The 56,145-nt window shown below is 71.4% G+C and carries 50 protein-coding genes (1 of these 50 only partly in view); 25 read left to right on the plus strand and 25 right to left on the minus strand.

The annotated features are described in order from the left end of the window. Window positions 1–100: 100 nt before the first annotated feature. Window positions 101–727 (minus strand): LysE family translocator, encoded by a 627-nt coding sequence (locus ACIBI9_RS15005; protein WP_397222607.1) that lies wholly within the window; start codon window positions 725–727, stop codon window positions 101–103. A 97-nt stretch (window positions 728–824) separates the two neighbouring features. Between ACIBI9_RS15005 and ACIBI9_RS15010 the strand changes: the two genes are divergently transcribed. Beyond that, complete coding sequence (locus tag ACIBI9_RS15010; RefSeq protein ID WP_397222608.1) at window positions 825–1,283, plus strand: Lrp/AsnC family transcriptional regulator; 459 nt, start codon at window positions 825–827, stop codon at window positions 1,281–1,283. A gap of 58 nt (window positions 1,284–1,341) precedes the next feature. Here ACIBI9_RS15010 and ACIBI9_RS15015 read toward each other — a convergent pair whose 3' ends face one another. Further along, window positions 1,342–1,839, minus strand: a complete 498-nt coding sequence (locus ACIBI9_RS15015; RefSeq protein ID WP_397222609.1) for a winged helix-turn-helix transcriptional regulator — start codon at window positions 1,837–1,839, stop codon at window positions 1,342–1,344. Window positions 1,840–1,923: 84 nt separating this feature from the next. On the opposite strand from ACIBI9_RS15015, the gene ACIBI9_RS15020 reads away from it, so the two are divergent. Then, entirely contained in the window at window positions 1,924–2,499 is a 576-nt protein-coding gene (locus ACIBI9_RS15020) for a dihydrofolate reductase family protein (RefSeq protein WP_397222610.1), read from the plus strand. Between the two features lie 49 nt (window positions 2,500–2,548). Here the strand turns inward: ACIBI9_RS15020 and ACIBI9_RS15025 are convergent, their stop codons facing one another. Continuing rightward, window positions 2,549–4,018: a phosphodiester glycosidase family protein gene (locus ACIBI9_RS15025; protein ID WP_397222611.1), complete on the minus strand. Its 1,470-nt coding sequence runs from the start codon at window positions 4,016–4,018 to the stop codon at window positions 2,549–2,551. A gap of 258 nt (window positions 4,019–4,276) precedes the next feature. On the opposite strand from ACIBI9_RS15025, the gene trpS reads away from it, so the two are divergent. Beyond that, the gene (gene trpS / locus ACIBI9_RS15030; protein ID WP_397222612.1) at window positions 4,277–5,239 is read left to right on the plus strand and encodes a tryptophan--tRNA ligase; all 963 of its coding nucleotides are present in this window, start codon (window positions 4,277–4,279) and stop codon (window positions 5,237–5,239) included. Here the strand turns inward: trpS and ACIBI9_RS15035 are convergent. From ACIBI9_RS15035 to ACIBI9_RS15050, 4 genes are all read right to left on the minus strand, one after another. After that, window positions 5,199–6,269 (minus strand): methyltransferase, encoded by a 1,071-nt coding sequence (locus ACIBI9_RS15035; RefSeq protein ID WP_397222613.1) that lies wholly within the window; start codon window positions 6,267–6,269, stop codon window positions 5,199–5,201. The genes trpS and ACIBI9_RS15035 overlap by 41 nt on opposite strands. A gap of 27 nt (window positions 6,270–6,296) precedes the next feature. After that, window positions 6,297–7,916 carry a PucR family transcriptional regulator gene (locus tag ACIBI9_RS15040; protein ID WP_397222614.1) on the minus strand — a complete coding sequence of 540 codons (1,620 nt, stop codon included), beginning with the start codon at window positions 7,914–7,916 and terminating at the stop codon, window positions 6,297–6,299. A 57-nt stretch (window positions 7,917–7,973) separates the two neighbouring features. After that, window positions 7,974–9,602: an AMP-binding protein gene (locus tag ACIBI9_RS15045; RefSeq protein ID WP_397222615.1), complete on the minus strand. Its 1,629-nt coding sequence runs from the start codon at window positions 9,600–9,602 to the stop codon at window positions 7,974–7,976. 84 nt (window positions 9,603–9,686) lie between these two features. Then, window positions 9,687–10,388: a TetR/AcrR family transcriptional regulator gene (locus ACIBI9_RS15050; protein WP_397222616.1), complete on the minus strand. Its 702-nt coding sequence runs from the start codon at window positions 10,386–10,388 to the stop codon at window positions 9,687–9,689. A 112-nt stretch (window positions 10,389–10,500) separates the two neighbouring features. Here ACIBI9_RS15050 and ACIBI9_RS15055 point away from each other — a divergent pair, with 112 nt between their 5' ends. Continuing rightward, the gene (locus ACIBI9_RS15055; RefSeq protein ID WP_397222617.1) at window positions 10,501–11,886 is read left to right on the plus strand and encodes an MFS transporter; all 1,386 of its coding nucleotides are present in this window, start codon (window positions 10,501–10,503) and stop codon (window positions 11,884–11,886) included. Here the strand turns inward: ACIBI9_RS15055 and ACIBI9_RS15060 are convergent. After that, complete coding sequence (locus ACIBI9_RS15060; protein WP_397222618.1) at window positions 11,883–12,581, minus strand: alternative oxidase; 699 nt, start codon at window positions 12,579–12,581, stop codon at window positions 11,883–11,885. The genes ACIBI9_RS15055 and ACIBI9_RS15060 overlap by 4 nt on opposite strands. A 259-nt stretch (window positions 12,582–12,840) precedes the next feature. On the opposite strand from ACIBI9_RS15060, the gene ACIBI9_RS15065 reads away from it, so the two are divergent. From ACIBI9_RS15065 to ACIBI9_RS15075, 3 genes are all read left to right on the plus strand, one after another. Continuing rightward, window positions 12,841–14,121 carry an aspartate aminotransferase family protein gene (locus tag ACIBI9_RS15065; RefSeq protein WP_397222619.1) on the plus strand — a complete coding sequence of 427 codons (1,281 nt, stop codon included), beginning with the start codon at window positions 12,841–12,843 and terminating at the stop codon, window positions 14,119–14,121. After that, window positions 14,118–15,623, plus strand: coding sequence for a CoA-acylating methylmalonate-semialdehyde dehydrogenase (locus ACIBI9_RS15070; RefSeq protein ID WP_397222620.1), 1,506 nt, complete (start codon window positions 14,118–14,120; stop codon window positions 15,621–15,623). Before ACIBI9_RS15065 ends, ACIBI9_RS15070 begins: the two co-directional genes overlap by 4 nt. 86 nt (window positions 15,624–15,709) lie before the next feature. Beyond that, complete coding sequence (locus ACIBI9_RS15075) at window positions 15,710–16,828, plus strand: extracellular solute-binding protein (protein ID WP_397222621.1); 1,119 nt, start codon at window positions 15,710–15,712, stop codon at window positions 16,826–16,828. A gap of 123 nt (window positions 16,829–16,951) precedes the next feature. Here the strand turns inward: ACIBI9_RS15075 and ACIBI9_RS15080 are convergent, their stop codons facing one another. Both ACIBI9_RS15080 and gabT read right to left on the minus strand, forming a co-directional pair. Beyond that, entirely contained in the window at window positions 16,952–17,152 is a 201-nt protein-coding gene (locus ACIBI9_RS15080; RefSeq protein WP_350724384.1) for a hypothetical protein, read from the minus strand. Window positions 17,153–17,361: 209 nt separating this feature from the next. Next, a complete protein-coding gene (gene gabT / locus ACIBI9_RS15085) occupies window positions 17,362–18,690 on the minus strand; it encodes a 4-aminobutyrate--2-oxoglutarate transaminase (protein WP_397222622.1) in 1,329 nt (442 codons plus the stop codon). A gap of 157 nt (window positions 18,691–18,847) precedes the next feature. Between gabT and ACIBI9_RS15090 the strand changes: the two genes are divergently transcribed. After that, window positions 18,848–20,446: a PucR family transcriptional regulator gene (locus ACIBI9_RS15090; RefSeq protein WP_397222623.1), complete on the plus strand. Its 1,599-nt coding sequence runs from the start codon at window positions 18,848–18,850 to the stop codon at window positions 20,444–20,446. Window positions 20,447–20,450: 4 nt separating this feature from the next. Here ACIBI9_RS15090 and ACIBI9_RS15095 read toward each other — a convergent pair whose 3' ends face one another. Next, window positions 20,451–21,077, minus strand: a complete 627-nt coding sequence (locus ACIBI9_RS15095; RefSeq protein WP_397222624.1) for a TetR/AcrR family transcriptional regulator — start codon at window positions 21,075–21,077, stop codon at window positions 20,451–20,453. Between the two features lie 294 nt (window positions 21,078–21,371). Here ACIBI9_RS15095 and ACIBI9_RS15100 point away from each other — a divergent pair, with 294 nt between their 5' ends. Next, window positions 21,372–22,799, plus strand: coding sequence for an aldehyde dehydrogenase family protein (locus tag ACIBI9_RS15100; protein WP_397222625.1), 1,428 nt, complete (start codon window positions 21,372–21,374; stop codon window positions 22,797–22,799). 273 nt (window positions 22,800–23,072) lie between these two features. Here ACIBI9_RS15100 and ispG read toward each other — a convergent pair whose 3' ends face one another. Continuing rightward, window positions 23,073–24,236: a flavodoxin-dependent (E)-4-hydroxy-3-methylbut-2-enyl-diphosphate synthase gene (gene ispG / locus ACIBI9_RS15105; RefSeq protein WP_397222626.1), complete on the minus strand. Its 1,164-nt coding sequence runs from the start codon at window positions 24,234–24,236 to the stop codon at window positions 23,073–23,075. Window positions 24,237–24,275: 39 nt separating this feature from the next. Further along, window positions 24,276–25,454, minus strand: coding sequence for a 1-deoxy-D-xylulose-5-phosphate reductoisomerase (dxr, locus tag ACIBI9_RS15110; RefSeq protein ID WP_397222627.1), 1,179 nt, complete (start codon window positions 25,452–25,454; stop codon window positions 24,276–24,278). A gap of 197 nt (window positions 25,455–25,651) precedes the next feature. Here dxr and ACIBI9_RS15115 point away from each other — a divergent pair, with 197 nt between their 5' ends. The 4 genes from ACIBI9_RS15115 (at window position 25,652) to ACIBI9_RS15130 (ending at window position 30,795) form a co-directional block, all read left to right on the plus strand. Then, complete coding sequence (locus tag ACIBI9_RS15115) at window positions 25,652–26,653, plus strand: trypsin-like serine peptidase (protein WP_397222628.1); 1,002 nt, start codon at window positions 25,652–25,654, stop codon at window positions 26,651–26,653. A 55-nt stretch (window positions 26,654–26,708) separates the two neighbouring features. Beyond that, on the plus strand, window positions 26,709–27,860 hold the full coding sequence (locus ACIBI9_RS15120) for a trypsin-like serine peptidase (protein WP_397222629.1): 1,152 nt from the start codon (window positions 26,709–26,711) through the stop codon (window positions 27,858–27,860). Window positions 27,861–28,285: 425 nt separating this feature from the next. Further along, window positions 28,286–29,875 carry an alpha/beta hydrolase gene (locus ACIBI9_RS15125; RefSeq protein WP_397222630.1) on the plus strand — a complete coding sequence of 530 codons (1,590 nt, stop codon included), beginning with the start codon at window positions 28,286–28,288 and terminating at the stop codon, window positions 29,873–29,875. A 77-nt stretch (window positions 29,876–29,952) separates the two neighbouring features. After that, entirely contained in the window at window positions 29,953–30,795 is an 843-nt protein-coding gene (locus tag ACIBI9_RS15130; protein ID WP_397223304.1) for a GNAT family N-acetyltransferase, read from the plus strand. Here the strand turns inward: ACIBI9_RS15130 and ACIBI9_RS15135 are convergent. From ACIBI9_RS15135 to ACIBI9_RS15145, 3 genes are read right to left on the minus strand one after another with little or no spacing between them, the layout of a single operon-like run. After that, window positions 30,792–31,169 carry a DUF3037 domain-containing protein gene (locus ACIBI9_RS15135; RefSeq protein ID WP_397222631.1) on the minus strand — a complete coding sequence of 126 codons (378 nt, stop codon included), beginning with the start codon at window positions 31,167–31,169 and terminating at the stop codon, window positions 30,792–30,794. The genes ACIBI9_RS15130 and ACIBI9_RS15135 overlap by 4 nt on opposite strands. Next, window positions 31,166–31,996 (minus strand): HipA family kinase, encoded by an 831-nt coding sequence (locus ACIBI9_RS15140; RefSeq protein ID WP_397222632.1) that lies wholly within the window; start codon window positions 31,994–31,996, stop codon window positions 31,166–31,168. Before ACIBI9_RS15140 ends, ACIBI9_RS15135 begins: the two co-directional genes overlap by 4 nt. Window positions 31,997–32,038: 42 nt before the next feature. Continuing rightward, entirely contained in the window at window positions 32,039–33,202 is a 1,164-nt protein-coding gene (locus ACIBI9_RS15145; protein WP_397222633.1) for an FAD-dependent oxidoreductase, read from the minus strand. A gap of 54 nt (window positions 33,203–33,256) precedes the next feature. Here ACIBI9_RS15145 and ACIBI9_RS15150 point away from each other — a divergent pair, with 54 nt between their 5' ends. Beyond that, a complete protein-coding gene (locus tag ACIBI9_RS15150; protein WP_397222635.1) occupies window positions 33,257–33,721 on the plus strand; it encodes a MarR family winged helix-turn-helix transcriptional regulator in 465 nt (154 codons plus the stop codon). On the opposite strand, the gene ACIBI9_RS15155 is transcribed toward ACIBI9_RS15150, so the two are convergent. Continuing rightward, entirely contained in the window at window positions 33,718–34,251 is a 534-nt protein-coding gene (locus ACIBI9_RS15155) for a hypothetical protein (protein WP_397222636.1), read from the minus strand. The genes ACIBI9_RS15150 and ACIBI9_RS15155 overlap by 4 nt on opposite strands. Before the next feature lie 66 nt (window positions 34,252–34,317). Here ACIBI9_RS15155 and ACIBI9_RS15160 point away from each other — a divergent pair, with 66 nt between their 5' ends. Beyond that, window positions 34,318–34,872: a TetR/AcrR family transcriptional regulator gene (locus ACIBI9_RS15160; protein WP_397222637.1), complete on the plus strand. Its 555-nt coding sequence runs from the start codon at window positions 34,318–34,320 to the stop codon at window positions 34,870–34,872. Window positions 34,873–34,874: 2 nt separating this feature from the next. Here the strand turns inward: ACIBI9_RS15160 and ACIBI9_RS15165 are convergent, their stop codons facing one another. Further along, window positions 34,875–35,744, minus strand: coding sequence for a TIGR03619 family F420-dependent LLM class oxidoreductase (locus ACIBI9_RS15165; RefSeq protein ID WP_397222638.1), 870 nt, complete (start codon window positions 35,742–35,744; stop codon window positions 34,875–34,877). Further along, entirely contained in the window at window positions 35,741–36,988 is a 1,248-nt protein-coding gene (locus tag ACIBI9_RS15170; protein WP_397222639.1) for an LLM class flavin-dependent oxidoreductase, read from the minus strand. Before ACIBI9_RS15170 ends, ACIBI9_RS15165 begins: the two co-directional genes overlap by 4 nt. Before the next feature lie 88 nt (window positions 36,989–37,076). On the opposite strand from ACIBI9_RS15170, the gene ACIBI9_RS15175 reads away from it, so the two are divergent. The 3 genes from ACIBI9_RS15175 to ACIBI9_RS15185 all read left to right on the plus strand — a co-directional run bounded on the left by ACIBI9_RS15175 (window position 37,077) and on the right by ACIBI9_RS15185 (window position 41,446). Then, window positions 37,077–37,898 (plus strand): LLM class F420-dependent oxidoreductase, encoded by an 822-nt coding sequence (locus ACIBI9_RS15175; RefSeq protein ID WP_397222640.1) that lies wholly within the window; start codon window positions 37,077–37,079, stop codon window positions 37,896–37,898. Between the two features lie 9 nt (window positions 37,899–37,907). Further along, window positions 37,908–39,350 (plus strand): serine/threonine-protein kinase, encoded by a 1,443-nt coding sequence (locus ACIBI9_RS15180; RefSeq protein WP_397222641.1) that lies wholly within the window; start codon window positions 37,908–37,910, stop codon window positions 39,348–39,350. Window positions 39,351–39,457: 107 nt separating this feature from the next. Then, window positions 39,458–41,446, plus strand: a complete 1,989-nt coding sequence (locus ACIBI9_RS15185) for a PASTA domain-containing protein (protein ID WP_397222642.1) — start codon at window positions 39,458–39,460, stop codon at window positions 41,444–41,446. Window positions 41,447–41,478: 32 nt separating this feature from the next. Here the strand turns inward: ACIBI9_RS15185 and ACIBI9_RS15190 are convergent, their stop codons facing one another. Continuing rightward, a complete protein-coding gene (locus ACIBI9_RS15190; protein WP_397222645.1) occupies window positions 41,479–42,720 on the minus strand; it encodes a Gfo/Idh/MocA family protein in 1,242 nt (413 codons plus the stop codon). Window positions 42,721–42,830: 110 nt separating this feature from the next. On the opposite strand from ACIBI9_RS15190, the gene ACIBI9_RS15195 reads away from it, so the two are divergent. Continuing rightward, window positions 42,831–43,928, plus strand: coding sequence for an ROK family transcriptional regulator (locus ACIBI9_RS15195; RefSeq protein WP_397222646.1), 1,098 nt, complete (start codon window positions 42,831–42,833; stop codon window positions 43,926–43,928). On the opposite strand, the gene ACIBI9_RS15200 is transcribed toward ACIBI9_RS15195, so the two are convergent. Continuing rightward, complete coding sequence (locus tag ACIBI9_RS15200; RefSeq protein ID WP_397222648.1) at window positions 43,925–44,449, minus strand: TetR family transcriptional regulator; 525 nt, start codon at window positions 44,447–44,449, stop codon at window positions 43,925–43,927. The genes ACIBI9_RS15195 and ACIBI9_RS15200 overlap by 4 nt on opposite strands. Before the next feature lie 95 nt (window positions 44,450–44,544). Here ACIBI9_RS15200 and ACIBI9_RS15205 point away from each other — a divergent pair, with 95 nt between their 5' ends. Further along, the gene (locus ACIBI9_RS15205; protein ID WP_397222649.1) at window positions 44,545–46,761 is read left to right on the plus strand and encodes an MMPL family transporter; all 2,217 of its coding nucleotides are present in this window, start codon (window positions 44,545–44,547) and stop codon (window positions 46,759–46,761) included. Between the two features lie 8 nt (window positions 46,762–46,769). Here ACIBI9_RS15205 and ACIBI9_RS15210 read toward each other — a convergent pair whose 3' ends face one another. Further along, window positions 46,770–47,102, minus strand: a complete 333-nt coding sequence (locus tag ACIBI9_RS15210) for a hypothetical protein (RefSeq protein WP_397222650.1) — start codon at window positions 47,100–47,102, stop codon at window positions 46,770–46,772. A 42-nt stretch (window positions 47,103–47,144) separates the two neighbouring features. Beyond that, window positions 47,145–48,233: an alcohol dehydrogenase catalytic domain-containing protein gene (locus ACIBI9_RS15215; protein ID WP_397222651.1), complete on the minus strand. Its 1,089-nt coding sequence runs from the start codon at window positions 48,231–48,233 to the stop codon at window positions 47,145–47,147. Window positions 48,234–48,367: 134 nt separating this feature from the next. Here ACIBI9_RS15215 and ACIBI9_RS15220 point away from each other — a divergent pair, with 134 nt between their 5' ends. From ACIBI9_RS15220 to ACIBI9_RS15230, 3 genes are read left to right on the plus strand one after another with little or no spacing between them, the layout of a single operon-like run. Next, the gene (locus tag ACIBI9_RS15220) at window positions 48,368–49,606 is read left to right on the plus strand and encodes an ABC transporter substrate-binding protein (RefSeq protein WP_397222652.1); all 1,239 of its coding nucleotides are present in this window, start codon (window positions 48,368–48,370) and stop codon (window positions 49,604–49,606) included. Further along, on the plus strand, window positions 49,603–52,218 hold the full coding sequence (locus ACIBI9_RS15225; RefSeq protein ID WP_397222653.1) for an ATP-binding cassette domain-containing protein: 2,616 nt from the start codon (window positions 49,603–49,605) through the stop codon (window positions 52,216–52,218). The genes ACIBI9_RS15220 and ACIBI9_RS15225 overlap by 4 nt, the downstream gene beginning before the upstream one ends. Before the next feature lies 1 nt (window position 52,219). Beyond that, a complete protein-coding gene (locus ACIBI9_RS15230; protein WP_397222654.1) occupies window positions 52,220–52,960 on the plus strand; it encodes an ABC transporter ATP-binding protein in 741 nt (246 codons plus the stop codon). On the opposite strand, the gene ACIBI9_RS15235 is transcribed toward ACIBI9_RS15230, so the two are convergent. Beyond that, the gene (locus ACIBI9_RS15235; RefSeq protein ID WP_397222655.1) at window positions 52,952–53,674 is read right to left on the minus strand and encodes a dienelactone hydrolase family protein; all 723 of its coding nucleotides are present in this window, start codon (window positions 53,672–53,674) and stop codon (window positions 52,952–52,954) included. The two genes, ACIBI9_RS15230 and ACIBI9_RS15235, sit on opposite strands and share 9 nt — an antisense overlap. A gap of 97 nt (window positions 53,675–53,771) precedes the next feature. Between ACIBI9_RS15235 and ACIBI9_RS15240 the strand changes: the two genes are divergently transcribed. Further along, a complete protein-coding gene (locus ACIBI9_RS15240) occupies window positions 53,772–54,572 on the plus strand; it encodes a helix-turn-helix transcriptional regulator (protein ID WP_397222656.1) in 801 nt (266 codons plus the stop codon). Window positions 54,573–54,582: 10 nt separating this feature from the next. Here ACIBI9_RS15240 and ACIBI9_RS15245 read toward each other — a convergent pair whose 3' ends face one another. Then, window positions 54,583–55,464, minus strand: a complete 882-nt coding sequence (locus ACIBI9_RS15245) for a LysR family transcriptional regulator (protein ID WP_397222657.1) — start codon at window positions 55,462–55,464, stop codon at window positions 54,583–54,585. Between the two features lie 73 nt (window positions 55,465–55,537). Here ACIBI9_RS15245 and ACIBI9_RS15250 point away from each other — a divergent pair, with 73 nt between their 5' ends. Beyond that, window positions 55,538–56,145 carry the 5' portion of a type 1 glutamine amidotransferase domain-containing protein gene (locus ACIBI9_RS15250; RefSeq protein ID WP_397222658.1) on the plus strand. It continues 61 nt past the right edge of the window, so only the first 608 of its 669 coding nucleotides appear in the window; the start codon lies at window positions 55,538–55,540; its stop codon lies off the right edge, out of view.

A 56,145-nucleotide genomic window follows, 5' to 3' on the forward strand; every position in this document is an offset into this window, starting at 1 on the left:
TGGTACTGCACTCGGGAGGGTGTGGGAGAGTAGGTCGCCGCCGGACAATCTTTGGAGGGGGTTCGACGCCTTGGGCGTCGGACCCCCTTTTTTTTTGTGCTCAATGAGTGCCGAGCGTGGCGGCCGCGACCACCAGGAGCATCGTGCCGGAGACGGCCGAGATCCGGCGGGCAGCCTTCGGGGTCCGCGTCAGGGCGTGGCTGGCCCGTGCCGTCGCCAGGGCGATCAGGCCGTACAGGACGGCGCAGTTCGCGACGTGGAGCAGGCCGAGTACGGCGAGCTGGAAACCCAGGGGGACGCCCGTCTCCGTGGAGATGAACTGAGGCATCAGGGACAGGTAGAGCAGCACGCCCTTCGGGTTGAGCAGAGCCGTGAGCATGCTCTGCCGCAACACCCTGCCCGCGGGCTGCGGGGTCGCGCCCGGGACGGGAGTGGCGGGGTTCCTGAGTGACGCCAGGGTCTTGATCGCCAGGAAGACGAGGTACGCGGCGCCGGCGTACCGCATCGCGGGCAGTGCGGCGGGGACCGCGCGAAGTGCGGCGGCGAGCCCGGCGGCGGCCAGGACCGTGTGCACGGTGTAGCCCGAGCAGATCCCCGCCACCGCCGTGAGGCCGGTGCGGCGGCCCTGGCCGAGCGAGCGGGCCATGACGTAGAGCATGTCGGGGCCCGGCGTGAAGATCAGCAGCAGGTCCATGCCCAGGAAGAGCACCAGCAGCCGGGTATCCATGAAAACCACCTCCTTACTGGGACGGTAGTAAAGGAGGGGTGGCATGCGATGGCCTATTTGTGCTGCTCCACGCGGCGGGGTGGCAGGATATTGCGTTGTGGACAGGATTGACCGCAGGATCCTCCAGGAGCTGCAGCGGGACGGGCGGCTGAGCAACACTGAGCTGGCCGACCGGGTCGGGCTCACGCCGTCGCCGTGCCTGCGCCGGGTGCGGCAGTTGGAGGAGTCCGGCGTCATCCGCGGCTACCGGGCGCTGGTCGACGGGGACGCGGTGGGACGGGGGTTCCAGGCGTTCGTCACCGTGGTGATGAGGTATGAGGATCACGACACGGTGGCGGAGTTCGAGCGGCTGGTGGCGGGGATGCCAGAGGTGGTGGAGGCGCATCGGCTGTTCGGCGATCCGGACTTCCTGCTGCGGGTGGCGGTGGCGGATCTGGCGGCGTACGAGCGGTTCTACTCCGAGACCCTCTCCGGGCTGCCGGGGGTGGCGCAGGTGACGTCGCACCTCGCGATGAAGGCCGTGAAATCGGACACGGGGCTGCCGGTGGACGCTTGAGGCCCGACGCTCGCACGGCCGAGCGGCCATGGCGTCGCGTCCGGCTCGGCTTAAGGGGTCAGAGCGCGTCGGTGTAGGCCTTGGCCAGGCGTTCCATGACGCTCGGGCCGTCCCGTTCCGGGGGCGGGGCGCCGAGGTGGATGGTCCGCAGCTCGGCCATGAACTCGTTCCACAGCTCCGGCCCGCCGGCCGCGAGCAGCTCCGCTCGCACCCGCAGCCGCTTCGTGGTCGGGCGGTGGCGCAGACCCCACTCGCCGAGCTGCGCGAAGATCGGCACCAGCTGGATCGACGCCTCGGTCAGGCTGTAGGCGGCCCGCCGTCCCGGCCCCGCGTCCTCGCGGGTCAGCAGGCCCGCGTTCACCAGGCGCTTCAGCCGGTCGGCCAGGATGTTGGAGGCGATCCCCTCCTCGGAGCCGGCGAGCAGCTCCCTGAAGTAGCGCCGGCTCCCGAACATCACGTCCCGCAGCACGAGCAGGCTCCAGCTGTCACCGAACGCCTCGACCGCGGCATTGATCGGGCAACCCGAACGCGCCGACTCCGCCAACTCGTACCTCACCTCCGAACCGGTTGCAATCTACCACCGGGTGGCCTAGCGTGAGCCTACCGATTGCAAATCGCAAGCAGATGCAGGAGGCAACGGATGAGCGACACCGAGCCGCAGACCGCGGGCGGAAAGGTGCTCTGGCACTTCACGATGTCGCTGGACGGGTTCGTGGCGGGGCCGAACCACGAGATGGACTGGATGGTCGGGGCCTCGTTCCGGCCGGGCCTGGTCGACGAGTACGTCGAGACCACGGGCGCCGTGCTGGGGGGTCGAGACGGCTGGGATCAGTACCCGGATCCCGGCGGCATCTACGGCGGCGCCTGGAAAGGGCCGCTCTTCGTGCTCACCCACCACCCCGAGGACGCGACACCCACCGACGGGGTCACGTTCCTGAGCTGCGACCCGGCGGAGGCGGTGCGGATCGGGCTGGAGGCGGCCGGCGGCAAGAACCTCGAGGTGTTCTCGCCGACCATCGGCCGCCAGCTGCTCGAACTGGGACTGATCGACGAGATCGACCTGCACATCGCGCCGGTCCTGCTGGGTGAGGGTATCCGGCTGTACGACAACCCCGGCGGCGAGCCGATCCGCCTCCACCGGATCGGCGAAGGCGACCCCGTGTCGGTCCTGAACGTGCGTTACCGGCCCGCCACGGCGGCGAAGCTCCCCGAATAGGCGGGGCGCAGCCGTGCCCCAGGGCCGGTGGCACGGCTGCGGTTCGGGATTACTTGGGCAGGACCAGGAGGGCGTCGCCGACGCCGCGCTCCACGCCGTCCGAGGGCCGGTTGATCAGCTTGTTGCCGACCACCATGGCCGTCGAGCCGCCCCCGTCCAGGTTGATGGCCTGCGTGGCCCCGAGCCACCGCATGAACTGGGCCGCCTCGTGGAAGTTCGCCCCCACGGTCACTCCCGGGTTGCGGCCGTCGATGGTGGCGATGATGAGGCTGCCGTTCCTCGTGGTGCCGAGGAGGGTGCGCGGGTGGCGGCGCAGGATCATGTTGACGGAGTCGTGGCCGTCCTGCTTGGCGGTGATCTTCACCTTGCCGTTCCGCACAAGGCCGACGCCGCCCGCGATCACGTTGAGGTCCGGGGTCAGCGGGAGGGCCTTGCGGGTACGCAGGTCCACGACCTTGGTGTCGACCTTGACCGTCCAGTCCTGGAAGGCGTGCTCGTTGAGCCAGTCGGCGGCCAGGCCGTTGCCGTGCAGCACCCGCGTCCCGGCGGCCACCGCGGCGCCCGACTCGCGCACGCCGACGACCTTGCCGTTGGCGTCGAGGACGGCGTCGGTCCCGCCGGTGGGCGTCTTGGCGCCCCACTCCTCGGTGTAGAGCACCAGCTCGTCCGTCGTGACGGCCCGGTTGACGCCGTTGACCTCGGTCTTCTGGCCGTCCTGGGAGGCGGCGGTGACGGTGGTCTTCAGCTCGGTGACCTTGGCCGTACGGCCCTTGAGGACGACGGCCGAGCGGCCGGGGACGGCCTCGCTGAGCAGCCTGCCCTTGACCACGGACGCGCCGACGGGCTCGCCGCGCAGCGCCTTGTCGGTGTGGATGTTGAAGAAGCCGCCGTTGACGCCGACCACCGCGTTCTGGGCCTTGGCCATGGACGAGACGGTCTCCCGCTTGGCCACGCTGGTGCCGAGCGAGGCCGCGAACGAGCCGCCGAACGCCCCGGCGTCGATCATCACGACCTTGACGTCCCAGGGACCGGTGGTCTTGAGCCCGTCGTCGCCGAGGTAGTCGACCTTGACCTTCAGCCCTGCTTCCTTGAGCTTCTTGGCGGTCTCCTCGGCCTTCTTCTTGTCGTCGAGGGACCAGAGGCCCACCCGGACCATGTACACGGTCTGGGAGGGGGCGTCGGCGACGCTCGGCCGTACCACCTTCTGCACGCTCGGGGTCTCCCCGGCGGCCTCCACCTCGGCGGCCTTGGCCTCGGCGGTCGTCTGCATTCCGTAGTCGCGGCCGCTCGGCATCAGCACGGTCACCGTGTAGCCGTCGGTCGCCGAACCGGCCTTCACGTCGTACAGGTCGATGCCCTGCGCGACGGCGGTCATCGTCTTGGTCGGCACGGGCCTGCTGCCCAGCGGGAACTTGGCCGACGGGAACCGCACCGACGCCTGCTCCGCGGCAGCGGGCAGGGTGGTGAGAGTGAGCGCGGCGGCTATGGCCAGGCCGCCGGCGAGGGTGCGTCGAGACATGAATTCTCCAGAGGGCGGAAAAGGGACCGCACCATACTGGCGAGATCATGGTCGCCGGGGCAGGCGAACACGCTAAACGGTAAAAGAGGTTACGAGATTGACACCGCAAACGGATACACTTCGCCTATGACACGCATCAGCATGTGGTGGCGGCCGACAGACGGCCGCTGATTTCCCCATGCGCGGGCCGTCTCCGAGACGGCCCTCCAAGCGTGCGGTCCTCTCCGAGACGGCATGACCTGAAAGAGAGAGACCGAAATGAACGACGTCGTCCTCACGGGTGACCGCCCGACCGGCTCGCTGCACCTCGGCCATTACTTCGGCTCGCTGGCCAACCGCGTCACATTGCAGGACAAATTCCCCATGTACGTGCTGATCGCCGACTATCAGGTGATCACCGATCGCGATCTGCCGGGTGCGATCCAACGCAACATCACCGAGCTGCTGCTCGACTATCTGGCGGTGGGCATCGACCCGGCCAAGGTGACGATCTTCCAGCACAGCGCCATCCCTGAGCTGAACCAGCTGCTGCTGCCTTTCTTGAGCCTGGTGTCGGTCTCCGAGCTGCACCGCAACCCCACGGTCAAGGACGAGATCGCGCACAGCTCGCAGCGGGCGGTCAGCGGCCTGATGTTCACCTATCCGGTGCACCAGGCGGCCGACATCCTGTTCTGCAAGGGCACGCTGGTGCCCGTGGGCAAGGACCAGCTTCCGCACGTGGAGGTGACGCGGCTGGTCGCGCGCCGCTTCAACGAGCGGTACGGCGAGGTGTTCCCGGAGCCCGAGGCCATGATGGGCGAACGGCCGCTGCTGCAGGGGCTCGACGGCGGCAAGATGAGCAAGAGCCGCGGCAACGCGATCGCCCTGTCGGCCACCGAGGACGAGACGGCCGCCCTCATCCGCAAGGCCCGCACGGACTCCGACCGGCTGATCACCTTCGACGAGACGCGCCGGCCCGAGGTGGCGAACCTCCTCACCCTGGCCGGCCTCTGCCTCGGCCGCTCGCCGCAGGACGTCGCCGAGGAGATCGGGGACGGGGGCGCGTCGGCGCTCAAGAGGCTGGCCACCGAGGCGGTCAACGAGTTCCTTCGGCCGATCAGGAGGCGCCGCGCCGAGCACACCGAGGAGGAGGTGCGGCAGATCCTGGCCGCGGGGAACGAGGCGGCCAGAGAGCGGGCGATCATGACGCTGGACGAGGTGCGGGCGGCGATGGGCTTCTGACAGGGGATTCGGGGAGCGAGGCCAGGACCAGCTCGGTGGGGACGGAGCGGAGGGGGCGGCGGTGCCGGGGCGCGCGGAAGCCCGCCGCCCGCAGCAGCTCCGACACCTCCCGGAAGCCTCGCACCCTGCCGCCGGCCGTGACCAGGTAGTTCAGGTCCAGCAGGTGCAGCAGGGCGCGGCTGGCCCGGCCGGGCATGACGCTGTCCCCGAACTGGTCGCCCACCACGACCGTCCCGCCCGGGTTGAGGGCCGCCGCCACCCGCCCCAGGAGGGCGGCCGCCTGCGCGTCGTCCAGCCCGTGCACGACGTTGAACATCAGCGCGATGTCGTACCCCTCGCCCAGGTCGCCGTCCAGGAACGACCCGGCACGCACGCTCAGCCGGGGATGGGCGGCGGTGGCCCTGAGCGCCTGCGGCAGGTCCAGCACAGTGGCGTGGAGCCGGGGGTGCCGCCGCAGCAGCTCCAGGCTGAAGCGGCCGTGGCCGCCGCCCACGTCCAGCACCCGCCGGGCGCCGCGCGGCACCGGGACGGCCCTGGCCATCGCCGGAGCCTGCCGCCCGGCCAGCGCCGCGGTCCACGCCTGGAACGACCGGGACAGCTCGGGATCGCTCTCCAGCAGCTCGTAGAAGGGCGTGGCGGGCGCCCCGTCACGGACCGCCGTCTCCAGCCGGGGCCAGATCACGCACGCCGTACGTTCCCAGAACTCCAGCCCCGCCACCAGGGACTGCGGCGAGTCCGTCGTGAACCACAGCCGCGAGGCCCGGGTCAGGCGGTAGCGGCCGCCGCGGACCCGCAGGTAGCCGAGCCCGGCCAGGGAGCGTAACAGCATGTCGGAGGAGCGGGCGTCCAGGTCGAGCCGGGCGGCGAGCTCGGCGCCGGTGGACGGGCGTTCGCGCAGGGCGTCGAAGACCCCCGTCCTGGCCGCCGCGACGAGCGCGTGCAGGCCGAGGACGCCGAAGTAGTCGAGCATCGGAGGCACGATCGACAGCCGGTGCGCCGCGGCCTCCAGGGCGTTGTAGAAGAGGGGCACGAATGCGACGCTAGGCGCCCGGGGCGGTCAGCGGGGTTCGCGGCGGAAGGACTCCAGGGCCAGGAGCGCGACGTGGAGCGACATGCAGGACTCGACGTCGTCCAGGTCGGTGTCGAGGACGCGTTCGAGGCGGCGCAGGCGGTCGTAGAAGGCGGGCCTGGACAGGTGGGCCTTCTGCGCGGCGACCGCTTTGTTGCGGCCGGCGTCGAGGTAGATGCGCAGGATCCGGGTCAGGTCGCCGCCCCGCTGGGCGTCGTGCGCCAGCAGCGGCCCGAGCTCCCGCTCCGCGAACGTCTGCAGTCGGGCGTCGTCGCGCAGCAGGTGCAGCAGCCCCCGCAGGCGCAGGTCGGGCAGCCGGTAGAAGGCGCGCCCGTCCGGCTGGCGGACGGCCACGTCGGCCACCTGCTCGGCCTCCAGGAAGCTGCGCCGTACGTCCCTGATGGACTCCACGACCGAGCCCGCCGCCAGCACGAACGCGAGCCCGCCCGGACGCCACAGCACGCGCAGCCGCTCGGCGAGCGCGGTCAGCGCGGGCTCGGCCTGGGTGCGGGGCGGAAGAGGCAGCAGGACCCCGACGCGCTCCTGGTCGAGGGCCCCGACAAGGGCGGGCAGGCGGGCGTCGCGGCAGGCGGCGGCGGTGGCCTCGGCGAGTTCTCCGAGCTGGGCCTGGCCGTCGAGCGCCTGGTCGGCCGGCTCGGTGGGCCTGATGACCACGCTGATCAGCTTGCGTCCCGTGAGCGGTACGCCGACGGCCCTGGCGCGGGCGGCGGCCTCGTCGGGGTCGGCGTAGGCGTGGGTCAGGATGCCGGTGATGATCGTGCCGTGCGCCTGGCGTTCGAGGGACTCCTGGTGGCGTTCGAGCAGGCGGCCGAGGGCGAGCGTGGTGGCGGCGCGCTCGGCGAGCACCATGTCGCGCGGCGTCGGCGCCGAGTCGCAGATCAGGATCAGCCGGCCCCAGTCCTGCCCGCGCGCGCCCACCGTGGTGACCACCCATCCGGAGGCCGGGTCGTACGCGGTCCGCTCGGCCGGGGCCACGGCCCTGGACCTGGTCTCCCAGCCGGCCAGCAGCGCGCCCGCGTCGCGCCCGGCGGACTCGCAGGCCAGCACCTGGTGGGCGAGGTTCTCCAGCAGCACGGGCCGGTTGGACAGCCTGGCCACCTGCGCCAGCACCTCGGCGGGCGAGGCGCCCTCGACCGACAGCTCGGTGAAGACCTCGTGCAGCTGCTCGGAGGCCCGCAGCTCTTCCAACTGGATGTCGATGATCCGCGCGTGCACGGACTCGGTGATCTGCACGAACGGCGTCTCGCGGGCCAGCACGATGAGCGGCAACCCGTGCTCCTCGGCCCTCTTGACCACGGCGGGCGGCAGCTCCTTGACGAACCTGCGGCCCAGTTCGACGATCAGCCCCGAGGCTCCCACGGAGGCGAGGTCGCCGATGTAGTCGGCGAGCTTCTCCGGGTCTTCGGGCAGCGCCACGCCCGTGGTGAGCACCAGCTCCCCGCCGCGCAGCAGGTGGGCGAGGTCGGCGATCTCGCCGACGTGCACCCACCGGACCCTGGTGTCGAGCCGGTCGGCGCCCGCGACCACGCGCGGGCTGCCCCGGCGTACGGTCTCCAGGGCGAGGACATCGGCGATGGTGGGCAACACGGGGCAGAGCCTAGCCGATCGTTCTGTAAGAACGGCCATGCTCCCATTTACGCTTTGTCACGAGCCGAGGTCCTCCTCCCGGTATTCCTGCCGAGGTTCGCGCACCCGTAGCTCGACCCGGCGAATCTTGCCCGAGATCGTCTTGGGCAGCTCGGCGAATTCCAGCCGCCGCACCCGCTTGTAGGGGGCCAGTTCTCGGCGGCAGTGCTCGAAGATCGAGCGCGCGGTCGCCTCGTCCGGCTCGAACCCGGGCGCGAGCGTCACATAGGCCTTCGGTACGGCCAGGCGTACCGGATCGGGGGCGGGCACCACGGCGGCCTCGGCCACGGCGGCGTGCTCCAGCAGCACGCTCTCCAGCTCGAACGGCGAGATGCGGTAGTCGGAGGCCTTGAAGACGTCGTCGGTCCTGCCGACGTAGGTGATGTAGCCGTCCTCGTCGCGGGTGGCGACGTCGCCGGTGTGGTAGAAACCGCCCCGCATCGCATCACTCGATCCACCGACATATCCGGACATGAGGCCTACGGGGCGGCGGGCGTCCAGCGGCAGGCAGATCTCGCCGTCGTCCCCGGGCCTGCCGCTGACGGGGTCGATCAGCACGACGTCGTAGCCGGGCAGCGGACGCCCCATCGATCCGGGCTTGACCGGCTCGTCCGGCGCGTTCCCGATCTGCGCGGTGGTCTCGGTCTGGCCGTAGCCGTCCCTGATCGTGATGCCCCACGCCTTGGCGACCTGGTCGATGATCTCCGGGTTGAGCGGTTCGCCGGCGGCCACGGCCGTGCGCAGCGGCAGCTTGCACGCCGCGAGGTCCTCCTGGATGAGCATCCGCCACACGGTCGGCGGCGCGCAGAACGTGGTGACCCGCTCGTCCCGCAGCACCTCCAGCAGCGCGGGCGCGGAGAAGCGCTGGTAGTCGTGGATCAGCACGGTGGCGCCCGCGTTCCAGGGGGCGAAGACGTTGCTCCAGGCGTGCTTGGCCCATCCGGGCGAGGACACGTTGAGGTGCACGTCGCCCGGCTTCAGCCCGATCCAGAACATCGTCGACAGGTGTCCGGCCGGATAGGACGCGTGCGTGTGCTCGACCAGCTTCGGCTGCGAGGTCGTGCCGGAGGTGAAGTAGAGCAGCAGCGTGTCGCTCGCCCGCGTCGGCGCGTCGGGGACGAAGAGCGAGTCCTCCTCGTACGCCTCGTGGTACGGCAGCCAGTTGTAGGCGTCGCCCACGGCGATCTTCGTGTATTCGCCGCCCCCGAACTTGCCCGCGTCGGCGGCGTTGGCGATCACGTGGGCCACGCCGCCCCTGACGACGCGCTCCGAGATGTCCTTGGCCGTCAGCAGCGTCGTGGCCGGGATGATGACCGCGCCCAGCTTCATCGCGGCCAGCAGCGACTCCCACAGCTCGGCCTGGTTGCCCAGCATGAGCAGGATCCGGTCGCCCCGGCGCACGCCCTGCCGGTGCAGCCAGTTGGCGACCTGGTTGGAGCGGGCGGACAGCTCGGCGAACGTGTAGCGGGCGCTGCTCGCCCCCACGATCTTGAGAGCGACGGCGTCGGGCGTCTCGGTGGCCAGCATCCCGTCGAACCAGTCGAGCGCCCAGTTGAACTCCTCGAGCTCCGGCCAGCGGAAGTCACGGCGGGCGGTGGCGGCGTCGGCGTGGAGGAGGAGGTCGCGGGCGGCACGAAAATCGCTCATGCGGCCGCCTTCGTCGGCCGCATGAGCGATAAATCGGCTGTGTTCGACTGGTCGCTCGCTTCGCTCGCTCATACGGCGATCCTGCTACGTCGCCAGCCGCCGCTCAAGGCCGTCGAGCACCGACACCAGCCCGAAGTCGAAGGCCACCTGGCGGAGAGTCCGCGGATCGTCGTAGGCGGTCATGTCCATGCGCTCCAGCATCTCGGGATAGTCCTTGACCGCCCTGGCGACCATCTCCTTCATCTCGGCGGGGTCGTACTCGTGCTCGCCCATGGCGGAGTTCCAGGCGACCTCGGGGATGGTCATGCCGTAGGTGTAGGCGGTGAGCGTGCTGCCGGCGTAGTCGACGTCCATCCCCTCGAATCCGGCCTGCTTGAACATCCGGCGCATCCGGTCGGCGACCTGGATGGCGTTGGGGCCGAGCGCGGGCATGCGGCCGAGGAGGTCGGCCGACCACGGGTGGCGCAGGATCACGGCGCGCATGCTGTAGGCCAGGACCGAGGCCGCGTCGCGCCAGCCGGCGTCCTCCGGCTCGGGCATGCTCATCTCGCCCCACACGTGGTCGTAGACCAGCTCCAGGAGCTCGTCCTTGTGGGCGACGTACCAGTAGATGCTGGTGGCGCCCGCGCTCAGCTTGGCGCCCAGCTTGCGCATGCTGAGCCCGTCGAGGCCCTCCGCGTCGAGGATCTCGATCGCGGCCCTGACGATCTCGTCACGGCTGCGCCCCGGGCTCGCGGTCTTGCGCGGCTCGCGAAGCCAGACGGAGGCGAATTGCTTGCCGGTCATCCTCCAAGGATAAATCCACTCGCACACTGTACGAGAGTTGTCGTACGCTGTGCGAGTGGACTCGAACACTGTACGAGACCCCCGCCGCTGGTGGATTCTCGTCGTACTCTGCTTGGCGCTTTTGGTGCTTGTCGTCGACAACACCGTTCTCAACCTCGCCATCCCCTCGCTGAACGAGGAAATGGGCGCGACGCCGTCGGACATCCAATGGATCATCGACGCGTACGTGCTGGCCTACGCCGGTCTGCTGCTCACCTCGGGCAGCCTGTCCGACAAGTACGGCCGCCGCCTGTTCCTGATCGTCGGCCTGGCGTTCTTCGGCGGCGCGTCGCTGCTGGCCGTGCTCGTCACCGAGCCCTGGCAGCTCATCGCCGCCCGCGCGCTGATGGGCATCGGCGGATCGCTGGTCATGCCCTCGACGCTGTCGATCCTGATGACCGTCTTCGACGAGACGGAGCGGCGCAAGGCGATGGCCTCCTGGAGCGCGGTGGCCCTGGTCGGCATGGTGTCGGGCCCCACCCTGGGCGGCCTCATGCTGCAGCACTACTGGTGGGGCTCGGTCTTCCTGGTGAACATCCCCATCGCGGCGATCGCCATCGTGGCCGCCCTCGTGCTCATGCCCGAGAGCCGCAGCAGCGGGCGGAAGATCGACCCGGTGGGCGTGGTGCTGTCGACCGTCGGCCTGACGGCGGCCGTGTACGTCATCATCGAGCGCGAGTGGAACGTGATCGGCATCGCGATCGCGGTCCTGGCCCTCGGCGGCTTCGTGGTCTGGGAGCGCAAGCAGGCGCAGCCGATGCTGCCCCTGCACCTGTTCGCCAACCGCAACTTCAGCGGGGCGTCGTTCTCGATCCTGCTCATGGCCTTCGGCGCCGGTGCCGTGATGCTCATGCTGACCCAGTACCTGCAGTTCGTGCTGGGCTACGAGGAGATGCAGGCCGGTCTGGCCATGCTCCCGTACGGCGTGGCCGCCGCGATCTTCAACGGCGTGGGCGCCGGCCTGGGCAAGAAGGCCAGCAACCGGGTGCTGATCGGGGCCGGCCTGCTGGTGATGGCCTGCGGGTTCGTCGTCATGGCCACGACCACCGGATATCTCCCGCTCCTCACGGGGCTGGTGATCATGGGCGTCGGCGGCGGGCTGGCCGGGCCGTCCGCGTACTCCTCGCTGATGAGCGCCATCCCCATGGAGCACGCCGGCGTCGGGTCGGCGCTCAACGACACCGTCCAGCAGGTCGGCATGGCGATGAGCATCGCGATCCTGGGCAGCGTGCTGGCCGGGCAGTACACCTCGCAGATGCCGGCCGACCTGCCCGCCGCCGCCAGGGAGTCGATCGGCGGCGCGCATCTGTCGGGCTTCGCCGAGGCCGGCAACCAGGCGTTCACGTCGGCCATGCACCTGGGCTCGTGGGTCGGGGCCGCGTTCTGCGTGGCCGCCGCGCTGCTCGCGATGGCCGTGCTGCGCCCGGCCGCGGCAGCCCCGGAACCAGTGAAGGTCTAACGGACACGGGGCTCCTGCATGCTCTTCAGACTGTCGAGCTTGTGGGTGCGCTCGTCGTGGCCGATCTGCCGGAGCAGGTCGGCCACCGAGCGGTAGCGGCCGTACTCGGCGGCGTACGTGCCGGGGTCGGGCACGAAGTCCAGCTCCGGGTTCTCGGCCACGAACGTCATGTACTCGTGCTCGGCGTGGTCCTCGAACTCCGCGTTCAGCCGGTAGCTCCAGTCCGGCCTGACCAGGAACAGCACCCAGGACACGTGGTAGTAGAAGAACGCGATCAGCCAGGGCGCGGCCCGGTGCAGCAGCCAGGTCTGCCGCTGCCCGGTGCGCTGCACCAGGTCCTGCAGGATCAGCAGGTGCCACTGCTCGTTGTCCTGGTCGGCGCGGGCCTCCACGATCCGCTCGAAGACCCGTCTGGCCAGCGCCGAGCGGCCCCGATGGCGGTGCACGGCCCAGTAGCCCATCCGCTCCCACGCCTGGTACGGCACGCGGGCGATGATTTCCAGCATGGCGAACTTCGTGTACGAGCCCTGCTGGCCGTACATGATGTCGACGGGCTTGAACATCATCTTGGCCAGCAGGCTGTACTTCATGCGCGGGGTGTCCAGCGTGTCCTGCTGGGCCCGGCGGAGCTGGTCGCGGTCGAGCTTGGGCGGGCCGGCGGGCGCTTCGGGGCGGTGGTCGACGGTGATGGTCATCTCGATCTCTCCTTCGCTTTCGGGATGATCCGATGGTGGCCGACCGGCACGGCCCCGGTCGTCGCCCGCCAGTGGTCATTCGCCGTGCCTCCTGCGGCGTAGCGGCCGCGCCCCGCGTACATCGCCAGGCGGACGGGACATCCCCTAAGGGGCGTCTCCTCTGGGGAGTCCGGGTAGTTTGCAGGGTGTAAGTGGATTTTGGGCTCCTCCGACAGGTTGCAGTGGGGGGCTGGGAGGAAGAAAAGGGATACTCGGTAACATGTCGGAGCTACTCGCGCGCCATCGGGCAGTCATGCCGAACTGGCTGGCCCTCAACTACAACGACCCCATCGAGATCGTCAGCGGCAAGGGCAACCGTGTCATCGACGCCGACGGCAAGAGCTACCTGGACTTCTTCGCCGGAATCCTGACCAACATGATCGGGTACGACGTGCCCGAGGTGCGCGAGGCCGTCGAGCGTCAGATCGCCACCGGCGTGGTGCACACCAGCACCGTCTACCTGCTGCGCGGCCAGATCGAGCTGGCCGAGAAGATCGCGCGGATCTCCGGCATCCCCGACGCCAAGGTCTTCTTCACCAACTCCGGCACCGAGGCCAACGAGACCGCCCTGCTCCTGGCCACGTACGCCCGCAGGACCGACCAGGTGCTCGCCATGCGGCAGAGCTACCACGGGCGCAGCTTCGGCACGATCGGCGTCACCTCCAACCGCTCCTGGAAGAACAACTCGCTCTCCCCGCTCAACGTGACCTTCCTGCACGGCGCCGACCGGCATCTCGCGCAGTTCAAGGGCATGTCGGACGCGGAGTACATCCAGGCGTGCGTGGACGACCTGCGCCACGTGCTGGCCACCGCGGTCTCCAACGACGTGGCGGCGCTGATCGCCGAGCCGATCCAGGGCGTGGGCGGGTTCACGATGGCCCCCGACGGGCTGTTCGCCGCGTACAAGGAGGTTCTGGACGAGCAGGGCATCCTGTTCATCTCCGACGAGGTGCAGACCGGCTGGGGCCGTACGGGCAGCTCGTTCTTCGGCATCGGCAACCACGGCGTGACCCCCGACATGATGACCTTCGCCAAGGGGCTGGGCAACGGATTCGCCGTCGGCGGCATCGTGGCGCGCGGCGACCTGATGGACGCCCCGCACGCCGTGGGCCTGGCCACGTTCGGCGGCAACCCGATCTCCATGGCCGCCGCCAACGCCACCCTCGACTACGTGCTCGACCACGACCTGCAGGCCAACGCCGCGCGTACGGGCGAGATCATCATCGGCGGCCTCAAGGAGGCCGCCAAGCGCCTGCCCGTGGTCAAGAGCGTGCGAGGCAAGGGCCTGATGTTCGCCGTCGAGCTGGAGAGCCCCGCCCAGGCCGCCCGTTTTATGGAGGAGACCAAGAAGGCGGGCCTGCTGGCGGGCAAGGGCGGCCTGTACGGGACCGCCATCCGCATGGCCCCGCCCCTGACCCTCACGGTGGAGGAGGCCGTCGAGGGTCTCGGCATCATCGTGACCGCTCTGGAAACCATCAACGCAGAGGCAGCAGCTCAGTGAAGTCCGTCAACCACTGGATCAACGGAGCGCTCGCGGACGGGGACTCCCGCGCCGCCGAGCTCTTCAACCCGGCGACCGGCGAGGTCAGCGGCCACGTGGCGCTGGCCTCCGTGGCCGACGTGGACGCGGCCGTGGCCGCCGCCGTCGCGGCCTTCCCCGCGTGGCGGGACGCGTCGCTGGTCAAGCGGGCGCAGGTGCTGTTCCGCTTCCGCGAGCTCATGTACGCGCACCGCGACGAGCTGGCCGCGCTGATCTCGGCCGAGCACGGCAAGGTCCACTCCGACGCGCTCGGCGAGGTGGCCCGCGGCCTGGAGGTCGTGGAGTTCGCCTGCGGGATCCCCCACCTGCTCAAGGGCGGCTTCTCCGAGGGCGTCTCGACCAGGGTCGACTCCTACTCGATCCGCCAGCCGCTGGGCGTCGTGGCCGGCATCACGCCGTTCAACTTCCCGGCCATGGTGCCGATGTGGATGTTCCCGGTCGCGATCGCGTGCGGGAACGCCTTCGTGCTCAAGCCGTCGGAGAAGGACCCGTCGGCGTCGCTGCTCATGGCGCGGCTCTGGAAGGAGGCCGGGCTCCCCGACGGCGTCTTCAACGTCGTGCAGGGCGACAAGGTCGCCGTGGACCGGCTGCTGGAGCACCCCGACGTACGCGCCGTGTCGTTCGTCGGCTCCACCCCGATCGCCAGGTACGTCTACGAGACCGGCACCGCGCACGGCAAGCGCGTGCAGGCCCTCGGCGGCGCCAAGAACCACATGCTCGTGCTCCCCGACGCCGACCTCGACCTGGTGGCGGACTCGGCGGTGTCGGCGGGGTTCGGCTCGGCGGGGGAGCGGTGCATGGCGATCTCCGTCGTGCTGGCCGTGGACCCGATCGGCGACGAGCTCGTCCAGAAGATCGTCGAGCGGGTGGACAAGCTGGTGATCGGCCCCGGCGACGACCCGAAGTCCCAGATGGGGCCGCTCGTCACCGAGGTGCACCGCGACAAGGTCGCCTCCTACCTCGACCTCGGCGTCGAGGAGGGCGCGAAGCTGGTCGTGGACGGCCGCGAGACGGCCGTGCTCGGCGGCGGCAAGGCCGCGGAGACGCCCGGCTTCTGGCTCGGCCCGACCGTGCTCGACCACGTCCCGCCGGGCTCGCAGACGCACACGGACGAGATCTTCGGGCCGGTCCTGTCGATCGTGCGGGTGTCCTCGTACGAGGAGGGCCTGGAGATCATCAACGAGGGCCTGTACGGCAACGGCACCGCGATCTTCACCAACGACGGCGGCGCGGCCAGGCGCTTCCAGAACGAGGTCGAGGTCGGCATGGTCGGCATCAACGTGCCCATCCCGGTGCCGATGGCCTTCTACAGCTTCGGCGGCTGGAAGTCCTCGCTCTTCGGCGACACGCACGTGCACGGCACCGAGGGCGTGCACTTCTACACCCGCGGCAAGGTCGTCACCTCGCGCTGGCTCGACCCCTCGCACGGCGGCGTGAACCTCGGCTTCCCCACGAACAAATAGGCGCGCGACGCCCGGGGCGGGCGGGACGAGCGTCCCTCCCGCCCCACTCCCCGGTAAGCTCCAGCACACGGACAAGGGGGGACATCGTGAGTCGTCGTCGTGCTTATGCCCTGGCGCTCGCCGCGTCGGCGCTGATCGCAGGCATGGGCGCGGCCCGCCCGACCCCCACCCCCACGCGTACTCCGACCTCGAGCCCCACTCCCACTCCGAGCGCGACGCAGAGCGACGGCACGCTCCAGATCCTCACCTACCGCGGTTACGCCGAGTACGGCGGCACCAGCCCCAAGGTCAACTGGGTGGGCACGTTCGAGAAGGAGACCGGCTGCCGGATCGCCAAGCTCGACACCGTGCAGAGCGCGAAGGAGATGGAGGATCTGTCCGCCCAGCGGCCGTACGACATCATCTCCGCCGGGCCCGTGCTGGCCGCCAAGCTGATCGACGCCAATCTGGTGCAGGCCGTCGACCCGGCCAAGGTGAGCGGCTACGACGACATCGACAAGCGCTTCCGCGACATGTCCACCGTGTCCGGCAAGGTGTACGGGGTGCCGTACCTGTGGGGCTATCACGAGTTCATCTACGACTCGACCAAGGTCAAGGGCGATCTCAAGCAGGCGTTCGCCTCCGACCGGGTGGCGCTCAGGGACAGCCCGCTGACGATCGCCGACGCCGCGCTGGCCGACGGCTCGGCGAAGGACCCGTACGAGCTGAGCCAGGACCAGCTCGACCGCGCGGTGGCGCTGCTCGAGCAGAGCAAGGCGCGCACGTACTGGCGGAGTCCGGTAGACCTGGTGCAGGGGTTCGCGACCGGGTCACTCGACTACGCCCAGGCCACCCCGTACTACCGCCTGCTCCTGCAGAAGGCCGGAAAGCCGGTCAAGACGCTCCAGACGCCCAAGACGACCGGGTGGGTGGACTCCTGGATGCTCGGCGCGAACGTCCCCGACACCACCTGCGCCTACCGGTGGCTCAACTGGGTGACCGCGGCCAACGCGCAGCGCGACGCCGCCGCGTGGGTGGGGCTGGCCCCGGCCAACGCCAAGGCCTGCAAGGGGCGGGCCGAGCCGATGTGCGACCTGTACGGGAGAGGCAAGAAGCTCGACCGGGTCGACTTCGCCGTACGGCCTCCCGGGGGTTGCCGGGCGGAAGATGGGGAATGCACTGATTATCTCACTTGGCTGGATAGGTGGCAGAAGCTCGCCAAATGAGGGCGAGCAGCCGATCCCCCTGTGACAGTGCCGCGGGCGCGCCCGTTCCCCCCTGGGCGTGGCCTGCCAGGGACGCCCCGGGCCTTCCCCCCCGTCCCGGGGCGTCTCGTCAAGCGTGCTCGCTCAGCGGGACGGGAAGGCCACCACCGTCGACTTGGGTGTGGGCAGGAGCGCCTCGGCGCAGTCGCCGCAGGCCAGGACCGACGAGTCGTCGGGCAGGCGCCCCACGCGCACGCGGGGTCGCGGCCATCTCTTGTGACAGACGACGCAGGCGTCGCCCTCGCGCTGGGCCCAGGTCAGGCCTTCAGGGTCGAACGTCAACATACTCCGCGCCGTTCTGGTCGGACTCCAGCTCATCATGCTTCCTGCAGTCATCGCCCATCCGTATACCGGAACCGTTATAACCCTGACCGTGGCCGTGAGTGTCCTGCTGAGCGTCAAGTCAGGGTGAATTCTCTACCCGAGCGACGCCACTTACACCACAAAATCGGGCATCCAGCCGCAAGCCGGATGCCCGATTGGTGGGGTTTCTTCTAGAGTTCGGCGATCGCCTTCTCCAGGATGCCGAGGCCCTCCTCGAGCAGGTGCTCGGGGATGACGAGCGGGGGCAGGAAGCGCAGGACGTTTCCGTACGTGCCCGCGGTCAGGACCAGCAGGCCCTCGGCGTGGCAGCGCTTGACGATCTCCTGGACGGCGGTGGGGTTCGGCTCCTTGGTGCCCGGCTCGACCAGCTCGATCGCGATCATCGCGCCCCGGCCGCGGACGTCGCCGATCACGTCGAAGCGCTCCTGGAGAGCCTTGAGGCGGGGGATCATGATCTCGCCGATCCGGCGGGCCTTCGCGACGAGGTCCTCCTCCTCGATGGTCTCCAGCACGCCGAGCGCGGCCTCGCAGGCCAGGGGGTTGCCGCCGTACGTGCCGCCGAGGCCGCCGACGTGCACCTTGTCCAGGATCTCCGCGCGCCCGGTCACGGCGGCCAGCGGCAGGCCGCCCGCGATGCCCTTGGCCGTGGTGATGATGTCGGGCACGACGCCCTCGTCCTCGCACGCGAACAGGTTGCCCGTCCTGGCGAAGCCGGTCTGCACCTCGTCGGCCACGAACACGATGCCGTTGGCCTTGCAGAACTCCGCGATGCGCGGCAGGAAGCCCCTGGCCGGCACGATGAACCCGCCCTCGCCCGCGATCGGCTCGATCACCACGGCGGCCACGTTGCCCGGGCCGATCTGCTTGGTGATCATGTCGATGGCCTGCTCCGCGGCCTCCTCGGCGCAGTTCTCGGGGCCGGAGGGCCAGCGGTACGGGTACGCCAGCGGCACCCGGTACACCTCGGGCGCGAACGGGCCGAAGCCGTGCTTGTACGGCATGTTCTTGGCCGTCAGCGTCATCGTGAGCAGCGTGCGGCCGTGGTAGCCGTGGTCGAACACGACGACGGCCTGCCTGCCGGTGGCGTGCCTGGCGATCTTGACCGCGTTCTCCACGGCCTCGGCGCCCGAGTTCACCAGGAACGTGCGCTTCTCGTGCTCGCCCGGGGTCAGCTCGTTGAGCTTCTCGCACACCCGGACGTACGACTCGTACGGGGTGACCATGAAACAGGTGTGGGTGAAGTCGGCGACCTGCTTCTGGACGCGTTCGACGACCTTGGGGGCGGCATTGCCCACGTTGGTCACGGCGATGCCGGAGCCGAAGTCGATCAGCGAGTTCCCGTCGGCGTCCTGCACCACGCCGCCGCCGGCGCGGGTGACGAAGACCGGCAGCGTGGTGCCGATGCCGGGCGGGACGGCGGCCTGCTTGCGGGCCAGCAACTCCTGCGACTTGGGGCCTGGGATCGCGGTCACGACGCGCCGCTCCTGGGGAATGCTCATGGATTCGACGCTACGGCGGGCTCCCACCTGCGCCGATACGTCGATATGTCACACTGAAGGTGTTGTCTTCGACGGAATGGCCAAATTTGCCGGAATGGACAAATTTCGTATGCCGCCTACGCTCCGGACCGTCGTACGCCGCATGAGGCTCCGGCCGGTGGCCGGAATTCCCGGCCATGGGGCCCGCGGCGTGCTGGACGCCGCGGTGCGCTGGGTGGCGGTCAGCGAGCTCGCGGACCCGACGCCGTACCTGGAGGGTGGGGAACTCCTCCTCACCACGGGCATGCGGATGGAAGGCGACCAGTCCCAGTATGTCGCCCGCCTCGTGGCCCGCGGCGTCGCCGGGCTGGGCTTCGGGGTCGGCGTCTCGCACGAGGAGGTGCCCCCCGCGCTGGTGAGCGCCGCCGAGGAAGCGGGGCTGCCGCTGTTCGAGGTGCCGCGTGAGACCCCGTTCATCGCGATCGGCAAGGGGGTCAGCGAGCTGCTGGCGGCCGAGCAGTACGACGAGATCAGCCGCGCCTTCGCCGCCCAGGGCCGCCTGACGCGGGCGGCGCTGCGGCCGGAGGGCATGCACGCGGTGATCGACCGGCTCGCCAAGGAGGTCGGGGGGTGGGCCGCGCTGCTCGACGAGGCGGGCGAAGTGCGCCACGCCACGCGCGGCGCCGACACGGACGCCGTCGTCTCCGAGCTCTCCCGCCTCCGCACCACCCGCCCCTCGGAGCCCCGCCTTCTGGAGCCCGGCGGCCCCACGGAGCCGAGCCCTGCCGAGGAGAGGGGCGCCGGTGGCGGTGGCGGTGGCGTGCGTGGCGGTGAGCGCGGTGGCGATGGCGTGCGTGGTGGGGTCCGCGGCGGGGGTGGGGTGCTGCCCGCGAGCCTGGCGTTGTCGGGGCCGGGGGAGCACATCGTGGTGCAGCCGCTGGGCGGCGGCGGTGCGCGGCCGCGCGGCTTCTTCGCCGTCGGGGCCGGGCAGCCCTTCTCGCCCGTCACCCACACGGTGATCAACGCCGCTGGATCCCTGCTCACCCTGGCGCTGGAACAGAGCAGGACCCAGCTCGAGGCCGCGCGGCGGGCCCGCTCCGCCGTACTGGAGCTGCTGCTCTCGGGTGCGCGGGAGCAGGCGCGGGCAGTGCTGGGGCCGCTCGGCGGGCGGCTCCCGGAGGAGCCGCTGGCGGTGCTGGCGGCGGACGCCGACGCGCTGGAGGCGCTGGAGCCGCTCGCGTTCGCGGCGCTGTTCACCGACGGGGGCGCCGCCTCCTTGGCGGAGCGGCCGCTGGCCGTCGCCCTCGTGCCCGACACCGTGGCGGAGAAGGTGGCGCTGGAGACGGACGCGCCCGTGGGCGTGAGCCTGCCGTGCGGTTACGCCCCCGAGGGCCTGAACGGCGCGCTGGACCAGGCGAGGCGCGCCCTGGCGGCGGCGGCCGGGAACGGTGGGACAGGGAAGGGCCGGGTGGTGAAGTTCGGGGAGCTGGCCGGGCAGGGGCTGCTCGGGCTGCTCGACCGGGCCGCCGCCCAGGCGTTCGCCGCCGCGCTGCTGGCCCCGCTCACCGCGTACGGGTCCCGGGCCGACCTGGTCGAGTCGCTGCGCGCGTACCTCGACAGCAACGGCCACTGGGACGCGGCGGCGCAGCGGCTCGGCGTGCACCGCCACACCCTGCGCTACCGCATGAAACGCGTCACCGAGCTGCTCGGACGCGACCTCGACGACCCGGGCGTGCGCGCCGAGCTGTGGCTCGCGCTCGAAGCCACCCGCCGATAGCGCGCTAGTCCTGCTTCTCCACCAGGTAGCAGCAGATGGTCGCCGTCGTCACGGCCTCGTACGTGCGCCCGTCGCGCAGGTGACCGGCGCGTTCCAAACTGATGGCCCCCTGGGCCGCCGCCCACAGCGCGTCCGCGATCTTGCGGGGCTGGGTCGGGACCAGGTAGCCGGCCGAGATGCAGTCGGCGATCACCCGGTCGAGGATGTTCAGGGCGGCGCGGGCCAGGGTCCTGGCACGCTCGCTGGGTTCGAAACCGGGGATCGCCCGCTCGAACATCAGGCTGTAGTAGCCGGGCTCCGACAGGCACGCCTGGCGGTACGCGGGCCCGAGCGAGCTCAGGTGCTCGAACGGGTTGCGCCGCGTCGGCACCGCCTCCAGAAAGCGTCGAAACCGCTCGAACCCCTCCAGGTAGAGCGCCTCAGCCAGCCCCTCCCTGTTGCCGAACATCGTGTAGATGACGGTCGTCGTGCATCCCGCCTCGGCCGCGATGCGGCGCATGGTCAGGCTGTCGGGCCCGTCGCTCTCGAGGAGGTTCACCGCCACGTCGAGGAGGCGGGAGCGAAGTTCGTCGTGGGTGGCGCGCTCACCCAGGAGGTAGGCGCCCTGCAGCCCCAGCGGCGCCGAAGTCATGAGGCCTCCTTTGCGACCAAGGAGCAGCTATGCGTCCTTGTGACCTCACGCTGTTCGGTCACGGGGCCCACGCCTTTCTCAGATCGGGGGCCCGCCGCGCTGGAGACCCGCACCGATGACTTAGCCATGGCGGAGATCGCTCAAACCACTCCGCATGGTAAACATCCCGAATTGGGTCTACTTCTGTTACATCATGGGTATACCAGGGGGCTTGTACTTAACGGTGAGCCCTGGTGGGAGTCTTGTGCACCATGGTGTAAATCCCCATCTCCCGCTTGGCATAACGTCATGTGTATGGACGTGCGTACCTTCTGGCTGGCCGGCCGCGCCGCGACCGGGGACTCCGAGCTCACTGTGATCAACCCCCATGACGGGCGCGTGGTCGGGCGGCACTCCGTACCGACCGATGCCCAGGTCGAAGAGGCCATCGCGGCCGCGCACGCGGTGGCGCGGGAGGCCGCCGCGCTGCCCGTGCACGTGCGGGCCGAGGCGCTGGCCCACGTGTCGCGCCGGCTCGCCGAGCGGGCCGACGAGATCGCCCACCTGATCACGGCCGAGAACGGCAAGCCGATCTTCTGGGCGCGCGGCGAGGTCAACCGCGCCGTCGCCACGTTCCGCTTCGCCGCCGAGGAGGCCCGCCGCTGGTCCGGCGGCGTGCAGCGGCTCGACACCGAGCCCGCCGCGGCCGGGCGGCTGGCGTATGTCTCGCGCGTCCCGTACGGGCCCGTCCTGGCGATCACCCCGTTCAACTTCCCCCTGAACCTGGTCGCCCACAAGGTCGCCCCCGCCATCGCCGTCGGCGCCCCCGTCATCGTCAAGCCCGCCCCCGCCACGCCGCTCTCCTCGCTCCTGCTCGGCGAGATCCTGGCGGAGACGGACCTGCCCGCGGGGATGTTCTCGGTGCTGCCGATCGAGAACGAGCGCGCCTCGGCGCTCGTCCAGGATCCCCGTCTCCCCGTGGTGTCGTTCACGGGCTCCGCGCCCGTCGGGTACGCCATCGCCGACCAGGTCCCGCGCAAGCACGTGACGCTCGAACTGGGCGGCAACGCCGCCGCCGTCGTGCTCTCCGACGCCGACCTCGACTGGGCCGCGCAGCGCATCGCCCTCTTCTCCAACTACCAGGCCGGCCAGAGCTGCATCGCCGTGCAGCGGGTCATCGTCGAGCAGCCCGTGTACGACGTCTTCGTCGAGCGCCTCCTCCCGGCCGTCTCCGGCCTCGTCACCGGCGACCCGGCGGACGAGAAGACCCAGGTGGGCCCGCTGGTCTCGGAGGCCGCCGCGGAGCGCGTGGAGCAGTGGGTCAAGGAAGCCGTCGCCGCGGGCGCCCGCGTCCTGGCCGGCGGCACCCGCGAGGGCGCCACGATCGCCCCGACCGTGCTCGCCGACGTCCCGCACGACGCCAAGGTGGCGTGCGAGGAGGTCTTCGGCCCCGTCATGATCCTCCAGCCCGCCGCCTCGATCGACGAGGCGTACGCGATGGTCAACGACTCCAAGTACGGCCTGCAGGCCGGGGTGTTCACCCGCTCCCTGGACTCCGCCTTCCGGGCGAACCGGGAGCTGGAGGTGGGCGGCGTGATCATCGGCGACGTCCCCTCGTACCGGGCCGACCAGATGCCTTATGGCGGGGTGAAGGACTCGGGGATCGGACGCGAGGGCCTCCACTCGGCGATGGAGGACCTCACGTACGAGAAGGTCATGGTGCTGACGGGCCTGACGCTCTAGCCCTCTGCCCCCTTCGCAACCCGCGAGCCGCTCCACTCGGGTGCAGGGGACGGCCGCGGGGGCGGGGCGCCACGCCACTCCAGCGCCGGTGCGGCCTGCAGCGGGACGGCGGAGTGCGGCGCAACGCGAACGGCGCCCAGCTAAGCGCGCCCCTGAGGTGCCCGGTGTGCGGCTCGGCGGGTCGTCTCCCGGGTGGCGGGTCTCAGGGGTGCATGGCCGTGCGGTGGCCCGCCGGGAGTGCGGTGGGCCACGTGGGAACGGCGGGTGGGTGGGTCAGCTGACGACGACCTGGGGGCCGGAGTCGTCGCCGAGGTCGACGTCGACGCCCATCTCCTCGGCCAGCCGGAGCGCCTCCTCGATCAGGGTCTCCACGATCTGCGACTCCGGCACCGTCTTGATGACCTCGCCCTTGACGAAGATCTGCCCCTTGCCGTTGCCCGAGGCCACCCCCAGGTCCGCCTCCCGGGCCTCCCCGGGGCCGTTGACGACGCAGCCCATCACGGCCACCCGCAGCGGCACCTTCAGGCCCTCCAGACCGGCGTGGACCTGGTCGGCGAGGGTGTAGACGTCCACCTGGGCGCGGCCGCAGGACGGGCAGGAGACGATCTCCAGGCCGCGCTCGCGCAGCCCGAGCGACTCCAGGATCTGGGCGCCGACCTTGACCTCCTCCACCGGCGGCGCGGAGAGGGAGACGCGGATCGTGTCGCCGATGCCCTCCGCCAGCAGCGCGCCGAAGGCGACGGAGGACTTGATGGTCCCCTGGAAGGCGGGGCCGGCCTCGGTGACGCCGAGGTGGAGCGGGTAGTCGCACTTGGCGGCGAGCAGCCGGTACGCGTTGATCATCACGACCGGGTCGTTGTGCTTGACCGAGATCTTGATGTCGCGGAACCCGTGCTCCTCGAACAGCGAGCACTCCCAGAGCGCCGACTCCACCAGGGCCTCGGGCGTGGCCTTGCCGTACTTCTGCAGCAGGCGCGGGTCGAGCGAGCCGGCGTTGACGCCGATGCGGATCGGCACCCCGTGGTCGGCCGCCGCGCGGGCGATCTCGCCCACCTTGTCGTCAAATTTCTTGATGTTGCCGGGGTTGACCCGAACGGCCGCGCATCCCGCCTCGATGGCGGCGAAGACGTACTTCGGCTGGAAGTGGATGTCGGCGATGACCGGAATCTGCGACTTCTTGGCGATGATCGGCAGCGCGTCGGCGTCGTCCTGGGACGGCACGGCCACGCGCACGATCTGGCAGCCGGACGCCGTGAGCTCCGCGATCTGCTGCAACGTGGCGTTGACGTCGGCGGTCACCGTGGTCGTCATCGACTGCACCGAGACGGGTGCGTCGCCGCCCACGGGCACGCTGCCGACCATGATCTGGCGGGAGTGTCGGCGTTCGGCGAGCGGCTTGGGACGGACCGTCGGGATGCCGAGAGCTACAGAAGACATTTCAACCCTTACTGTGACGACGGTTTCCAGTCTAGGTAGTCAGCGGGACAGCTCGATCGCGCGGGCCCGGGCCCAGGCGTCGGCCGCGAGCACTTCCTCGACGGAGTCCGCCGGGGTGACCTGGTGCTCCTCGACGACCTTGGCCACGGTGTCGACGATCGCCAGGAACGGCAGCTCGCCCCGCATGAACGCGTCGAGGCACGCCTCGTTGGCCGCGTTGTAGACGGCCGGCGCGGTGCCGCCCTCGCCGCCGACGTGCCTGGCCAGCGCGACGGAGGGGAACGCGACGTCGTCGAGAGGCTCGAACGTCCACGTGTGCGCCCTGGTCCAGTCGATGGCCCGCGCCGCACCCGGGATGCGGTGGGGGTGGCTGAGCGCGAGCGCGATCGGCAGCCGCATGTCGGGCGGGCTGGCCTGGGCCACGGTCGAGCCGTCGACGTATTCCACCATGGAGTGGATGATCGACTGCGGGTGGACCACGACCTCAATGCGGTCGAAACCCAAGTCGAACAGCAGGTGCGCCTCGATGACCTCCAGCCCCTTGTTGACCAGGGTGGCGGAGTTGATCGTGATGAACGGGCCCATCGACCAGGTGGGGTGCGCCAGCGCCATCTCGGGTGTGACGTCGGCCATCTCCTCGCGCTTCATCCCCCGGAACGGCCCGCCGCTCGCGGTGATCACGAGCTGCTTGACGCTGCCGGGGTCGTAGCCGTCGGGCCCCGAGGCCCACAGGCACTGCTGCACAGCCGAGTGCTCGGAGTCGACCGGGAGGATCTGGCCGGGCTTGGCGAGCCGCTTGACCAGCGGGCCGCCGATGATCAGGGACTCCTTGTTGGCCAGCGCGAGGGTCCTGCCCGCCTCCAGCGCGACCAGCGTGGAGGTCAGCCCGAGCGCGCCGGTGATGCCGTTGAGCACCGTGTCGCACTGCCAGGCCGCCACCTCCGCGACCCCTTCGGGGCCGCCGAGCACCGTGGGCTTCACGCCGTGCGCGGACAGCGCGTCCTTCAGTGCGGGCACGGCCGCCGCGTCGGCCACCGCGACCGCCTCGACACCGAACGACGCCGCCTGCCTGGCCAGCAGGTCGACCCGGCCGCCGCCCGCCGCCAGCCCGGCGACCTTGAAGCCGCCGGGGTTGGCGGCGACGACGTCGAGGGCCTGGGTGCCGATGGAGCCGGTGGAGCCGAGCACGACGACGGATCGGAGGGTCTCTTCTTGCACCTGTCCATTGTCCCCGCTGCAGGGCGCGCTCGGGCACGCGGCGCCGACCGCGCCAAAATCCCCGCACTTATGTGACCTGAGATAACGCAGTTAATGTATGCCGGAATACGGCTATATCGGTATGCGCAAATCTTGAGAAATCTGGATATTGCTACGGCTACCTTCCGTACCCCAGGTCCGGTTTCGGGAGGTACGTAATGCACCGCGCAGTCGTTCTGCTTTCCATCCTCACCCTCACCTCCGGCGGCGCCGCCCTGCTGCCCGCCGGTGCGGCGCAGGCCGGCGTACAAATGCGGCCCAAACCCACCCAGCACGCGGCCGCGGACACCGCGTCCGAGCAGCGGCAGGTCCTGACGTACTGGACCGAGCAGAAGATGGAGGCGGCCCAGCCGCTGGACGCGCCCAGCCCCAGGACGGGGGCGAAGGTGGCGCTGGGAGAGCCTGCCGAGGGCACCCCGTGGACGGCGCCGCCCACCGGGGCGACGCGTGCGGGGGTGGAACTGCAGGCGGCCCGGTCGTCCGGCCAGCCGTGGACCGGCTCCGGCGCGGTCGTGAAGACCACCGGCCGGATCTTCTTCACGACGCAGGGGCGCAACGCGTCCTGCTCGGGCTCGGCGGTGACCAGCGCGAACAAGAGCGTGGTCCTGACCGCCGGCCACTGCGTCAAGCTGAACGGAACGTTCCACACGAACTGGGTCTTCGTGCCCGGCTACAACAGCGGCAACCGCCCGTTCGGCACCTGGGCGGCCACGAAACTACTCACCACACAGCAGTGGAACGCGAGCGAGGACATCAACTTCGACGTCGCCGCCGCCGTCGTCGCGCCGCTGGAGGGCAAGACGCTGGTGGACGTCGTGGGCGGCCAGGGCGTCGCGTTCAACCAGGGGAGAAGGCAGCAGATGTACGCGTTCGGCTACCCGGCGGCGGCGCCGTACGACGGCTCGAAGCTCATCTACTGCAGCGGGCGGACCTTCGACGACTTCCTCGTGAGCGAGGACCACGGCCTGACCTGCAACATGACCGGCGGTTCGAGCGGTGGCCCCTGGATGCTGAATTTCAACGAGTCGACGGGTCTCGGCACCCAGAATTCGGTCAACAGCTTCAAATACAACTTCGCCCCCAACTGGATGTTCGGCCCATATTTCGGGAACGAGGCGCAGAGCGTCTACCAGGCGGCGCAGAGCACCAACGCACTCTGAGCTATTTACCGAAAGTAGTCACAAGAACACATCTCGTGGTGCAGACTCGGGGGGCATGACCTTGAGCACCCCCCTGCTGGCGGCCGCCCCGCTTTTGGCGGGGCTGATCGGGCCCGCCCTCCTTGGTGCGGCCCCCGGCCAGCAGCAGGCCGACCTGCCCGACCTGCCCGATCACAGGGCGATGCGTCACGAGATAGTCGAGCACGTGGCCGCCCGCACCACCGCCGAGCAGCGGCGCGTGCTCGACTACTGGACGCCGGAGCGCATGGCCGGCGCACTGCCGATCGACCTGCTGGACACCGTGACGGACGGCGCGGGCCTGCTCAGCGGCCTGACAGGTCGCACGGGGGTACGCGCCGCTCCTGACGTGTCGAGCCGGCGCCTGACCCCGCAGAACGACGGCGTGACCACGGGCGTGTCGGGTGACGGCCTGGCCGCCTGGCTGTGGGGCCGCACCCCCCGGCACCAGGCGGCGGCCGCCAGGCGGGACCGGGAGTCCGCGCCCAAGCGGCCGGAGACCAACACCGTCGGCTCCCGCTGGATCACCGGCGGCGCCGTGGCCAGGACCACCGGCCGCGTCTTCCTGACCGTGCGCGGGGCGGACTTCGTCTGCTCGGCCAGTACCGTACGCAGCGCCAACCGGGACGTCGTGGTCACCGCCGGGCACTGCGTCAAGGACGGCGCCGGCGGCTGGGCCGCCAACTGGACGTTCGTCCCGGGGTACGGCACGGGCGGGGCCCAGCGGTTCGGGGTGTACGCGGCCCGCCGCATGTTCGTCGCCGGGCCCTGGTCGCGCAGCGGCGACGACAACTACGACGTGGGCATGGTCGCGCTGGCCACGTCCGGCGGCAGGCACGTGGCCGACGTGGTGGGCACGCAGGAGATCGCCTTCAACCCCGCTCGCGGGGGCCAGGCCTTCGGCTTCGGCTATCCCGCCGACCCGCCGTACGACGGGCATCACCTGGTCTACTGCGCGGGGCGGCTGCGGGCCGACCCGTACGGGCAGAGCCGCGACCAGGGGCTGGGCTGCGAGATGACGGCGGGATCGAGCGGCGGGCCGTGGATGACCACATTCGACCTGGCCACGGGCAAGGGCACGATCACGTCGGTGAGCAGCTTCAAGTACAGCGACGACCAGCGCACCATGTACGGCCCGTACTTCGGCGACGCCGCCAAGGCCCTCTTCGACACGGCGGAGCACGCGTAGCCCGGGGAGGGGCATGAGCGTCGACGTACCGATATCCGGGCACCGGCTCCACCGGGACGGCCGATGCCGTCCCGCCCGGTTTCCGCCACGTCGAGCGTGCCGCCCCTCCAGGTGGTCTTGCAGGCGAGTTGACGCCGCACCTCGGCCATGCCGACGTCGGCGATGGCTCGGGCCGGCGGGCCGACGCCTGCCTCGGTCGTCGGTGGTTCGCCGGGATCGGCCACAACCAGCCGGCGGTTTGAGCAGCCAGTGCCACCTCGACGTACTCGACGCCGAATCTGGCCAGTCGGTCGGGCGTCCCGATATAGGACGGTTACGGCATGCAATCACGCGATTACAAATTGGCAAGCTTTTCCCCATACCCAAAGTGATCAACCGGTCGCTCACGGGAGCATCGCAAGGCCTATGAACATGAAGGGGGCCGGGTGAAGCGGGTCGTTGGGGTTGTCGCCGGTGTCGCGGTGCTCGTCGGCGGGATAGCGAGTGGGGATGGGATGGCGGTGGCCAGCGGTGCGAGACAAGCGCCCGCGGCCATCGCCTGGGGACCCTGTCCGATAGGGGGTAACGGAAGGCCGGCGCCGGCCAACCTGGAATGCGGCACCATACGCGTACCGCTCGACTACCGGGAGCCATGGGGCCAGACGATCCAGCTGGCCGTCAACCGCGTCCGGGCCAGGGTGTCCAAGAGCGCCAACTACCTGGGCGCGCTCCTGGTGAACCCGGGCGGGCCGGGGGCGCCGGGGCGGAGTCTGGCCGAGTTCGTGGCCTCGTCCCTGCCGTCGGACGTGAGCGAGCGCTACGACATCGTCGGGTTCGACCCGCGCGGCGTCGGGGGCAGCGAGCCGACGCTGCACTGCGTGGATCCGGACGTGTTCTTCAAGGCTCCGAGGCCGGACGCGGTGCCGAAGGGGCCGGCCGAGGAGCGGGTGCTGATCGGCAGGGCGCGCGAGTTCGCGGACCGGTGCGGCGCGCGCTGGTCCTGGCTGTTGCCGCACCTCACCACCGAGAACTCCGCCAGGGACATGGACTCGATCCGTGCCGCGCTCGGCGAGCAGAAGATCAGCTACCTCGGCTACTCGTACGGCACCTACCTCGGCGCCGTCTACGCCACGCTCTTCCCGGCCAGGGTCAGGCGGCTGGTCATGGACAGCACGGTCGACCCCACGGGCGTCTGGTACGACGCGAACATCCGGCAGGACGGCGCCTTCGAGCACCGTCACCGGCAGTTCCTGACCTGGACGGCCAAGCACAACGACGTCTACCGGCTGGGCACCTCGCTCAAGCAGACGTCGTTCGCCTACTACGCGATGCGCGACCGGCTGCGGGCCCGCCCGGCCGGCGGCGTCGTGGGGCCGAGCGAGCTGGACGACACCTTCACGGTCGCCGGGTACAGCGACCGGGTCTGGCCCGCGTTCGCCGCGGCCTGGTCCGCGTACGTGCGCCAGGGCGACGCGAAGAGCCTGGTCGACATCTACAAGAAGCACGGCGAGGACGACAAGGCCGACGAGAACGGCTACGCCTCCTACCTGGGCGTCCAGTGCAGGGACGCCAAGTGGCCGCGCAAGTGGGAGAAGTGGCGGGACGACATGACCCGGCTGCACCGCCGGGCGCCGTTCCTGACCTGGCCGAACGCCTGGTTCAACGCTCCGTGCGCCTTCTGGCCGGTGCGGGGCGGGACGCCGATCGAGGTGCAGGGCTCGCCGAACCTGCCGCCGGTGCTCATCATCCAGTCCCGTGACGACGCCGCGACGCCGTTCAAGGGGGCGCTGGAGATGCGCAGGCACTTCGTCCGCACGGGCCTGGTGATCGACGCCGGCGGCAACCACGGCGTGTCGCTGACGGGCAGCGAGTGCGTGGACGAGCATCTGGCGACGTACCTGCGGGACGGCACGGTGCCGCCGCGGGACGTGGAGTGCGCCGCGCAGCCGGAGCCGCGCCCGTCCACCCACATGACGGCGGACGCCGTGAGCCCTCCGACCGGGCTGCTCGGGATCCTCGGCACGCTTGGGCTCTGACTGACGTCAAGAAAGGATTACCGTGGCCGTCTCCCACTGAGCCAATCGGTGACCCTTCGCGTAGTGTGACCTTTGTGATGCTGCGTACATCGGCGTCGCGCGTGCTCGACGACAGCGACCGGGACGAGGTCCTAGCCCTGCTGGACACCGACCCGGTCGCGAACGTCTTCGTCTCCTCCAGAGTGCGGGCCGTCGGACTCAATCCGGCGAGACTGGGTGGGCAGATGTGGGGGTTCGGGGCGCGAGGCGGCCTTGTGTCACTCTGTTACGCCGGGGCCAACATGGTGCCCGTCAACGCCGGTCCCGAGGCCGTGCATGCCTTCGCCGACCGTGCCCGCAAGCAGGGGCGCCGCTGCTCCTCCATCGTGGGCCCGGTCGACGCCGTCTCTCTGCTGTGGGAGCGCCTCGAGCCGCACTGGGGCCGGGCGCGCGCCGTCCGCTGGGCGCAGCCGGTCATGGCCACCTCGCGCAAGTCGCCGGTGCCCGCCGATCCGCTGGTACGCCGGGTGCGGCCGGAGGAGTTCGACATCCTGCTGCCCGCCTGCGTGGCCATGTTCACCGAGGAAGTCGGGGTCTCTCCCAACCTCGGCGACGGCGGCGCCCTCTACCGGACCAGGGTCGCCGAGCTGATCAGGATCGGCCGCTCCTACGCGCGCATCGACGACGGCCGCGTGGTGTTCAAGGCGGAGATCGGGGCCGTCACGCCGCAGGCCTGCCAGATCCAGGGCGTCTGGGTCGCCCCCGAGCTGCGGGGGAGGGGCCATGCCGTGGCCGGCATGGCCGCCGTCGTGGAGGCCGCGAGGAGCCTGTTCGCCCCCGTGGTCACGCTCTACGTGAACGACTTCAACCTCTCGGCCAGGGCCGTCTACCGCAAGGTGGGCTTCCAGGAGGTCGACACCTTCATGTCCGTCCTTTTCTAGATACGGACGAGCTTGTCGAACAGCCTGGCCAGCTCGGTCTCCGGGTCGGCGGTGAGTCCCGCGTGCACGGGCCCGGCCTGGACGATCGTGCTGCGCGGCGCGGTCAGCCAGCGGAACCTGCCGCCGAGCGACTCCTCGGCCAGCGGTCCCGGCCGCTCGCCGCAGGCCAGCTCGTACGCGCTGAGCGCACGGCGTATCCCGTCGAGGTCGGCGTTCGGGTCGAGGGCACGCAGCCGGGCGGCGTCGAGCTCGACCCGCGCGCACAGGTAGCCGCGCGGCTGGCAGTAGAGGAGCACGCCCGCGTTGATCAGCTCGCCGCGCTCGACCTTGGGCACCACGCGGATCACCGCGTACTCGTAGACGTCCCTGGTCACCGGCCGCCTCCCCGCCAGAACTCGCCCACCGACCCCGGGCCGCCCTTCGGGGCCTTCGCCTCGCCGCGCACGAGCCACTCGCGCGGCCCGTGCGCCCGCTCCATCAGATGCTCGACGTACGCCTCGCGCACCGCCCCCGGGTCGTCGAACCCTGGCTCGCCGTCCAGCCACTCGTCGGGCACCATCGCGGCCACGCTCTCCAGCAGCTCCCGCGTGATCCTCGCGGCCAGGTGGTCGCCCGCGGCCTCGACGTCACCGGCGAACGGCGCGAGCACGTGGTCGCCCGCGTCGAACTTCCGCTGAGGGTCGGCCGTGCGCCAGTTGTGGTGGAACCAGAGCGCCGCGCCGTGGTCGATCAGCCAGGTCTCGCGGTGCCAGACCAGCAGGTTGGGGTTGCGCCAGCTGCGGTCGATGTTGTGGATGAGGCCGTCGAACCACACCACCCTGGCCGCGAACACCGGGTCCGCCGCCCAGGCCAGCGGCTCGAACCCCAGCGCGCCCGGCAGGAAGTCGATCGCCAGGTTGAGGCCGGAGCTGGCCTTGAGGAGGTCCTGCACCTCTTCGTCCGGCTCGCGGATGCCGAGCTGCGGGTCGAGGTCGATGAGCTTGAGATCGGGGGTCCTGAGCCCGAGCCTGCGGCCCAGCTCGGCCGCGACGATCTCGGCGACGAGCACCCGCCGGCCCTGGCCCGCCTCGCGAAACTTCACCACGTACGTGCCCAGGTCGTCGGCCTCGACGACGCCGGGCAGCGAACCGCCCTCTCGCAGCGGGGTCACGTAACGGGTGGCTGAGATCCTTTCCAGCACAGGAGGAAGGCTATCGCCCATCCGGGCCCCTCTCCCTCCCGGGACGGCGCGCGGCGCGATCGATCAGCCGGCCGGGCGGCGGAAGGGGGCGAAGGGGTGGTCGCGGGAGGCGTCGACGGCCGTGAAGGCGTAGTCGAGCATGCGGCGCTCGTACGCGGCCTTGGCGCCGGCGAGGGGCTGCCCCTCGGCCGCTGCGAGCAGCTCGCTCAGCAGGTGGGCGTCCCGCAGGCCCACGTTGGCGCCCTCGCCCCGGCCGGGGCTCATGCTGTGCACGGCGTCGCCCACCAGCGTGACCGCGGGCTCGTCCCAGGGCTCCACCCGCCGCGCCGAATGGACCTGCAGCACGAACGTCGCCTCCGGGTCCGCCTCGCGCACGATGCGCCGCACGCCCTCGTGCCAGTCCCGCACCGTGTCCATGGCCAGCCGGTGCAGCCCGGCAGGGGGCACGCCGTCGGGCCGGAGGCCGGACCCGCTCATCGTCCATGAGAAGTAGCCGGGAACGTCCGTCAGGTGCGCGCCGGGAGCGTGGCGGGCCACGGCCTCGGGCACGGGGGTGAGTGGACGGCAGGTGGCGATGCCGATGGCCGTGCCGTCGGGGGCGGTGACCCGGTTGAAGGAGTCGGTCAGCTCGGGCGGCGTGGCGGCCAGCAGTGCGGGCGTGATCCACGTGCGGCCGTACAGCGTCCAGCCGAGCTCGTCCACCGCGGCGCCGGGCAGGAGCTGCGCCCGCATCCGCGAGCCCACGCCCTCCGCCCCCACGAGCAGGTCGCCGTCCACATGGTGGCCGTCCGCGAAGTGGGCGCGCACGCGGCCGCCGTCCAGCCGCTCGTACCGCTGGTAGTCCATGCCGAACCGGACCGGGACCGCCGGCTCGGCCATGAGGATCTCGCGGAGCGTGAGCCGGTTGACGCCCAGGCCGTCGACGCCCGGCCGCTGCTCCGGGAGGTCCTTGGCGAACTTCGGCCGCAGGCCGGCGTCCATGAAGATCATGCGGGTGGCCGGGCGGATCGAGGTCGCCACGGCCAGGTCGAACAGGTGGTCCGGCAGGCAGGCCCGCAGCGCCCGTACGCCGGTGTCCTTGAGGCTGATGCGGTAGCCCTGGGGGCGGTGGGCGGCCGAGGGGTCGCGTTCGAAGAGGGTGACGGCGAGGCCCGTCCGGCGCAGGCCCTGGGCGAGGCACGATCCGGCGATTCCGCCTCCCACGATCAAGACGTGTCGGTCATTCATGTCACGACTGTAACTGTCACGACAGCAAATGTCTACGCAGGCTATTCTCGGGGGATGAATGAGGACCGTGCGCCGCAGTCGACGTTCGAGCTGGTGCTGGGGGGAGGGTCGCTGCTCGTGCAGGTGGGCAGGGAGCTCAACACCGAGACCGAGCGGCGCCTGGCGCCCCTCGGGCTCACGGCGCAGCAGGCCGCGCTGCTGCTGCACGCCTCGCGCGGCGGCGGCACGCCCAGCCTGCTGAAGCGCCGGCTCGGCACGGACACGGCCGGGATGACCAGGCTGCTGGACCGGCTGGAGGCCAAGGGGCTGCTGCGGCGGGAGCGGCATCCCGAGGACCGGCGCTCGATCGTCATCGAGCTGACGGACGAGGGGCGGGCGCTGGTGCCCAGCCTGCCGCCGATCTTCGGGAGGATCAGCCACCAGGTGTTCGCGGGGTTCTCGCCGGAGGAGGTCGCGCAGGTCACGGACATGCTGCGGCGGATACTGGAGAACCTCGCCGAGGAGGGGCCGGGCGCCTAGAGAGACCGGGTGGCGCGGGCGCGGATGGCGGCGAGCATGATGCGGCGGATCAGGCCGCTGCCGAGCCGGATCACCAGCCAGTACCGCAGGAACGCGCGCCGCGCGTCCTCGCTCGTGGCCACCACGCGGGTCTCCGTGACGAGCCTGATCCGCCCCTCGCCCGCCTCGTCCAGCCGGAAGCTCAGCGTGCCCTTGGCGTAGCCGGGCCGGTCGAACGCGTCGAAGTCGGCGGCGCCGGAGATCGTGCCGCTGCTCTCGGCGTGCCCGAGGCGCCACCACTGCCCGATGAGTCCCATGACCAGCTCGTGCCCCGGCTCCTCGGCGAGCGGCGTGAAGCGGGGCATGCTCCGGTGCGGCCGGCCGCCGCTGAGGCGCGCGGCCACGTCGCGGATGGCCACGACGGCCCGCAGATCGAGCGAGCCCGGGTCCTTGACGGCGTCCCAGACGCGCTCGCGCGACGCGTTGATCACGATGGAGTGCCGCTCGGAGGCGTCGGGCCGCGGGATGAACCGGTCCGTGAGCGTGGGCATGGGCCACCTCTTTCCATACGGATGCGTATGGTCCGACTATACGGTGGCGTATGGAAGGATGGGCGGGTGGGCCGGTTGAACGCGGACGACTGGGCGCGGGCCGCACTGGAGGCCCTGGCCGAGGGCGGGCTGGCCGCCGTGGCCGTGGAGCCGGTGGCGGTGCGGCTCGGCGTGTCGAAGGGCAGCTTCTACTGGCACTTCCCCAACCGGCAGGCGCTGGTTGAGGCGGCGCTGGAGCGGTGGGAGGCCGGCACCGAGGAGATCATCGCCCGGCTGGAGCCGGTGCCCGATCCGGCGGAGCGCATGCGGACGCTGCTGGAGTGGGCGTTCGGCGACGGGCATGACGCCGCCGTCTCGTTCCGGCTGATCAGCGAGGCCGACGACCCGGCCGTGGGCCCAGTGGTGGGCCCGGTGGTGCGGCGGGTGACCGAGCGGCGGCTGGCGTTCATGCGAGCCGTCCTGGAGGAGGTCGGCCAGCCGCCGGACGAGGCGGCCCGGCGGGCGCTGACCGCGTACGGCGGCTATCTCGGCCTGGCCGCCCTGGCCCGCATCGGCGCGGTGGCGGCCGCGCCGAAGGACCTGGCCGACGCCCTGGAGGAGCTGGGCCTGCGGCCTCGCTGACGTCAGATCTTCGCGATGACCTCCTCCGCGAAGCGCTCCATGGTGGCGATCTTGAGGTCCAGCGTCCCCTCGCCGTACCTGGCCTTCTCCTCGGGGGTGGCCAGCCACCACGGCGCCGCCATGGTCCCGGTGACGCCCTTGGCGGCGAAGCGGCGGTAGGTGTCGGCGTCCGGCATCACCGCGAGCGGCGCGATGATGTCGAAGGGCTCGCTCCTGCCGCTCTCGTCGAGGTGACCGCGGAGCGTGGCGAGCACCACGTCGAACTGCTCCTCCGTGTAGATCCGGTTCCCGATCCAGCCGTCACCCAGCCGGGCGGCCCGGCGCAGGGCGGCGTCGCTGTCGCCGCCCACGTAGACGGGGATCGGCCGGTCGGGGGTGGGCGAGATCGACAGCTCGGGCAGGCCGTCCAGCGCGACCGTCTCGCCGGCCCAGAGCGAGCGCAGCGTCGGGAGCATCGCGTCCAGCCGCCGTCCCCGCGTGTGGAAGTCCTGCCCGGTGCCGACGAACTCCTCCTTGCACCAGCCCACCCCGACCCCGAAGGTCACCCGGTCGTTCGACAGCACCGCGGCCGTGGACACCTGCTTGGCCACGGTGAACAGGTCGCGGGCGGGAGCGATGTAGACGTTGGGGGAGAAACGCAGGGTGGTGGTCACCGCCGCCATGGCGCCGATCGTCACCCACACGTCCGGCCAGTGCGTACGCGCGTCCCAGCGCGGCCGGCCCGACCGCGAGTACGGGTACGGCGAGGCGAAGTCGGCGTAGAACAGGTGGTCCGACAGCGTGAGCGTGTCGAACCCGCACCGCTCGGCCGCCCGCGCCAGCTCCAGGAACTGGTCGGTGTCGACGAACGAGGCTCCCAGCCAGAATCTCATTGGAACTCCGGGATGACCTTGGTGGCGAACAGCTCCAGGTTCCGCTTGACCGTGTCCAGCGGCAGCACGCCCTGCTGTCCCTGCATGTAGAGCCCGAACCACTCCAGGTCGGGCATGCGGTCGAGCATCCGCTGGATCCCGCGCTTGACGTCGTCCGGCGTGCCGAACAGCGCCATCTCCACGTCGTTCATCCGCTTGGCGTCGCCCTTCTCGGGGGAGATGGGCTTGTGCTTCTCGTCCTCCTTCTTGCGCAGCACCTCCAGGTAGCCGAACGGGCCGAAGAAGGCGGCGAAGTCCTTGGGGATGCTGCGGCCGAAGGTGTTGATGGCCTCCTCGGTGGTGTCCGCGATGCCGACGATCTTGAGGATGCCGGTGTGCTCGCCCAGCTTGTAGTGGCGGCCCTGCTTGGCCGACTCCTCCTGGTACAGCTTGGCCTTGGCGGCGTGGTCGTCGGGGTTGGGGGTGAACATCCACGGCAGGATGTCCTCCTGGGCGGCCCTGATGACCGACCGGTCCGAGATCGTGAACGGCTGCCACAGCTCGGGGTGGGGGTTCTGGTACGGCCTGGGGCAGACGGAGACGGCCTGCACCTTGCCGTCCTCGGAGATCTCGCCCGGCGCGCCGAACGTCTGGGTCCACTCCAGCGCGGGCCATCCCTCGATGCCCTCGTACGGATACGGCACCTGGTAGTCCAGTACGTCCGACTTGTAGCGCAACGTCTCCTGCGTCCACGCCAGCTTCATGATCTTCAGCACCTCGCCGAAGACGTCGAAGTTCCGCGTGTCGGAGGCCGACCCGTCGGAGCGCGCGGCGGCGGCGTGCCAGCGCTGGCCCAGCACGTTCATCCACCGGTTCTGGTAGCCGCGCGCCACGCCCAGCCGCAGCCGTCCCTTGCAGAACTGGTCGAGCAGCGCCACGTCCTCCGCGGCCCTGATCGGGTCCCAGGCGGGTAGCACCAGGCCGAGCGGCGCGAGCAGGATCCGCTCGGTCCTGGCGGCGAGGTCCGTGAGGAACATCAGCGGGTTGACCGAGAACTCCATGCCCTCCGAGTGGAAGTGGTGCTCGGTCATCATGAGCGCGTCGAACCCGAGCTGGTCGGCGTGCACGGCTATCTCCCGCACCTCGTGCAGCAGCTTCTGGTACGACTCCGTGTCGCGCCCGATCGGGCGTTTGGCCTTGGCGTTCTCCTCGGCCGCGTACCCGGAGCCGGGAATCTGCGGATTCAGGAAGATAGAAAACTTCACCGGGGACCTCTTTCCGCGGAATGGTCTTCTGCAAGGTACTCTGGAAATCTTAACCGAGCAATCGCTTGGTTAACTAGGAGGAGGTCCCATGAGACTCGGGGTCACGATGTTCGCCACGGACCTGACCATGCCGGTCCAGGACCTGGCCAGGGCGGCGGAGGAGCGCGGCTTCGACTCCCTCTACGTGCCCGAGCACACCCACATCCCGGTCTCGCGCCGCACCCCTCCCGCGGCGGGGCAGGACGTGCTGCCCGAGGAGTACAAGCGCACGCTCGACCCGCTCGTCGCCCTGTCCTTCGCCGCCGCCGCGACGCGCCGGCTGCGCGTCGGCACCGGCATCCTGCTCGCCGCCCAGCGCGACCCCATCGTGACCGCGAAGGCGATCGCCACGCTCGACCACCTCTCCGGCGGACGCGTCGTGGTCGGGATCGGCTTCGGCTGGAACGTCGAGGAGATCGAGAACCACGGCGTCCCGTACGCGCGCCGCCGCGAGGTGACCAGGCGGAACATGCTCGCCATGCAGGCACTGTGGCGGGACGAGGTGGCCTCGTTCGACGGGTTCGAGCCGTCCTGGTGCTGGCCCAAGCCGCTCCAGGAGCCGCCGGTGTACGTGGGCGGCGCGGCGGGGCCGAAGCTCTTCGCCCACGTCGCCGAGTACGCCGAGGGCTGGATGCCGATCGGCGGCAAGGGGATCAGGGCCGCGCTGCCGATGCTCCGCGAGGCGTGCGAGAAGGCCGGGCGGCCGATGGCCAAGGTGATCCCGTTCGGGACGCTGCCGACCAGAGAGAAGCTCGACTATTTCGCCGGGCTCGGCATCGAGGAGGCGGTGGCCACCCTGCCCAGCGCGCCTGCGGACACGGTGTTGCCGATCCTTGATGATTATGCGCGACTGATCGATTCCCCGGCATAATCAGGAAATATGTCCGCACTCCGAGCCGATGATCCGCGACAGCTGGGATCGTACCGCCTGTTGCGCAGGCTCGGCCAAGGCGGACAGGGCGTCGTCTACCTGGGCCACTCCGAGCAGGGCGCCCAGGTCGCGATCAAGCTGCTGCACGCGAGCCTGTCCGGCGACCCGGACGTGCGGCGCAGGTTCCTGGGCGAGGTCGAGGCGGTCCGCAGGGTGGCCGCGTTCTGCACGGCGCAGCTGCTCGACGCCGATCTCGAGGGCGACCGGCCCTACCTGGTCAGCGAGTACGTCGACGGCCCCTCGCTCCTGGAGCACGTGGTCGCCAAGGGGCCGCGCCTGGGCGGGTCGCTCGAACGCCTGGCCATCGGCACCGCCACCGCGCTCGGGGCCATCCACCGGGCCGGGGTGGTCCACCGGGACCTCAAGCCGGGCAACGTGCTGCTCGGGCTCGACGGGCCGCGGGTGATCGACTTCGGGGTGTCCCGGCTCATGGACACCACGGCCACCACCAACGCGATGCCCGTCGGCACCCCGGCGTACCTGTCGCCCGAGCGCATCAAGGGCGAGCCCGCCGGACCGCCCGCCGACTTGTGGGCGTGGGGGCTGACCGTCGCGTACACGGCCACGGGGCGGCACGCGTACACGGCGGACACCTACCAGGAGGTCCTGGCCAGGATCCTGTACGGGAAGGCGGACCTCGGGCCGCTGACCGGGCGGCTGCGGGAGATCGTGGAGGCCTGCCTGGCGCCGGAGCCGGGGAAGCGGCCGGACGCGGAGGAGGTGCTGCGCCGCCTGCTGGGGCAGGCGGCCGGAGGTGGCGACGTGCTGTCCTCGGGCGCCCAGGCCGCCGTGGGCCCGTCCGCCCGTGTCTCGTCCATCATCGGGTCAGACGGGGCGCTCGCCGATCGCGAGCTGAGCACCGCCGGACTCCGGCTGGTCATGGAGACCGCGCCCGACGGCGAGCCGGGGCGCATCCACGACCCCGACCCCACCACGAGCTTCCCCGCCGTCAACCGCGACACCGCTCCCGTGCCCCCGCCCCGCCGGCGGGTGAAGATCTGGCAGGTCGCCGTGGCCGCGGCGGGCGTGGCCATGGCGGTGGCGGGGTTCGTGTTCTGGCTGCGTGGGGCCCAGGGGCCGGGCCTGGAGGGCACGTGGACGGGCTCGGCCGAGCACTTCACCGCCCAGCGGGTCTTCCCCGTCGAGCTGCGCCTGGGCCCCGACGGCGACGGCGGGGCCATGCTGTGGGGCGCGGACCTGCACTGCTCGGGACGGCTGTCGCGGACCGGGAGCGGGACGGTCTTCACTCTTGACCGGGTCACCGGCAACGAGTGCTATCCCGGGACATTGCGGATGATCCCGACGTCGGCATCGAACCAGATGGACATCAAGGTGACGCGCGAAGGTAAGGACGAGGTGACCTATTCGGGCACGGTCACCCGGGCATCCTGACCAGCTGTGTCACGGTCAGGCGGCGATTGCCCTGACCACCGTTGACTCGGGGCGGCCCGTTGCTTTCAGTAGAAAGCAGGCGAGGGTGGCGGCGAGGGGAGACGCCCGTGCCGACGGCGCAGCCGCTCAGAACGGGGGACCCACAGCGACTCGGACAGTACGAGCTGTCCGGGCGGCTGGGTGAAGGTGGACAAGGCGCGGTCTTCCTCGGCTGGAGGAGCGGGGAGACCTACGCGGTCAAGCTGCTGCACGGACCCGTGGGTGACGAGCGGGCGGCGTTCCTGCGGGAAGTCGAGCTGGCCAAGCACGTGGCGAGGTTCTGCACCGCCCAGGTGATCGACGCCGGGTTCGACGAGGGGCGTCCGTACATCGTCAGCGAATACGTCGACGGGCCGTCGCTGCACAGGGAGGTCGCGCTCACCGGGCCGCGGCGGGGCGGGGCGCTGGAGCGGCTGGCGGTCAGCACGGTGACCGCGCTCACGGCCATCCACCGGGCCGGGATCGTGCACCGGGACTTCAAGCCACAGAACGTGCTGCTCGGCTCCGACGGGCCGCGCGTCATCGACTTCGGCCTGGCCAAGGCGCTGGACGCGGCGGCCACGGTGAGCGGGCGCGGGGTGGGCACGCCCGCCTACATGGCGCCCGAGCAGATCACGGCGTCAGCCGTCACGGGGGCCGCGGACGTGTTCTCGTGGGGCGCGACCATGTGCTTCGCGGCCAACGCCACGGCGCCGTTCGGGCAGGACTCGGTCGCGCCGGTGCTGCACCGCATCCTGACCGCGTCGCCCGAGCTGGGCCGCCTGGACGGGCGGCTGCGGACCCTCGTGGAGGCGTGCCTGGACAAGGACGCGCGAAACCGGCCCACCAGCAGGGACCTGCTGTTCGAGCTGCTGGGGGAGTCGGAGGTGCCGCCGGAGGTGCTGAGCTCGCCGCCGGCCCACATCCTGCGGGTCCCGCCGCTGGTGCCCGAGCAGCGCTCGTCGGAGCGGTCGCCGATGGCCGCGCCGGAGGCCACGGGCAGGTCCGGCGGCTACCTGCTGCCCGAGTCCCGCGCCGGCGCGTCCGCGCCCACGGAAGAGGCCGGCGCGTCCACGCCCACAGAGGAGAGCGTGTCCGCGCCCGCGTCGTTACCCGCCGGCTCCGGCCCGGGGAACGGTCCACCACCGGCGGGGGCGTCCAAGGTCGCCTGGCCCAGGGCCGCCATCGCGGTCTGCGCGGCCCTGCTGGTGACGGCCGCCGTGCTGCTCACCGCCCACATACCCACGGCGAACAGCGGCGACCGGCCCCAGGCGCCGCAGGGGGCCGGTCCGTCGGTCCCCCCGCGGTCGGATCCGGTGAAATCCCGGCCTCCAGCGGACAAGACGACCGCGCAGAAGCTCCCGCTCAAGACCACGGGGACGCTGGAGGCGCGCGGGCCCACGGCGCAGCCGCCGGTGGTGCGCCCGGTCCCGGTCCCGGCCCTGGCGGGGATGGACAAGGGCGCGGCCACGAAGGCGATCAAGCAGGCCGGACTGGTGCTCGGCACCGTCACCCAGCTCGACTCGCCGAAGAGGATCGGCCAGGTCCTCAGCGCCCAGCCCGCCCCGGGCATGCTGGTGACCAGGGGCAGCAAGGTCTCGCTGGAGGTGTCGGCCGGGCTGGCCGTGCCGGCGGTCACGGGCCTGCAGCGCAAGTCCGCGGAGAGCGCCCTCACCGACGCGGGCCTGGCGGTGGGCGCCGTCACCCGCTCCTGCACCGACCGGCCGGACGGGCAGGTGCTCTCCACGGAGCCCAAGGCGGGCCGGCGCGTCACGGGCGGCACCTCGGTGGCGCTCACCGTCGCGCGCAACGGCACCACGGTCCCGTCGGCCGTCGGCCAGGCACTGGAGGACGGGCGGGCGGCGCTGATCGCGGCCGGGTTCACGGTGCGGACGAAGGGCCAGGTCGTGGACGACGAGTCGCGGGTGGGCACGGTCCTCGACCAGAGCCTCCAGCCCGGCACCTGCGCCAAGCCGGGAAGCGCGATCGAGATCGCCTTCGGCCTGGCCGCCCAGTCGGGCCCGGACCCGGGTGAGCCGGGGGAGACCCCCACCGCCGGCCCGACCTCCGGCGAGTGACCTTCCGCGAGGTCACTGCAGGGCGTCGGCCGTCAGCCCGGCGACGAAGGAACGGTTCCTGCCAGGGTGACGGTCTCGCCGTGCAGCCGCGACCTCTCGGCAGCCCAGGCGATGAGATGGCTGTGCAGGCTCTCGCCCGGCGAGGAGAGGATCGAGGAGCGGTCTCTGGTGGCGACCGCGGTCAGGAACGCGTCGACCAGCGCCTCGTCACCGCCCCCGTGGCCGCCCCGGGCCGTCGAGTCCCCCGTGGGGCGGGTGTCGACGGTCTCCTCGCGGCCGGTGACGAAGTCGAAGAGGGTCAGGCGGTCGCCGTCGCCCTCGATCCAGCCCCGCGTGCCGAAGATCCGGGTCTGCCGGTGGAGCGCGGGGGTGAAGCCGGTCATGGTGAACGACGCGGTCGTGCCGCCCTCGAACTCCATGTTCACGACCTGGTGGTCGACCACGTCGTTGTCGCAGGCGTACACGCATCGGCCGTACGGGCCCGTCCTGAGCGCCTCCAGCACGCCGGCCTCGGAGACGTCGTCGGTGAGCACCGACACCGGCCACTCCGCGCGCCCGGCCAGCGGCAGGTAGATGCGTTTGGCCGAGTACGGGCACGTCGACTCGACCGCGCAGTCCAGGCAGCGGTCGGCGGCGCCCTCCGGGCGGTTCTCCGGGCGGAAGTGCTTGAGCCCGCCGAACGACGACACGCGCGTGACCTGCTTGCCGGTGACGTGCACCAGCCAGTCGAGGTCGTGGCTCGACTTGGCCAGCAGCATGAACGTGGACTCGTCGGTGCGGCGCCAGTTGCCCCGCACGTAGGAGTGCGCCTGGTGCCACCACCCGACCGGCTCCAGGTGCTGGACGCTGACGATCTCGCCGATCCTGCCCTCGTCCAGCAGCGCCTTCAGCGCCCGCGTGTACGGCGTGTACCGCAGCACGTGGCAGACGGCGAAGACGGCGTCGGAGCGTCCGGCGGCCTCGACGATGCGCCGGCAGTCGTCCTCGGAGACCGCCATCGGCTTCTCCAGCAGGATGTCGTAGCCCAGCTCGGCGAAGCGCACCGCGGGCTCGACGTGGTCCCTGTCCTGGGTCGAGATGATCACCGCGTCCGCCTGGCGGGGGAGCGCGGCCAGCTCCCGCCAGTCCGCGTACGGCTCGGCCTCCGGGAACCTGGCGCGGCGGGCCGCCAGCGGATCGGCCACCGCGACCACCCGCGCCCGGCCGCTCCCGGCGGCGTGGCGGGCGTAGGAGGTCCCCCGCGAACCCGCGCCGACGACGGCGAGCGTGACCATTGCGCCTCCCACATATGTAAGTAGTTCACGTATGTCGGCCGATGCTAGGATCCTGGCTGTCGCTCGTCAATGGGGAGTCACAGCGGAGTTATGAGAAAGGGTCTCATAAGTTGACCGAGCTTCGCCCAGGTGACGCGTCCCTGCTGCGCAAGGTGAACACCCAGGTCACGCTCAGGGCGCTGCGCCGCGAGGGCGTGGCCACGCTGACCCGGCTCGGCCGCATCACCGGGCTGTCCAGGCAGACGGTGGAGGCGGTGCTCGACGAGCTCGGCGAGCGCGGCTACGTCACGGAGCTGCCGCCCGACGAGGGCGTGATGGGGCGGCCGGCGCGGCGGTTCGGGTTCCGCGCGGACGCCGGCCACGTGGTGGGCGTGGAGGTCGGGGGCGACGGGATCGTGGCCGCGCTGGCCGATCTCAACGGCGAGGTGATCGCCTGGGAGCGGGCCGAGGTCTCTGGCGACGCCGCGGCCCACGAGCGGCTGGAGGCGGCCCGGCGTACGTCACTGAAGTGCGTGGATGGCGCGGGCGTCGCGCGCAAGCGGGTCTGGGCGGTCGCGGCGGGCACCCCGGGCATCGTGGACCGCACCGGCCGGGTGACCCTGTCGATCACGCTGCCCGGCTGGACGGGCGTGGACCTGGCGGAGCTGGCCGGGCGCTGGTTCGACTGCACGGCGCTGGCCGCCAACGACGCCAACCTGGCCGCGCTCGCCGAGCACTGGCGCGGCAGCGCGCAGCACGCCTCCGACGTCGTGTACGTGCTCATCGGCCACCGGGCGGGCGCGGGCATCCTCATCGGCGGGCGGCTGCACCCGGGGCGCAACGGCGCCGCGGGCGAGATCGGCACGCTGCGCCAGGTCGGCTGGGAGGACGCGGCCCGCGAGCTGGTCAAGGACGCCTCGGCGGCCGAGGTGTTCGAGGCGGCGCTGGCGGGCGACCGCGACGCGGCGCGGCGGGTCGACCGCTACGCCGAGAACCTCGCGATCGGCGCCTCGGCGCTCGCGCTGGCCGTCGACCCCGACCTGCTGGTGCTGGGCGGCGGTCACTCGCAGGCGGGCGACGTGCTGCTCGAACCGCTCCGCCGGCACCTGGCCGAGCTGTGCGTGAGCGTGCCGGAGGTGGTGGCCTCCACGTTCGGGGACGAGGGTGTGGCGCTGGGCGCCGTACGCCTCGCGCTCGACCATGTCGAACGGGAGGTGCTGGGTCTCTAGAAAGCCCGGCAGGCCTCCAGCAGCACCTCGCGGACCTGCTCCTCCGGCAGGTCCATGGTCCTGACCGCGCCCCACTGCAGCGCGCCGAGCAGGGCCCAGCTCTTCAGCCTGGTCTCCGGGCCGGGGTCGGGGCCCACCAGCCTGCCGAAGATCTCGTCCCTGAACGTCCTGACCGTCGCGCGCTCCGAGTCCGGCGAGCCGGGGTCCTCGGCGGCCAGGTCCTCCATGAACAGGCGGATCACCGAACGGTAGCGCACCGCGAAGGTCACCAGCGCGTCGACGAACGCCTCCCTGCTGGGGAAGTCGGTCCCGAGCAGCGCCAGCATGTCGTCCCCCGCCGGGGCGAGCAGCTCGGAGGCCAGGCGGTCTTTCGGGTGGAAGTGGTAGGCGACGGCGGTCTTGGTCAGTCCCACGGCCGCGGCGATGTCGGCCAGCGAGGTGCCCGCGTAACCGCGCTCGGCGAACAGCTCTCTGGCCGCGGCCAGGATCCGGGTCCGGGTGTCGTCGGGTGTGGTCATCATCTCATTTCCATGCGATGGATCCCCCTCCGGATATTTCCTGCTTTATCGTAGTCCTGTACGACCGTACAGGACGGCCGTCGAGAGGGACTTGGGCGATGACGCGGTTTCTTGGGCGGCTGGGCGGCTGGTGCGCGCGGCACGGACGGTTGGTGCTGGCGTTATGGGTGGTCGTGGCGGCCGCGCTGATGGGCGGGAGCCTCGTGCTCGGCAGCCCGGTCAGCAACGACGTGACGATTCCCGGCACCGACGCGCAGCGGGCGCACGACCTGATGAAGACCGGCTTCGGGCCGGGGTACGACACCGGCGGGACGGTGCAGCTCGTCCTCTACTCCGCCGGCGGGCCGCTCGTCGAGAAGCCGCGCAAGAAGGCCGTCGAGGACGTCCTGGCGCGCCTGCGCACGATGCCGCACGTCGTCGGGGTGGACACCCCGTTCAGGCGCGGTGGCATCTCCGCCAACCTGCAGATCGGGCTCATCGCCATCCGCCTGCAGGGCCACGACGGCACCAAGGTCGCCGATAACACGCGGGCGCTGTCGAAGGCGGCCGACCCGGTGCGGGCCGCCGGGATCGAGGTGGTGGCGGCCGACAGTTCCACCCCCGCCGACAAGGACATCAAGACCGGGCCCAGCGAGATCATCGGCGTGGTGTGCGCGCTGCTGGTGCTGGTGTTCGCGTTCGGGACGCTGGCGGCCGCGCTGGTGCCGATCTTCACGGCCCTGGTCAGCGTCGCCACGGGGCTCGGCGTGATCGGGCTGCTCGGACACGTGCTCGACGTGCCCAAGCAGGCGGGCATCATGGCCACGATGATCGGGCTGGGCGTGGGCATCGACTACGCGCTGTTCCTGCTGTCCCGGCACCGGCGGCTGCTGGCCGACGGGGTGCCGGTGGTGGAGTCCGTACGGCGGACCGTGGCCAGCTCGGGCGGGGCCGTGGTGTTCGCGGGCGGCACGGTGATGATCGCGCTGACCGCGCTCATGCTGGGCGGGTTCCCGCTGCTGGCGACGCTCGGCTGGATCACCGGCATCTCGGTCGTCACCGCCGTGCTGACCTCGGTCACCCTCGTCCCCGCCCTGCTGGGAGTGCTCGGCCACCGGATCAACGCGCTCAAGGTGCCGTTCCTGCGCGGTGGCGGTTCGTCCGGCTCCGGATGGGCCGGCCTGGGGGCGTGGGTGGCGCGCCGGCCGTGGCAGGTGCTGTTCGGCAGCGTGCTGGCGCTGGGCCTGCTGGCCGCCCCGGCGCTGGCCTTGAAGCTCGGGCCGCTCGACGACGGTTACGGCGCCAAGGGCTCGGAGCCCAGGCGGGCCTACGAGCTGATGGCCGCCGGCTTCGGCCCCGGCATCAACGGCCCGCTGCTCGTGGTCGCCGAACTGCCCGCCAAGGTGGCCAAGGAGAAGGACCCGGTCGTCGACCAGATCGCCCGCGAGGTCGGCGACGTCGACGGCGTCGCGCACGTGGCCACCCCCAAGGTCAACTCCTCGGGCCGTTCGGTGCTGCTCCAGGTCGTCACCGAGTACAAGCCCAGCGACCCGCGGGCCTCCGACGTGGTCAAGGACATCAGGGCCGTCTCGATGCCCGGGGTGAGCGTGCACGTCGGCGGCAAGGTGGCGGCCATGACCGACGCGGGCACCCGGATGTCCGAGCGCACCCCGCTGGTCATCGGCGTGGTGGTGCTGCTGAGCGCCCTGCTCCTGCTGTTCGCCTTCCGTGCGCCCGTCGTCGCGGTGAAGGCCGCGGTGATGAACCTGATCTCGCTCGGCGCCGCCTTCGGCGCGCTCGCCCTGGTGTTCTCGATCGGCCTGGGCAGCCGCCTGGTGGGCATGGACGCCCCGGCCAGCTCCTCGTACCTGGAGACGGTCTTCTTCTCGGTGCCGATCGAGAGCTATGTGCCGCTGATGCTGTTCGCGGTGCTGTTCGGGCTGTCGATGGACTACGAGGTGTTCCTGCTGACGGCGGTGCGGCAGGCGTACCTGCGGCACGGGGACAACGCGCGGGCGGTGGCGGAGGGGCTCGGTTCGACGGGGCGGGTCATCACGTCGGCCGCCCTGATCATGGTGGCCGTGTTCGTGGCGTTCATCGCGTACCCGGACCCGATGGTGAAGACGTTCGGGGTGGGGCTGGCGGTGGCCATCGCGGTGGACGCCACGATCATCAGGGGATTCCTGGTGCCGGCGACGATGGTGCTGCTGGGGCGGCTCAACTGGTGGTGCCCGCGCTGGCTGGACCGCCTCCTGCCGAACCTCTCGGTGGAGGGGCACGAGGAGGAGGAGCGGTCCGCGTCCGAGCGGCCCGAGCCGGTCAAGCTGGGGGTCTAGCCACCTCCTCAGTCCGTGTCGGCGAGGTTGCAGGCGGGGACCCAGCCGACGATGCCGGTGGCCGCGTTGCGGCCGTGGTGCCACAGGATGCTGTCGAAGTAGTCGTCGCACTGGTAGTGGCCGCGCTCCTCCGACCAGTCCGACTCGAAGCCCTGGCCCGGGTAGCCGAAGCCGACGAGGACGGCGTCGCGTCGCGGCTCGCTCCAGATGACCACGCCGACGGCGGCGAAGTCGTACACGCCCTTGGCTCCGGCGGGCGCCGGGCCGGTCATGGCCACGGCCGTCAGAATCGTGGCCATGGTGGCTCGCCGGACGCGCACCCTGAGTCTTCTCTCGGTCATGACACTCAGAGTAAGAGTGACGTGACGTCGGGTGTTCGTATTTCAGAAGGTGATGACGGTACGCGCCACCGAACCCTCCCGTACGTGGGCCACGGCGTCGTTGATCCGGTCGAGCGGCAGGCGTTCGGAGATGAGGCCGTCGAGGTCGAGGCGGCCCCGCAGGTACTGCTCGGCCAGCATGGGCAGGTCGCGCTGGGGCGCGGCGTCGCCGCCCTGGGTGCCCATGAGGCGGCGGGAGGCGAACAGCAGGCCGGGGTCCACCTCCACGGCCTGGCCCTGGGGCGGGCTGCCGACCATGACCGTGGTGCCGCCGGACTGGGTCGCGGCGAAGGCCCTGGCCAGGACGCCGGGTGCGCCCGTCGCGTCGAAGGCGTGGTCGACGCCGCCCTTCACCAGCTCGTCCACCTGCCGGGGCAGGTCGTCGGCCACGATCGTGTGGGTGGCGCCGAAGCGCTCGGCCAGCTTGAGCTTCTGCTCGGCCACGTCGGCGGCGATGATCGTGGTGGCGCCCGCGAGCACCGCGCCCTGGATGACGTTGAGGCCGACGCCGCCGCAGCCGACGACGAGGACGCTGGCGCCGGGCGGGACCTTGGCGACGTTCATGACCGCGCCGATGCCGGTGACGACTCCGCAGGCCAGCAGGCACATGGCGTCCAGGGCCGCGTCTTTCGCGATTTTCACGCACATGGCCTCGGTGACGACCGCGTACTCGGCGAACGAGCCGATGCCGATGAAGCGGCGGGTCTCCTGGCCGTCCAAGGTGATCCTGGGCGCGCCACCCATGATCGTCTGGAACCTGACGGGGCCCGAGCACAGGTGGAACCGGCCCGCCCCGCAGTTGCGGCACCGCCCGCAGGGGCCGTTCATCGAGATGATGACGTGGTCGCCGGGCCGGACGCCGGTGACGCCCGCGCCGACGCTCTCCACCACTCCGGCGCTCTCGTGCCCGAGGATGAACGGCAGCCTGCTGACCACGGGGCTCTTGCCGTCGATGGCCTTGAGATCGGAGCCGCACACGCCCGACGCCTTGATCTGCACGCGGACCTCGCCCGGACCCGGGTCGGCGATCTCCACCTCGCGGATCTCCATGGGGGCGTGGAAGCCGGTCAGGACGGCCGCGCGCATCAACATGCGCCACACGGTAACCCGGCCTTGTGATTGCGAGCAAGCGGTTGCTCGGGTAGCCCCGTTGACACTCTCCCTGGGCGAATTTACGCTCGGCGCAAAACCAAGCGAGCGCTAGGCCAATTTTGCGGGAGGCCAGGATGGTACGGCGGGTCGCGGCGGCACTCACGGTAACAACGTTGCTCGTCTCCGGGTGCGCGGCCCAGCAGAAGAGCGCGGTCGGTTCGGCGGCGCCCGGAGTGACCGGTACGACGATCAAGGTCGGCGGCGTGCTGACCAAGACCAGCGCCAGCGGCTACTCGACCAAGGACGCCGAGATCGGGGCGAAGGCCAGGTTCGAGCGGGCCAACGCCGAGGGCGGCGTGAACGGGCGGAAGATCGAGTTCATCGGCGCGGAGGACGACGGCCAGGACGCGGCCAAGGGCGACGCTGCCGCCAAGAAGCTCGTCCAGAAGGACCAGGTCTTCGCCCTCGTCCCCGTGCACGCCCCGAACTTCGGCGGCGCCGCCTTCCTGGAGCAGCAGGGCGTGCCCTGGTTCGGCTGGGCGACCGGCCCGCAGTGGTGCGGCACGAAGACCGGCTTCGGCTACAACGGCTGCCTGGCCCCCAAACAGGGCGCGGGCTCCCAGACGTGGTGGGGCCGGCAGCTGGCCGACCTGCTCGGCGGCGCCGAGGGCAAGAGCGTGTACGTCCAGACCTCCGACTCCAGCGGCAGCAAGTACGGCGGCACCACCATCTCCCAGTCGTTCACCGCCGCCGGATTCAAGCTGGTCGGCGTGAACTCCGGCCTCCCGGCCGCCGCACCACCCCCTGACTGGCTCCCGTACGTCAACAAGATCATGACTTCGAACGGCGGCAAGGCCCCCGACGTCGTGGTCTCCGTGATCGCGGGCACCAAGTTCAACGTCGGCCTGTACTCGGCGCTCAAGCGGGCCGGCTACAAGGGCGTGCTCACCGACGCGACCAGCTACGACGCCGCCATCCTCAAGGACCAGGCCAGCGCGCAGGCCCTGGAGGGCGTGATCGCGGCGCCGATGTTCGAGCCGTTCGAGTCCACCGCCCCCGAGATCGCCCGGTTCAAGCAGGACGTCGAGAAGGTCGCGCCGGGCGCCGTGCCCACCCAGCACATGGCGATCGGCTACTGGTCGGCCGACATCTTCCTCGACATGCTCGGCAAGGCCGGCAAGGACCTCACCCGCGAGAAGTTCCTGGCCACCGGCAACGGCGACTACCTCTACGAGAACGCCGGGTTCGGCAGGATCCAGTACCCCAAGGACCACAGCGAGCCGAACGGCTGCGGCGCCCTGGTCAAGCTGGAGAAAGGCGCCTTCCAGGTGGCCAAGAGCATGAAGTGCTTCGACAACGTGCCGCTCAAATGATCCTTGGATACGTGCTCAGCGGCCTGGTCACCGGGGCGATCTTCGCGGTCATGGGGTCGGGCCTGACGCTGTCGTACGCGGCCACCGGGGTGTTCAACTTCGCCCACGGCGCCGTCGGATTCCTGTCCGCCCTGCTGTTCTACGAGCTCAACCAGGCGGCCGGGCTGCCCGCGTGGCTGTCGGCCCTGGTGTCGGTGGTGTTGTTCGCGCCCGCGCTCGGCTACGTGCTGCACAAGACCATGTTCGGCGGGCTCGCGCAGGCGGGCGAGACCGCGCAGATCGTCGCCACGATCGGCCTGACGATCGCGCTGCCCGCGCTGGGCCTGCTGGTCGTGGACCTGGCCGGGCTGCCGAGCGCGGACGCGACCTCGCTGCCGCGCGGTGTCGGCCCGCATCCGGCGCTCTCCTTCGAGGTGCTCGGGGCCCGGCTGGACACCGACCAGCTCATCACGTTCGGCTTCTCGGCGGTGGCGGCGGCCGGGCTGTGGGCGTTCATGCGGCATTCGCCGTACGGGCTGCGCATGCGGGCCGCCGTGGACCGGCGCCGCCTGGCCACGCTCCGGGGCATCGACGCGGACGCCACCTCGGCGCTGGCCTGGATGCTCGGCTCGGGGCTCGCCGGGCTCGCCGGGGTGCTGGCCGTGTCCGTGCTGGGGCTGGACGCGACGGCGTACACGGTGCTGCTGTTCGCCTCGGCGACGGCGGCGGTGTTCGGGCGGCTGCGCTCGATCCCGTGGACGTTCGCGGCCGGGCTGGCGCTCGGCGTGGTCCAGAACCTGGTCGCCGGATACACCGACTTCCTCGAAGAGGTCACCGGGCTGCGCACGGCCGTGCCGGTGATCCTGCTGTTCGCCGGGCTCGTCCTGCTGAACAGGTCGCGCGAGCGGGTCGCGGGCAGCGCGGCCGAGGACGCGCCCCCGCCCGACCACCTGGCGGGGCTGCCGCCCTGGCGCCGCAGGATGCCCTGGGCGCTCGGCCTGGCCGCGCTGCTCGGGTTCACGTTCCTCGCGTCCGAGTACTACGTGGGCGTGGCCGCGCAGGGACTGGTGCTGGCGCTGATCTTCTGCTCGTTCGTGGTGGTGACCGGCATCGGCGGCATGGTCAACCTGGCCCAGGCCGCCTTCGCCTCGATGGCGGCGCTGACCTGTGGATGGGCGTTCTCGTCCGGGCTGCCGTTCTTCGTGGCGATCGTGCTGGGCGTGCTGGCGGCCGCCGCCGTCGGCATGCTGGTGGCGCTGCCCGCGCTGCGGCTGGGCGGGCGGGTGCTGACGCTGGCCACGCTGGCCATGGCGCTGCTGGCCGACCAGGTGCTGTTCCAGGTGGACGCGTTCAGCAACGGGACCATCGGGTGGCCGGTGCCCGCGCTGGGGCTCGGCTTCGCGGACACCTCGGATCCGCGGGTGCGGGTGGTGGTGCTGCTCGTGCTGATCGGGGCGGTCGCCCTGCTCGTACGGAACCTCGAAAGGTCGGCCTCCGGGCGGGCGATCCTCGCGGTCAGGTCGGCCCCCGCCGCAGCGACGACGTCCGGGCTGTCGGCGCCCCGTACCAAGATCGTGCTCTTCGCGCTCGCGTCGGCGATCGCCGGGCTGGGCGGCGTGCTGTTCGCCGTCTCCAAGGGCTCGATCACCGCCACCGACCTGCCGGCGTTCTCCGGGTTTGTGTGGCTGGCCGTGGTGGTGCTCCAGGGCGTGCGCCGCGTCGGCGGCGCGGTGCTCGGCGGCCTGATCGCGGTGGCCGTGCCCGAACTGCTCGCCACGTGGGGCGTGTCCGCGCACGTCGGGGCGATCCTGTTCGGGGCGGGCGGTGTGATCCTGGCCAAGCACCCCGACGGGGTGCTCACCCAGCTCGCCGAGCTCCGCCACCGCCGCGGCGCCCCGCCGGAATGGGCCCCGTCGGAGCCGGTCCCCGCGCCGCCGCCCGTGCAGGTGGACGGGCCGCTGTTCAGGCTGGAGGGCGTGGTCGCCGGTTACGCGGACAGTACGGTGCTGCGCGGCGTGGACCTGGCCGTCCGGCCCGGCGAGGTGGTCGCGCTGCTCGGCGCCAACGGGGCGGGCAAGTCGACGACCTGCGCGGTGGCCGCCGGCGACCTGGCCGTCACCAGCGGCCGGATCCTGCTGGACGGCGAGGACGTCACCGCCTGGCCCGCCCACCGCAGGGCCCGCGCGGGCATCCTGCTCGCGCCCGAGGGCCGGGGCGTGTTCCCCGGGCTCACGGTGGAGGAGAACCTGCGGACTTGGCTGCCCGACCCGGGCCCCGTCTACGAGCGCCTGCCGCAGCTCGCCGAGCGCCGCGCCGTGCTCGCCGGCGCCCTGTCCGGCGGCGAGCAGCAGCTGCTCACGCTCGCGCCCGCGCTGGTGCGGCCGCCGCGGGTGCTCATCGCCGACGAGCCGTCGCTGGGGCTGGCCCCGATGATGGTGCGGCAGGTGTTCGACGTGTTCGCCGAGCTGCGTTCTCGTGGCGTGGCACTGCTGCTGGTCGAGGAGAAGGCCACCGAGGCGCTGGCCATCGCCGACCGGGTGGCGTTCATGCGGCTGGGGCGCGTCACCTGGGAGGGGCCGCGCTCGGAAGTGGACAGCGAGCGGCTGACCGCCGCCTACCTGGGGGTGCGGTGACATGCTGGCCGTGGAGGGCGTGTCGGTGGCGTTCGGCGGGGTCAGGGCGCTGGACCAGGTGTCGTTCGAGGTCGCGGCGGGTCAGGTGTGCGGGGTGATCGGGCCGAACGGGGCCGGGAAGACGACGCTGTTCGACGTGGTGTCGGGGCTGCGCCGGCCCAGCGAGGGCCGGGTCAGCGTGGCGGGGCGGGACCTGACCGGCGTGTCCCCGGTCCGGCGGGCCAGGGCCGGGGTGCGGCGCACGTTCCAGCGGACCCAGGTCTTCGGCCGGCTCACCGTGGCCGGCAACGTGCTGGCCGCGCTCGACTGGCACGGCGGCGGTGGCGGGCTCGCCGCCGACCTGGTCGGCTGGCCCGCCCGCCGCCGGCTGGAGCGGGAGCGCGGCGAGCGCGTGGCCGAGGTGCTGGAGCTGTGCGGGCTCACCCCGCTGCGCGACGCGTACGCCGCCGCGCTCCCCGTCGGGCAGCGCCGGCTCGTCGAGCTGGCCAGGGCCCTGGCCGACCGCCCCCGCCTCCTGCTGCTGGACGAGCCCACCTCGGGCCTGGACGCCTCCCAGACGGCACGCCTGGGAGAGGTCGTCAAGGCGCTGGACACGACCGTGCTCCTGGTCGAGCACGACATGGGCTTCGTCATGGACACCTGCGACCGGATCATCGTGCTGGACCTCGGCAGGGTGATCGCCGCCGGCGCGCCAGCCGAGATCCGGGAGGACCCGGTCGTCAGGGCCGCCTACCTAGGCTGAGTGGCGCTCGGTGAACGACAGGATGCGGCGCCAGGAGTCCTGGCACGCGTCCGCCCACTCGGCGTACGTGCGGTCGAAGAACGAGTGGGGCGCGCCCTCGTAGACGACCTTCTCGTGCTCCGTGCCCACCCGGTCGAGCGCCGCCTCGAAGGCGTCGAACTGCTCGGGCGTGGTCGCCGTGTCCGCGCCCGCGAGGAGCATCAGGAGGGGCGCGCCGGGCCCGGCCGTCGGCTCCTCGATGGCGCGCAGCGCGCCGTAGAAGCCGATGCCGCCGGCCAGGCCGTTCCCCTCGTACGCCTGCCGCCACGAGTGGGCGCCGCCCATGCAGAAGCCGACCGTGAAGACCGGGCCCTCGAGCTGCTCGGTGGCCGCCCTGGCGTCGGCCCTGACGTGCTCGGCCTTGAGCTGCCCGACGTGCTTCATGAAGTCGAAGTCGTCGTCCCGCTCGCCGAGACCCGCCGTGCGGCCGAAGTAGTCGATCGCGATCGTACGGAAGCCCGCCTCGGCGAAGCGCACCGCGAGGTCGCGGTAGTACGGGTGCAGCCCGCGCACGTCGGGCAGGATCACCACGCTGCGGCCGTTCGGCTCGGCGGGCTCGGCCCGGTAGGCGAGCAGCCGGTTGCCGTCGGCGGCCGTCAGCTCTATCTGCTCGTGAGAGGCCACCTCGCCCTGGATCGGCGGTGCGGGCGGCCTGCTGTCGGTGGAATGGCACATGAGGCCAGCATGCCCACCGTGATTCCGGCTATCCAGGTACTGGGAGGGTCAGGCTCGGCGTGTCCCGTCAGGGCTGTCCACGGGCAGACTTGTACCCATGAACCGGGAACTCGGGGCATTTCTCCAGGCCCGCAGGAGCGAGGTCACGCCCGAGGAGGTGGGCCTGGCGAGCGGGCCGCGCCGGCGGGTGCGCGGGCTGCGCCGCGAGGAGCTGGCCGAGCTGGCGGGCATCAGCGTCGAATACCTCGTACGCCTCGAACAGGGGCGGACCGCCCAGCCGTCCGCGTCCGTGATGGAGTCGCTGGCCAGGGCGCTGGACCTGAGCGAGGCCGAGCGGACGCACCTGTTCGACCTGGCCGCGCCGCGACCGCGCAGGCCGCGCCCGTCCGGCGGGGTGCGGCGGGAGCTGGTGGAGCTCATCGACCGGATGACGGACGTCCCGGCCATGATCTTCGACCACCGGCTCGACCTGCTCGCCTGGAACCGGCTGGCCGACGCGCTCTTCCCCGGCCTCTGCCGGCCCGGCGCCAACCTGGCCAGGTACAACTTCCTCACCGAGCCCGACCTGTACGCCGACCGCGAGGAGGTGCTCCGGGCCACGGTCGGGCAGCTCCGCCTCGCCACCGGCCGCCACGCCGACGACCCGGCGCTGACCGCCCTGATCGGCGAGCTGTCGGTGCACAGTCAACGCTTCCGCACCCTCTGGGCCGGTCGCGTCGTCAAGGAGCGCACCAACGGGGTCAAGCGGTTCACGCATCCGGTGGTGGGCGAGCTGGCGCTGCGTTACGAGACGTTCGACCTGCCGGGCGGATCGGGGCAGCGGCTGAGCCTGCTCCACCCCGAGCCGGGCGGCGCCAACGAGGAGTCGCTGCGGCTGCTCGCCTCGTGGTCCGCCTAGTAGGGTCCGCCTAGTAGGTGGGGGCGGTGCGGAACGCCTCGATGAGGTGCGCGCGTACCCTGGCCACCGCGGGTTTCGCCAGCGCGCCCGAGCGGACGGCCAGGTAGCCGGTGTTGATCGGGGCCTCGTCCGGCTCTGCCAGCGTGACCAGCGTGCCCGCCGCCAGGTCGCGGCGGCACAGGTAGGCGGGCAGCACGGAGACGCCCATCCCGGCCCTGACGGCGCTGAGCACGCCGCGCAGATCGGGGATGACGACCTGCGCCGCCATCGCGGGCCGCCTGCCGAACACGGAGCGCCAGTAGCGGCGCACGATGGGCAGGTCCTCGGCGTAGGCCACCAGCGGCACCGCCGCCAGCTCCCTCGGCCCCACCCCGGCGAGCGCCAGGGACGGGGCGGCGACCAGCAGGAACTCCTCGTCGTAGAGGGGGTCCGCGTGCACACCGCGCACCCGGGGCCGGATCGTGGAGATCACCAGGTCCAGGCGCCCGGCCGCGAGGTCCGCCAGGAGGTCGTCGGACAGCCCGAGCGTCGTGCGCAGCCGCAGCCCGGAGCGCACCAGCGGGGCGAGCATCGGCATCACCTCCTCGCACAGGAACTCGGCGGGCCCGCCCAGGTGCACGGCCGCGTCCGAGGGCAGCTCCGACTCCACCACCCCGTCCAGGGCGTCCAGCGAGGGCGCCACCCGGCGGGCCAGCTCGTCGGCGGCGGGCGTGGGCGCCACCCCGCGCGGCAGCCGGTCGAACAGCGGCCGGTCCAGCACCGACTCCAGCGTCTTGACCTGCGCCGTCACGGCCGGCTGCGACAGGCCGAGGGTCTGCGCGGCGGCCGTGATGGAGCCGGTCCTGTGCACCGCGAGGAACGTCCGCAGCAGGTCGAGCGAGATTGGCGACATATCACTATTCTGATACCTAAGGCGATATTTCGTTATTTGTTACTTATGGCGGGCCCGGGCGACGATGTGAGACATGAACAAGCGCATTCTGATAGCCCTGACCAGCCATGACGACCTCGGCGGCGTGGAGCGGACCGGATACTACGTGCCGGAAGCGGCCCACCCCTGGGAGATCTTCCGCAAGGCCGGCTACGAGGTGGACGTCGCCAGCGTGCGGGGCGGGCAGCCGCCCCAGGACGGGTTCGACGCCGGCGACCAGACCCAGGTGGCCTTCCTCGCGGAGATCGGGCAGCGGGACACCGACCGCCTCGCGGACGTCGACGCCTCCCGTTACGACGCCGTGCTCTACGCCGGAGGCCACGGCACCATGTGGGACTTCCCCGACGACCCGGACGTCATCCGCGTCGGGCGCGAGGTGTACGAGCGGGGCGGCGTGGTGGCGGCGGTCTGCCACGGCCCGTCCGCGCTGGTGAACCTGACCCTCTCCGACGGCTCGTACCTGGTGGCGGGCAAGCGGGTGGCGGCCTTCACCAACGAGGAGGAGCGGCTGCGCGGCGTGGCCGACGTGGTGCCGTTCCTGCTGGCGGACAAACTGGTCGAGCGTGGCGCCGAGCACGAGCCGGGCGCCAACTGGCAGGCTCAGGTCGTGGTGGACGGCAGGCTCGCCACCGGCCAGAACCC

It is taken from the genome of Nonomuraea sp. NPDC050451 (genome assembly GCF_044458585.1).

Coding starts and splice junctions, on each gene's coding strand:
- ACIBI9_RS15115 (WP_397222628.1), top strand. CDS start 25,652: ATGCACCGCGCAGTCGTTCTGCTTTCCATCCTCACCCTCACCTCCGGC.
- ACIBI9_RS15220 (WP_397222652.1), top strand. CDS start 48,368: ATGGTACGGCGGGTCGCGGCGGCACTCACGGTAACAACGTTGCTCGTC.
- ACIBI9_RS15210 (WP_397222650.1), bottom strand. CDS start 47,102: ATGACCGAGAGAAGACTCAGGGTGCGCGTCCGGCGAGCCACCATGGCC.
- ACIBI9_RS15205 (WP_397222649.1), top strand. CDS start 44,545: ATGACGCGGTTTCTTGGGCGGCTGGGCGGCTGGTGCGCGCGGCACGGA.
- ACIBI9_RS15065 (WP_397222619.1), top strand. CDS start 12,841: ATGTCGGAGCTACTCGCGCGCCATCGGGCAGTCATGCCGAACTGGCTG.
- ACIBI9_RS15225 (WP_397222653.1), top strand. CDS start 49,603: ATGATCCTTGGATACGTGCTCAGCGGCCTGGTCACCGGGGCGATCTTC.
- ACIBI9_RS15150 (WP_397222635.1), top strand. CDS start 33,257: ATGAATGAGGACCGTGCGCCGCAGTCGACGTTCGAGCTGGTGCTGGGG.
- ACIBI9_RS15045 (WP_397222615.1), bottom strand. CDS start 9,602: ATGAGCGATTTTCGTGCCGCCCGCGACCTCCTCCTCCACGCCGACGCC.
- ACIBI9_RS15240 (WP_397222656.1), top strand. CDS start 53,772: ATGAACCGGGAACTCGGGGCATTTCTCCAGGCCCGCAGGAGCGAGGTC.
- ACIBI9_RS15190 (WP_397222645.1), bottom strand. CDS start 42,720: ATGGTCACGCTCGCCGTCGTCGGCGCGGGTTCGCGGGGGACCTCCTAC.
- ACIBI9_RS15200 (WP_397222648.1), bottom strand. CDS start 44,449: ATGATGACCACACCCGACGACACCCGGACCCGGATCCTGGCCGCGGCC.
- ispG (WP_397222626.1), bottom strand. CDS start 24,236: ATGTCTTCTGTAGCTCTCGGCATCCCGACGGTCCGTCCCAAGCCGCTC.
- ACIBI9_RS15215 (WP_397222651.1), bottom strand. CDS start 48,233: ATGTTGATGCGCGCGGCCGTCCTGACCGGCTTCCACGCCCCCATGGAG.
- ACIBI9_RS15175 (WP_397222640.1), top strand. CDS start 37,077: ATGAGACTCGGGGTCACGATGTTCGCCACGGACCTGACCATGCCGGTC.
- ACIBI9_RS15120 (WP_397222629.1), top strand. CDS start 26,709: ATGACCTTGAGCACCCCCCTGCTGGCGGCCGCCCCGCTTTTGGCGGGG.
- trpS (WP_397222612.1), top strand. CDS start 4,277: ATGAACGACGTCGTCCTCACGGGTGACCGCCCGACCGGCTCGCTGCAC.
- ACIBI9_RS15230 (WP_397222654.1), top strand. CDS start 52,220: ATGCTGGCCGTGGAGGGCGTGTCGGTGGCGTTCGGCGGGGTCAGGGCG.
- ACIBI9_RS15080 (WP_350724384.1), bottom strand. CDS start 17,152: ATGTTGACGTTCGACCCTGAAGGCCTGACCTGGGCCCAGCGCGAGGGC.
- ACIBI9_RS15165 (WP_397222638.1), bottom strand. CDS start 35,744: ATGAGATTCTGGCTGGGAGCCTCGTTCGTCGACACCGACCAGTTCCTG.
- ACIBI9_RS15180 (WP_397222641.1), top strand. CDS start 37,908: ATGTCCGCACTCCGAGCCGATGATCCGCGACAGCTGGGATCGTACCGC.
- ACIBI9_RS15145 (WP_397222633.1), bottom strand. CDS start 33,202: ATGAATGACCGACACGTCTTGATCGTGGGAGGCGGAATCGCCGGATCG.
- ACIBI9_RS15235 (WP_397222655.1), bottom strand. CDS start 53,674: ATGTGCCATTCCACCGACAGCAGGCCGCCCGCACCGCCGATCCAGGGC.
- ACIBI9_RS15130 (WP_397223304.1), top strand. CDS start 29,953: ATGCTGCGTACATCGGCGTCGCGCGTGCTCGACGACAGCGACCGGGAC.
- ACIBI9_RS15140 (WP_397222632.1), bottom strand. CDS start 31,996: ATGGGCGATAGCCTTCCTCCTGTGCTGGAAAGGATCTCAGCCACCCGT.
- ACIBI9_RS15060 (WP_397222618.1), bottom strand. CDS start 12,581: ATGACCATCACCGTCGACCACCGCCCCGAAGCGCCCGCCGGCCCGCCC.
- ACIBI9_RS15025 (WP_397222611.1), bottom strand. CDS start 4,018: ATGTCTCGACGCACCCTCGCCGGCGGCCTGGCCATAGCCGCCGCGCTC.
- ACIBI9_RS15155 (WP_397222636.1), bottom strand. CDS start 34,251: ATGCCCACGCTCACGGACCGGTTCATCCCGCGGCCCGACGCCTCCGAG.
- ACIBI9_RS15020 (WP_397222610.1), top strand. CDS start 1,924: ATGAGCGACACCGAGCCGCAGACCGCGGGCGGAAAGGTGCTCTGGCAC.
- ACIBI9_RS15050 (WP_397222616.1), bottom strand. CDS start 10,388: ATGACCGGCAAGCAATTCGCCTCCGTCTGGCTTCGCGAGCCGCGCAAG.
- gabT (WP_397222622.1), bottom strand. CDS start 18,690: ATGAGCATTCCCCAGGAGCGGCGCGTCGTGACCGCGATCCCAGGCCCC.
- ACIBI9_RS15095 (WP_397222624.1), bottom strand. CDS start 21,077: ATGACTTCGGCGCCGCTGGGGCTGCAGGGCGCCTACCTCCTGGGTGAG.
- ACIBI9_RS15100 (WP_397222625.1), top strand. CDS start 21,372: ATGGACGTGCGTACCTTCTGGCTGGCCGGCCGCGCCGCGACCGGGGAC.
- ACIBI9_RS15005 (WP_397222607.1), bottom strand. CDS start 727: ATGGATACCCGGCTGCTGGTGCTCTTCCTGGGCATGGACCTGCTGCTG.
- ACIBI9_RS15245 (WP_397222657.1), bottom strand. CDS start 55,464: ATGTCGCCAATCTCGCTCGACCTGCTGCGGACGTTCCTCGCGGTGCAC.